Annotated in this window: 50 protein-coding genes and 1 tRNA gene (1 of these 51 cut by a window edge); 24 read left to right on the top strand and 27 right to left on the bottom strand. The window is 57.2% G+C overall.

Features of this window, described 5'->3' with window-relative positions; translation table 11 throughout:
• Together EU557_RS21360 and EU557_RS21355 are read left to right on the top strand one after the other, a co-directional pair.
• Positions 1-394 carry the 3' portion of a hypothetical protein gene (locus EU557_RS21360; protein WP_135532521.1) on the top strand. 23 nt of this gene lie to the left of the window's left edge, so 394 of the gene's 417 nt are visible here — the last part of the coding sequence; its start codon lies off the left edge, out of view; the stop codon is at positions 392-394.
• Between the two features lie 188 nt (positions 395-582).
• The gene (locus EU557_RS21355; protein WP_135532520.1) at positions 583-2,475 is read left to right on the top strand and encodes a chloride channel protein; all 1,893 of its coding nucleotides are present in this window, start codon (positions 583-585) and stop codon (positions 2,473-2,475) included.
• 76 nt (positions 2,476-2,551) lie between these two features.
• On the opposite strand, the gene EU557_RS21350 is transcribed toward EU557_RS21355, so the two are convergent.
• The 4 genes from EU557_RS21350 to EU557_RS21335 all read right to left on the bottom strand — a co-directional run bounded on the left by EU557_RS21350 (position 2,552) and on the right by EU557_RS21335 (position 5,061).
• Positions 2,552-2,803 (bottom strand): phosphopantetheine-binding protein, encoded by a 252-nt coding sequence (locus EU557_RS21350; RefSeq protein WP_135532519.1) that lies wholly within the window; start codon positions 2,801-2,803, stop codon positions 2,552-2,554.
• A 48-nt stretch (positions 2,804-2,851) separates the two neighbouring features.
• A complete protein-coding gene (locus EU557_RS21345; protein WP_135532518.1) occupies positions 2,852-3,430 on the bottom strand; it encodes an efflux RND transporter periplasmic adaptor subunit in 579 nt (192 codons plus the stop codon).
• A gap of 147 nt (positions 3,431-3,577) precedes the next feature.
• Positions 3,578-4,027 carry an Rrf2 family transcriptional regulator gene (locus EU557_RS21340; RefSeq protein ID WP_135532517.1) on the bottom strand — a complete coding sequence of 150 codons (450 nt, stop codon included), beginning with the start codon at positions 4,025-4,027 and terminating at the stop codon, positions 3,578-3,580.
• A 179-nt stretch (positions 4,028-4,206) separates the two neighbouring features.
• Entirely contained in the window at positions 4,207-5,061 is an 855-nt protein-coding gene (locus tag EU557_RS21335; RefSeq protein WP_135532516.1) for a pirin family protein, read from the bottom strand.
• Positions 5,062-5,379: 318 nt separating this feature from the next.
• On the opposite strand from EU557_RS21335, the gene namA reads away from it, so the two are divergent.
• The 5 genes from namA to EU557_RS21310 all read left to right on the top strand — a co-directional run bounded on the left by namA (position 5,380) and on the right by EU557_RS21310 (position 14,678).
• Entirely contained in the window at positions 5,380-6,453 is a 1,074-nt protein-coding gene (namA, locus tag EU557_RS21330) for an NADPH dehydrogenase NamA (RefSeq protein WP_135532515.1), read from the top strand.
• Between the two features lie 281 nt (positions 6,454-6,734).
• Positions 6,735-7,949: an aminopeptidase gene (locus EU557_RS21325; protein ID WP_135532514.1), complete on the top strand. Its 1,215-nt coding sequence runs from the start codon at positions 6,735-6,737 to the stop codon at positions 7,947-7,949.
• A 167-nt stretch (positions 7,950-8,116) separates the two neighbouring features.
• Positions 8,117-10,228: a M13 family metallopeptidase gene (locus EU557_RS21320; RefSeq protein WP_135532513.1), complete on the top strand. Its 2,112-nt coding sequence runs from the start codon at positions 8,117-8,119 to the stop codon at positions 10,226-10,228.
• A 121-nt stretch (positions 10,229-10,349) separates the two neighbouring features.
• Complete coding sequence (locus EU557_RS21315) at positions 10,350-12,476, top strand: M13 family metallopeptidase (RefSeq protein ID WP_135532512.1); 2,127 nt, start codon at positions 10,350-10,352, stop codon at positions 12,474-12,476.
• 87 nt (positions 12,477-12,563) lie between these two features.
• A complete protein-coding gene (locus tag EU557_RS21310; protein WP_135532511.1) occupies positions 12,564-14,678 on the top strand; it encodes a M13 family metallopeptidase in 2,115 nt (704 codons plus the stop codon).
• Between the two features lie 269 nt (positions 14,679-14,947).
• Here the strand turns inward: EU557_RS21310 and EU557_RS21305 are convergent, their stop codons facing one another.
• Complete coding sequence (locus EU557_RS21305; protein WP_135532510.1) at positions 14,948-15,331, bottom strand: winged helix-turn-helix transcriptional regulator; 384 nt, start codon at positions 15,329-15,331, stop codon at positions 14,948-14,950.
• A 186-nt stretch (positions 15,332-15,517) separates the two neighbouring features.
• Here EU557_RS21305 and EU557_RS21300 point away from each other — a divergent pair, with 186 nt between their 5' ends.
• From EU557_RS21300 to EU557_RS21285, 4 genes are all read left to right on the top strand, one after another.
• Positions 15,518-16,174 (top strand): NAD(P)-dependent oxidoreductase, encoded by a 657-nt coding sequence (locus tag EU557_RS21300; RefSeq protein ID WP_135532509.1) that lies wholly within the window; start codon positions 15,518-15,520, stop codon positions 16,172-16,174.
• Positions 16,175-16,343: 169 nt separating this feature from the next.
• Positions 16,344-16,769: a hypothetical protein gene (locus tag EU557_RS21295; protein WP_135532508.1), complete on the top strand. Its 426-nt coding sequence runs from the start codon at positions 16,344-16,346 to the stop codon at positions 16,767-16,769.
• Positions 16,770-16,914: 145 nt separating this feature from the next.
• Complete coding sequence (locus EU557_RS21290) at positions 16,915-17,280, top strand: BlaI/MecI/CopY family transcriptional regulator (protein ID WP_135532507.1); 366 nt, start codon at positions 16,915-16,917, stop codon at positions 17,278-17,280.
• Complete coding sequence (locus tag EU557_RS21285) at positions 17,277-18,635, top strand: M56 family metallopeptidase (RefSeq protein ID WP_135532506.1); 1,359 nt, start codon at positions 17,277-17,279, stop codon at positions 18,633-18,635. Before EU557_RS21290 ends, EU557_RS21285 begins: the two co-directional genes overlap by 4 nt.
• 98 nt (positions 18,636-18,733) lie before the next feature.
• Here EU557_RS21285 and EU557_RS21280 read toward each other — a convergent pair whose 3' ends face one another.
• Entirely contained in the window at positions 18,734-19,078 is a 345-nt protein-coding gene (locus EU557_RS21280) for a hypothetical protein (protein WP_135532505.1), read from the bottom strand.
• Positions 19,079-19,205: 127 nt separating this feature from the next.
• A complete protein-coding gene (locus tag EU557_RS21275; RefSeq protein WP_135532504.1) occupies positions 19,206-20,126 on the bottom strand; it encodes an alpha/beta fold hydrolase in 921 nt (306 codons plus the stop codon).
• A gap of 330 nt (positions 20,127-20,456) precedes the next feature.
• On the opposite strand from EU557_RS21275, the gene EU557_RS21270 reads away from it, so the two are divergent.
• On the top strand, positions 20,457-20,717 hold the full coding sequence (locus tag EU557_RS21270; protein ID WP_135532503.1) for a hypothetical protein: 261 nt from the start codon (positions 20,457-20,459) through the stop codon (positions 20,715-20,717).
• A gap of 14 nt (positions 20,718-20,731) precedes the next feature.
• On the opposite strand, the gene EU557_RS21265 is transcribed toward EU557_RS21270, so the two are convergent.
• Entirely contained in the window at positions 20,732-21,370 is a 639-nt protein-coding gene (locus EU557_RS21265) for an HAD family hydrolase (protein ID WP_135532502.1), read from the bottom strand.
• Positions 21,371-22,236: 866 nt separating this feature from the next.
• On the opposite strand from EU557_RS21265, the gene EU557_RS21260 reads away from it, so the two are divergent.
• On the top strand, positions 22,237-23,895 hold the full coding sequence (locus EU557_RS21260) for an MFS transporter (RefSeq protein ID WP_135532501.1): 1,659 nt from the start codon (positions 22,237-22,239) through the stop codon (positions 23,893-23,895).
• Between the two features lie 64 nt (positions 23,896-23,959).
• On the opposite strand, the gene EU557_RS21255 is transcribed toward EU557_RS21260, so the two are convergent.
• The gene (locus EU557_RS21255; protein ID WP_135532500.1) at positions 23,960-24,652 is read right to left on the bottom strand and encodes a haloacid dehalogenase type II; all 693 of its coding nucleotides are present in this window, start codon (positions 24,650-24,652) and stop codon (positions 23,960-23,962) included.
• Between the two features lie 180 nt (positions 24,653-24,832).
• Between EU557_RS21255 and EU557_RS21250 the strand changes: the two genes are divergently transcribed.
• Positions 24,833-25,237, top strand: coding sequence for a hypothetical protein (locus tag EU557_RS21250; RefSeq protein ID WP_135532499.1), 405 nt, complete (start codon positions 24,833-24,835; stop codon positions 25,235-25,237).
• 147 nt (positions 25,238-25,384) lie between these two features.
• Here EU557_RS21250 and EU557_RS21245 read toward each other — a convergent pair whose 3' ends face one another.
• Both EU557_RS21245 and EU557_RS21240 read right to left on the bottom strand, forming a co-directional pair.
• The gene (locus EU557_RS21245; protein WP_135532498.1) at positions 25,385-26,659 is read right to left on the bottom strand and encodes a TPM domain-containing protein; all 1,275 of its coding nucleotides are present in this window, start codon (positions 26,657-26,659) and stop codon (positions 25,385-25,387) included.
• Positions 26,660-26,875: 216 nt separating this feature from the next.
• The gene (locus tag EU557_RS21240; protein WP_135532497.1) at positions 26,876-27,505 is read right to left on the bottom strand and encodes an Hsp20/alpha crystallin family protein; all 630 of its coding nucleotides are present in this window, start codon (positions 27,503-27,505) and stop codon (positions 26,876-26,878) included.
• Between the two features lie 260 nt (positions 27,506-27,765).
• On the opposite strand from EU557_RS21240, the gene EU557_RS21235 reads away from it, so the two are divergent.
• Positions 27,766-28,167 carry a nuclear transport factor 2 family protein gene (locus tag EU557_RS21235; RefSeq protein ID WP_135532496.1) on the top strand — a complete coding sequence of 134 codons (402 nt, stop codon included), beginning with the start codon at positions 27,766-27,768 and terminating at the stop codon, positions 28,165-28,167.
• Positions 28,168-28,320: 153 nt separating this feature from the next.
• Complete coding sequence (locus EU557_RS21230) at positions 28,321-28,647, top strand: hypothetical protein (protein ID WP_135532495.1); 327 nt, start codon at positions 28,321-28,323, stop codon at positions 28,645-28,647.
• A gap of 110 nt (positions 28,648-28,757) precedes the next feature.
• On the opposite strand, the gene EU557_RS21225 is transcribed toward EU557_RS21230, so the two are convergent.
• The gene (locus tag EU557_RS21225; protein WP_135532494.1) at positions 28,758-29,426 is read right to left on the bottom strand and encodes an outer membrane beta-barrel protein; all 669 of its coding nucleotides are present in this window, start codon (positions 29,424-29,426) and stop codon (positions 28,758-28,760) included.
• A 58-nt stretch (positions 29,427-29,484) separates the two neighbouring features.
• On the bottom strand, positions 29,485-30,378 hold the full coding sequence (locus EU557_RS21220; protein WP_135532493.1) for a DUF5694 domain-containing protein: 894 nt from the start codon (positions 30,376-30,378) through the stop codon (positions 29,485-29,487).
• Between the two features lie 323 nt (positions 30,379-30,701).
• On the opposite strand from EU557_RS21220, the gene EU557_RS21215 reads away from it, so the two are divergent.
• Positions 30,702-31,724, top strand: coding sequence for a ScyD/ScyE family protein (locus EU557_RS21215; RefSeq protein ID WP_135532492.1), 1,023 nt, complete (start codon positions 30,702-30,704; stop codon positions 31,722-31,724).
• Positions 31,725-31,829: 105 nt separating this feature from the next.
• Here EU557_RS21215 and EU557_RS21210 read toward each other — a convergent pair whose 3' ends face one another.
• The gene (locus tag EU557_RS21210) at positions 31,830-32,390 is read right to left on the bottom strand and encodes a glycosyl-4,4'-diaponeurosporenoate acyltransferase CrtO family protein (RefSeq protein ID WP_135532491.1); all 561 of its coding nucleotides are present in this window, start codon (positions 32,388-32,390) and stop codon (positions 31,830-31,832) included.
• A gap of 311 nt (positions 32,391-32,701) precedes the next feature.
• Between EU557_RS21210 and EU557_RS21205 the strand changes: the two genes are divergently transcribed.
• Both EU557_RS21205 and EU557_RS21200 read left to right on the top strand, forming a co-directional pair.
• Positions 32,702-33,178: a hypothetical protein gene (locus tag EU557_RS21205; protein ID WP_135532490.1), complete on the top strand. Its 477-nt coding sequence runs from the start codon at positions 32,702-32,704 to the stop codon at positions 33,176-33,178.
• Between the two features lie 243 nt (positions 33,179-33,421).
• Positions 33,422-33,682, top strand: coding sequence for a hypothetical protein (locus tag EU557_RS21200; protein ID WP_135532489.1), 261 nt, complete (start codon positions 33,422-33,424; stop codon positions 33,680-33,682).
• 179 nt (positions 33,683-33,861) lie between these two features.
• On the opposite strand, the gene EU557_RS21195 is transcribed toward EU557_RS21200, so the two are convergent.
• Positions 33,862-35,799, bottom strand: a complete 1,938-nt coding sequence (locus EU557_RS21195) for an acyl-CoA synthetase (protein ID WP_135532488.1) — start codon at positions 35,797-35,799, stop codon at positions 33,862-33,864.
• 252 nt (positions 35,800-36,051) lie between these two features.
• On the opposite strand from EU557_RS21195, the gene EU557_RS21190 reads away from it, so the two are divergent.
• Complete coding sequence (locus EU557_RS21190) at positions 36,052-36,414, top strand: hypothetical protein (protein WP_135532487.1); 363 nt, start codon at positions 36,052-36,054, stop codon at positions 36,412-36,414.
• Between the two features lie 320 nt (positions 36,415-36,734).
• Here EU557_RS21190 and EU557_RS21185 read toward each other — a convergent pair whose 3' ends face one another.
• From EU557_RS21185 to EU557_RS21160, 6 genes are all read right to left on the bottom strand, one after another.
• Positions 36,735-37,337 (bottom strand): hypothetical protein, encoded by a 603-nt coding sequence (locus EU557_RS21185; protein WP_135532486.1) that lies wholly within the window; start codon positions 37,335-37,337, stop codon positions 36,735-36,737.
• Between the two features lie 80 nt (positions 37,338-37,417).
• A complete protein-coding gene (locus tag EU557_RS21180; RefSeq protein WP_135532485.1) occupies positions 37,418-38,941 on the bottom strand; it encodes a hypothetical protein in 1,524 nt (507 codons plus the stop codon).
• 92 nt (positions 38,942-39,033) lie between these two features.
• The gene (locus EU557_RS21175) at positions 39,034-41,415 is read right to left on the bottom strand and encodes a ribonucleoside-diphosphate reductase subunit alpha (RefSeq protein WP_135532484.1); all 2,382 of its coding nucleotides are present in this window, start codon (positions 41,413-41,415) and stop codon (positions 39,034-39,036) included.
• A 447-nt stretch (positions 41,416-41,862) separates the two neighbouring features.
• Complete coding sequence (locus tag EU557_RS21170) at positions 41,863-42,147, bottom strand: GIY-YIG nuclease family protein (RefSeq protein WP_135532483.1); 285 nt, start codon at positions 42,145-42,147, stop codon at positions 41,863-41,865.
• Positions 42,148-42,342: 195 nt separating this feature from the next.
• A complete protein-coding gene (locus tag EU557_RS21165) occupies positions 42,343-43,269 on the bottom strand; it encodes a DUF6624 domain-containing protein (RefSeq protein ID WP_245326346.1) in 927 nt (308 codons plus the stop codon).
• A gap of 454 nt (positions 43,270-43,723) precedes the next feature.
• On the bottom strand, positions 43,724-44,686 hold the full coding sequence (locus EU557_RS21160) for a ribonucleoside-diphosphate reductase small subunit (protein ID WP_135532482.1): 963 nt from the start codon (positions 44,684-44,686) through the stop codon (positions 43,724-43,726).
• Positions 44,687-45,151: 465 nt separating this feature from the next.
• Between EU557_RS21160 and rplU the strand changes: the two genes are divergently transcribed.
• On the top strand, positions 45,152-45,457 hold the full coding sequence (rplU, locus tag EU557_RS21155; RefSeq protein WP_135430215.1) for a 50S ribosomal protein L21: 306 nt from the start codon (positions 45,152-45,154) through the stop codon (positions 45,455-45,457).
• Between the two features lie 96 nt (positions 45,458-45,553).
• The gene (gene rpmA / locus EU557_RS21150; RefSeq protein WP_135532481.1) at positions 45,554-45,871 is read left to right on the top strand and encodes a 50S ribosomal protein L27; all 318 of its coding nucleotides are present in this window, start codon (positions 45,554-45,556) and stop codon (positions 45,869-45,871) included.
• 281 nt (positions 45,872-46,152) lie between these two features.
• Here the strand turns inward: rpmA and EU557_RS21145 are convergent, their stop codons facing one another.
• The 4 genes from EU557_RS21145 to hemW all read right to left on the bottom strand — a co-directional run bounded on the left by EU557_RS21145 (position 46,153) and on the right by hemW (position 49,896).
• A complete protein-coding gene (locus EU557_RS21145; protein WP_135532480.1) occupies positions 46,153-46,920 on the bottom strand; it encodes a cyclase family protein in 768 nt (255 codons plus the stop codon).
• Between the two features lie 336 nt (positions 46,921-47,256).
• Positions 47,257-47,910 carry an alpha/beta fold hydrolase gene (locus EU557_RS21140; protein ID WP_135532479.1) on the bottom strand — a complete coding sequence of 218 codons (654 nt, stop codon included), beginning with the start codon at positions 47,908-47,910 and terminating at the stop codon, positions 47,257-47,259.
• A gap of 108 nt (positions 47,911-48,018) precedes the next feature.
• Positions 48,019-48,522 (bottom strand): hypothetical protein, encoded by a 504-nt coding sequence (locus EU557_RS21135; protein ID WP_135532478.1) that lies wholly within the window; start codon positions 48,520-48,522, stop codon positions 48,019-48,021.
• 231 nt (positions 48,523-48,753) lie between these two features.
• The gene (gene hemW / locus EU557_RS21130) at positions 48,754-49,896 is read right to left on the bottom strand and encodes a radical SAM family heme chaperone HemW (RefSeq protein WP_135532477.1); all 1,143 of its coding nucleotides are present in this window, start codon (positions 49,894-49,896) and stop codon (positions 48,754-48,756) included.
• A 169-nt stretch (positions 49,897-50,065) separates the two neighbouring features.
• On the opposite strand from hemW, the gene EU557_RS21125 reads away from it, so the two are divergent.
• Positions 50,066-51,940 carry a BamA/TamA family outer membrane protein gene (locus tag EU557_RS21125; RefSeq protein ID WP_167855302.1) on the top strand — a complete coding sequence of 625 codons (1,875 nt, stop codon included), beginning with the start codon at positions 50,066-50,068 and terminating at the stop codon, positions 51,938-51,940.
• 232 nt (positions 51,941-52,172) lie between these two features.
• Here the strand turns inward: EU557_RS21125 and EU557_RS21120 are convergent, their stop codons facing one another.
• Positions 52,173-53,363, bottom strand: a complete 1,191-nt coding sequence (locus EU557_RS21120) for an alpha/beta hydrolase (RefSeq protein WP_135532475.1) — start codon at positions 53,361-53,363, stop codon at positions 52,173-52,175.
• Between the two features lie 222 nt (positions 53,364-53,585).
• On the opposite strand from EU557_RS21120, the gene EU557_RS21115 reads away from it, so the two are divergent.
• Positions 53,586-53,658: transfer RNA gene (locus tag EU557_RS21115), tRNA-Met, on the top strand.
• A 173-nt stretch (positions 53,659-53,831) separates the two neighbouring features.
• Here EU557_RS21115 and EU557_RS21110 read toward each other — a convergent pair.
• Complete coding sequence (locus EU557_RS21110) at positions 53,832-56,324, bottom strand: PAS domain-containing protein (RefSeq protein ID WP_135532474.1); 2,493 nt, start codon at positions 56,322-56,324, stop codon at positions 53,832-53,834.
• Positions 56,325-56,452 lie beyond the last annotated feature (128 nt).

The following is a 56,452-nucleotide window of genomic DNA, read 5'->3' as shown; positions in this document are numbered from 1 at the left end:
CCTTACTATTTCCTATCGCCCCGACTTAGACGTGCTGGTGGGGCGCTGGATGCGGCAGGTAACGCTAGATGAAATGCGCCAGGGCTACGAGTTGCTGCTGGAAGAGGCGGCCCAGCACCACTGCCGGCAGTGGCTGATTGATGTACGTCGGCGCTTCAATACTGATCGGGAAGGAGCCCAGTGGATGGTAACGGAGTTTCTGCCGCGCCTACAGCCGCGGCTGGGTGGCTACACCCACTTGGCCTACCTGCTGGCCCCCATTATTATGCGCGACGCGGAGGCTGACGCCGCCTTTCCTACGGCCAATGCGCTGGCCGGCAAGCCCTTCATGGGTGAGCGGTTTACCGATGAGCGGGAGGCCATTGAGTGGCTGCAGCACAGGCGCCAATTGTAGGTTGGGTGGGTAGCTAGCAGAAGTGGCCTAGGCCTGTCCTTCACGAAAAACTCAGAACCAGCGGGCATCTTTGCGGTTCATAGTTCGTTATAACTACCCCCGCGGACCAGAGTGGCTCCGTTTGAGGTCCGGTAAAATTCTTCCGACGCTGTGCCGGTGAACGGGCCCTTGGGGCCTTGTCTCCGCCCATGATTGCTACGCCCACCGAAGCCGGAATCCCGGTTTCCCCCTCCCTTACCCCCACCCTGGAAGCGGCCCACATGCGGCCCCACACCGGCCCCGACCGAAAGCGGCTGTTTCTGCTAAGCCTGCTGGCCGTGTTAGTAGGGGCCATTATCAGTGGCCTAGGCAAGCTGCTGGTGCTCCTGATTCATCTGGTTACCAACCTGTCGTTTTTTGGGCGGCTGTCGTTGGCCAACCTCAACCCCGCCGATAATCATCTGGGGCTTTGGGTGATAGTAGTGCCCGCCATTGGGGGCCTACTGGTGGGTTTAATGGCTCGCTACGGGGTGCGCGGTATTCAGGGGCACGGCATTCCTGAAGCCATGGAGCAGGTGCTCACCAACCAGAGCCGAATCCGGCCGATTATCACCGTGCTGAAGCCGCTGTCGGCCGCCATCTCCATCGGGACGGGTGGGCCGTTTGGGGCCGAGGGGCCGGTTATTGCCACGGGGGGCGCTTTCGCGTCTAACGTAGGCCAGCTGCTGCGCATCACCCATACTGAGCGCAAGATTTTGCTGGCCGCCGGGGCCACTGCCGGCATGACGGCCGTATTCGGCACTCCGCTGGCGGGCATCTTTCTGGCCATTGAGCTATTACTGTTTGAGTTTTCGCCGCGCTCTATTATTCCCGTGGCGCTGGCCTGCCTGACCGGGGCAGCCGGGCACCACCTGTTGTTTGAAGCCGGCCCTGAGTTTGCTATGCCAACGGTGGCCTCGCCCAGCAATCTGGCATTGGCGGCGTACAGCGCTATTGGGCTGGTGGTGGGGCTGCTGGCAGTAGGTATCACCAAGGGGCTGCACTGGCTGGAAGAGGCTTTTGCGCGCCTGCCGCTGCCCTGGCTGCTGCACCCGGCCCTGGGTGGCCTAGCCGTAGGCGTGGCCGCGTATGTTGCACCGCGCGTGCTGGGTGTTGGGTACAGCAATATCACGGGGCTCCTGTCGGGCTCCTGGCCCCTGCAGGCCGTGTTTATGTTAGGCGCCTTGAAGCTGGTGGCCTGGTCGTTGTCGTTGGGGAGCGGAACTTCGGGCGGCACGCTGGCCCCCCTGCTTACGGTAGGGGCGGCGGCCGGGTCGCTGTTAGGAGCTTTGCTGCTGCAGGTATGGCCCGAGGTAGGGGTAGTGCTTCCGCTGGCGGCACTGGTTGGTATGTCGGCGCTCTTTGCGGGAGCTTCCCGGGCCTTACTTACGTCGGTTATTTTCGGGATTGAGCTAACCGGTCAGCCGTTTGCCCTGGTGGCCTTGCTGGGGGCCTGCACGGCAGCTTACGTGGTTTCCTACTTCCTGATGGACCACACCATTATGACCGAAAACATGGCCCGGCGGGGCGTGCATACCCCGTACTCCTACGAGCCCGATGCGCTGGAAAAGCTTTCCGTAGGCCAGGTGCTCCGCCCCGGCGGCCTTACCCTCAGCGCCGAAAACACGGTGGCAGAAGTACGTGAGTGGCTGGCTCAGCAGAAGGCCAGCAAAATCCCCACGCACTTTATTGTGGTGGATGCTGAAGGGCGGTTTCAGGGGCTGATAAGCTTTGTAGAAATCTACGCCCATCATGCTGATCTGTTGGCGCCGCTGCATACTATCGTGCGCCAGCACCCCACGCCCATCCTCATTACTGATTCGCTGCGAACAGCCGTCAGTCAGATGGCCCGCGCCAACGTTGATGTGCTGCCCGTAGTGGATGCCCGCAACCGCCTCACTGTAACGGGGGTGCTTTCTTACCAGGAGGTATTGGCGGCGTACCGCTCCCGCCTGCGCGAAGAAGAAACCCGCGAAGCCAGCATTTCCCTCAAAAACCGGGGCGTCCGGATTCTGCTGCGCGGGCAGAAACTGCTGCGGGTAGACAGCTTCCGAAACCGCTAGGCCACCGTTGCCGCACAATACACGCCATGAGCCCCGATTTCACCGCTGAAATCGGGGCTCATGGCGTGTACCTGAACTAAGCCGCGCTGACGCTAAGATGGGCATCAACGCAGTTGAGCACGTCCTGCACAGTGCGCAGGTTTTCCAGCTCGGGGTCCGGAATCTCAATATGAAAGCGGTGCTCTATGTTGATGACGAGCTCAACCAGGTCAATTGAGTCAAGCCCAATGTCTTCCTGTAAGCGGGTGCGTGGCGTGAGCGTCAGCGTAGGAATGTGACGCTTTTTGCGGAGCATGCGCTCCACCTGATGGCGAACGAGCTGTTCCATAACTAGTTGGGCAGCAAAGGGAGAAAGAGAAATAAAAAGCAGTTGAGCTTACTCAACGCTGGAGAGCAGTAGTGTGGTATCGGCGGGCATGCCGGCCACGAAAGAGGCTACCGTTTGTGCAGTAGAAAGGTAGTCGCCGGGAATAACGGAGCGCGTGGTCACCACCCCATCTTCGGGAGCCGTAACATAATCGAAGGCCAAGGCTGGCGACGTGTTAGCCAGCTTCTGCTGCAGGTCTTGCAGCATGGTGCGGGCCGCGGCCAGATCGGCTGAGGCGGCGGCTTCTAGCTGCAGGCAGAGAGCCTGTTGCTGCTTGATCTGAGCCTGCAGATGCTGCTGCTCCACGGTTTGCAGGGAGTGGGCCAGCTTAACCAGCACCTGACCCTTGCGCACCCGCTGACCAACAGTGAAATATACTTCCCACACGCGGCCAGCACGCGGGGCCTGAATGCTGCGGCCTGGGGTACTCTCCGCAACTGGTGCCGAAGCGCCTGCGGCTACAAAACGGCCAGGTAAAGTGACTTCCGACGTAGAGGTCGGGGTGGCGGTTGGGGCTAACCACAGGGGTAGCTCCCAGCTACTCAACGCTACCAGCACAACGAGCAGCACGCCAAGTATTTTTTTCATGACTAGGGTAAAATAACCTCACCGAAAGCGGCTCGTCGGTCAATTGCGGCCTGGCGGGCGCCCTGTCCGGGCGGAGGAGTAAAAGTTGGAAACGTCAGGTAATCAGTAAGTAACCAGTTTGGTTACATTTGGGAGTAAATAAAAAAGCTATTCAAAGGCCTTGGGGCAATGGTTGGGGCGGCGGGCAGCCAGCTCCTGCATTACCTGCTCAACCGACACCGCGGCCAAAGATGCCCGCATGGCGGCAATAGCGTTACCAAGAACTCCTTCCAGGGTCTCTTGCATCACGCGGCCTAGGTCGCAGTTCTCATTAGGGTTGGTGCTGTTCACGGAAAACAGATCCGGCTCGCCCTCTTGCGCGGCCCGAAACACATCGAGCAGGGAAATCTCGGCGGCCGGGCGGGCCAGTATGGTGCCCCCACCGGCGCCCCGCTGGCTTTGCACCAGCCCGGCATCGCGCAGGTTGCCCATCAGCCGGCGCACGACCACCGGATGGGTGCCCGCGCTGCTGGCCAGCACCTCCGACGATACCGGCTGCCCCTTGGAGTGGGCCAGATACGCCAGAATGTGCGTCGCGACGGCGAAACGAGTGTTCATGAGTGAATACGTAACAGAATCTGTTACAAATGTACGGCGAAGAAAGATTGTGTACAATCTTTTCGTGCAATACTTCTGCTGGTGGAGTAAAACCGTCTGTCATAAGCTGCTCAGCGTCCAGTAGATGGCGCACCCTGACAGACGGTTGACTGCTCTTATTACCTTAGGCAAGGAAAACTTTATTCCGACCAGCGGCCAAACTTGCCGGCTTGGTAGTCGCGGTAGGCCTCCTGAATCTGCTGCTCGGTATTCATCACGAAGGGGCCGTAGGCCACTATGGGCTCCTCGAAGGGCTTGGCGTGGCCTAGCAGCAATACCGCATCGGAGAGGGCTTCAATGTTCAGGTCGTCGCCGTCGTAATTGAACTCAACCAGCTGGCGGGCTTCGGTTTCCTGCCCGTTCACACGTAGGCGTCCCCGCACGGTGTAGAAGAAAATGGTGCGCTCCGCCGGAATGTTCAGGTTGAGGGTACCGCCTTCCCGGAAATGGATGGTAGCCAACTGAATATCGGCCAGCGGCTGCACGGCCCCCGGCGTACCTGCCCAGTTGCCCGATACCGCCTGAATGGTCACACGGTCATTGTCGAGAGTTACTGTCGGAATTTCGGGCTCCTGTAGGCCTATGTAGCGAGGCTCCACCATTTTATCCTTGGCGGGCAGGTTTACCCAAAGCTGCAGAATCTCAAGGGGGCCACCCTGGCGCTTGAATTCAGGGGAGGAAATTTCGGCATGAATCAGGCCGCGGCCCGCCGTCATCCACTGAATACCGCCCGGCCCGATAATGCTCTGGTGCCCGCCGGTATCCTGGTGCATGATGTCGCCATCGAGAATAAAAGTCACGGTCTCGAAGCCACGGTGGGGGTGGGGGCCGAAGGGCAGCCCGCCGTTGGGTGCCCGGTACACCTGCGGGCCGTGGTGGTTAAGAAACAGAAATGGATCGAGGTGCTCTACCGACTGCGTGGGCAGAGCCCGGTAGGTGACGAGGTCGGCGATGGGGGCACTAACGGCCCGGTGTTGTTGCTTGATGGTACGCATGGGAGAAGCTTTGAAGAAGGTCGGAGTAAACCAACCCTAGTCTAGCGAGCTAGTTCCCCTCCTTAGAAAAGAGGGGTTAGGGGTGGTTGATGTGGCTTAGAACAATAACTAGAGCTTGTTGCTAGATGATGTTCAACGATTGTCAACCACCCCTAGCCCCTCCTCAGCTGAGGAGGGGAACTAGCTCGCTAGCTTATAGTCAGCCATAGCATACCACCAGCACCCCCAAATGGTTTTTTGGCAGCTCAACCAAAACCCTGCCCGCCACGAAGCGGTTTAGAGGTCTTCGCTTTTGAAACTTCATTCCGCCCTTTTTATATGGCTCAGCTATTCACGCCGCTCACCTTGCGCGGCATCACGCTTAAAAACCGCATCGTCATCTCGCCCATGTGCCAGTACAGCGCCGAGGACGGGTTCACCAACGACTGGCACTTTGTGCACTTGGGCTCCCGGGCCGTGGGCGGCGCCAGCCTTATCATTCTGGAAGCCACGGCCGTGTCGCCGGAAGGCCGCATTACCCCCGATGACCTGGGTATCTGGAAAGATGAGCACGTACCAGGCCTGCGTCGCATCACTGATTTCCTGAAAGCCAATGGCTCGGTGGCCGGCATTCAGCTGGCCCACGCGGGCCGCAAAGCCAGCCACGCCAGCCCCTGGAAGGGCGGCGGAGTGGTACCTGCTTCGGAGGGTGGCTGGACCACCGTAGCACCCAGCGCCGTGCCCTTCACCGCCGAGGAGCCCGCGCCCCATGAGCTTAGCCTGGCTGAGATTCAGCAGGTAATAGAAGACTTCCGAGTGGCTACGCGCCGCACGCTGGAGGCGGGTTTCCAAGTAATTGAGATTCACGGTGCCCACGGCTACCTGTTGCACGAGTTCTTCTCGCCCCTGAGCAACAAGCGCACCGACGAGTACGGCGGCTCGTTCGAGAACCGGGTGCGTCTGCTGCTGGAAGTAACGGAAGCCACCCGCGCCGAGTGGCCTACGGAGCTGCCGCTTATCGTGCGCGTCTCCGCCACCGACTGGACCGAGGGCGGCTGGACCGTGGAAGAATCGGTGCAGCTAGCGAAGCTTCTAAAGGATAAAGGAGTGGACCTCGTTGACTGCTCTACGGGCGGCAACGTGGCTACTGCGCAAATCCCGGTGGGCCCCGGTTATCAGGTGCAGTTTGCCGAGCAGGTAAAGCGCGAAGCCGGCATCCTGACCGGTGCCGTAGGCCTCATCACCAACGCTCAGCAAGCTGAAGATATCATTGCCACCGGCCAGGCCGATTTGGTGCTACTGGCCCGCGAATCGCTCCGCGACCCTTATTTCCCGTTGCGCGCCGCTCATGAGCTAGGGGCCGAGGTGGAATGGCCGGTGCAATATGAGCGCGCCAAGCCGCGCCGGCGGTAAGCCAGTCAGGTGCCTATTAACCAGCCCACTGGCTACTGCACTGAGGGGATTTCTCCGCTCGCAACATTGCCTACTAGTGGCAGACTAGAGTGCGCTCCTAATTTATTTTGTAATACTGTGGAGTTTGGTAAATAATGTCATATTTAAACTGTAATATGTGCAATAGTAGCGTTTGGACTTGCTGACCTAAGTACTTTCTGCCCAGGACCAGCGGTTCGGGACAGTCGGCTAGGCCGACCGTCTCGAACCGCTGGTCTTTTTTCATACTAACCCTTAGTACAATGATGAAGCAAGGATTACTAGTGAGTGGTGTGTTGGGGTTGCTTTCACTGAGTGGGTCGGCTTTCGGGCAGAACTACGAGCAGATTGCCAAACAGATTGTGAATACTTCGGCAGGGGTAAAGCCTGGGGAGGATGTACTTATTACTGGAGGTCAGCACACGCTGCCGCTCATGGAGGCCGTAGCAGTGGAAGTAGCGCGTGCCGGTGGGCAGCCCAGCATGATCCTGACCACCGACAAAGTGGCACGAGCCATCAACATGGAAACGCCCGAAGCGGCCATCCAGGCCAGTAAAGCAAACAACCGGATGCTGCTAGCGGATGTGCTCATTCAATTGCCTCAGGTAGAGGACAGTCGCGCCGTAATGAATGGCTTAAGCCCCGCTCGCCAAGCCAAGTTTGGCCAGGCTGCCGCGGCAAGTGATATCAACAAGCGGCTTGATGCTAGCAAGTTGCGGGGTGTATTTGTGAGCTACCCAAGCAAAAGCTATGCGGCAGCGCAGAAGCTTGACTACTCTGGCTACGAGCAAATGATATGGGCTGGCGTCGGGGCCGATTATACCGCCATAGCCGGACAGGCCGACCGCATGAAGCAGATCATTGCGAAGGGGCGTAAAATGCACATCACCTCGCCAGCTGGCACCGACCTAACGCTGGAACTAGGTGGCCGCTCTGTATTTACTGACGACGGGATAGTATCGGCCACCGACCAGCAGGAAAAACTCATTTATAACCGCACAGCGGCCCTGCCCGGCGGACGTATCTATGGCACCTGCCAGGAAACCTCAGCTACAGGCCGTTTGGCGGCGGCTAATGATTACATTTCCGATGGACAGCCTCTAACTGGCTTCAAAGCCGATGTAAAAGGCGGTCAGCTAACGAACGTGCGTGCCGACGCTGGCGCCGATGTTTTTCAACAGCGGCTTGCGCCATACGGTCCTGAAGCTATGCAAATCAGCAATTTCTCTATAGGGTTAAACCCCATGATGAAAACGCAAGAGCAGAAGGCCTATAACCCGAATATGGCAGCGGGCATGGTGTACTTGAGAACGGGCAATAACGGCCTGTTGGGCGGGCAAAATAATACGCCAGGCTCATACTCCTTTCCCATCGCCAACGCCACAGTGGAGGTAGATGGCACTGTGCTGGTACGTAACGGCCAACTGGTATCTCCGGTAACTGCTGCAGTGCCTGCGTCTAAGAAAAGCAGTAAATAGGCTACTTACTGTCACGAGAAGAAACCACTCGGTAGTTTTGAAAAGCTGCTTTCCTGCCAGGGAAGCAGCTTTTTCTTTGCCTAGGCCACTTCCGCATGTAAACCCGCGCAACCCTCGCGCTTGCGCGCGCGACCTTGCTTTTCTACGTCACCGGCTTTCTCTTGCACATGAAAAGAACCAGTACAACTCGCCAAGCCACTGCTGCCGCATTTGCTTTGGCACTAGCGGGCTGCGCCACTAGCCAAACTGCCACTACTCCTGCTGCCACCTCTAGTACCACTGCCACCCCGCCACCGACCGCAGCCTCAGTACCCGGCCGCAGTATTGTGTTGGCGGATATTGACCGCTCCGTGTCGCCCTGCGAGGATTTTTACCGCTTCTCAGGTGGCAATTGGCTAAAGAACAACCCCGTGCCAGCCTACGCCACCCGCTGGGGTCCGCGCAACCTGCTCGGCGACCGTACCCAGGCCACGCTGCGCCGAATTTTGGAAGAGGCCGCAGCAAATACCTCAGCGCCTAAGGGCTCTAACCTGCAAAAGGTAGGCGACTTCTATGCCTCTGGCATGGACTCCGTAGGTCTTGAGAAAGCAGGCCTAAAGTATTTGCAGCCCGAACTAAACTGGATTGCCGCCGTCAAAGACCTGAAAACGTTGCAGGCAGAAATAGCCCGGCAGCAGACGTTAGGCACAGGCGCTTTCTTCCGGGCCGGGGTGGGCCCCGACCGGAAGCAGAGCACGGTGTACGCCGTGAACATGAGCCAGGGTGGCCTCGGCATGCCCGACCGCGACTACTACCTCAAGGACGACGCCCGTTCTAAAGCCGTGCGCACGGCCTACGTGACGTACATGACCAACACGTTCAAGCTCATGGGCGACTCGGAGGCGACAGCAGCGAAGAAGGCTGCGGCGGTTCTGCGCCTCGAAACGCGCCTGGCTCAAGCGTCGAAGGACCGCGTAGCATTGCGCGACCCTAACGCCAGCTACAACAAAATGACGCTGGCTGAGGCGAACAAGCAGTTCCCCAACCTGGGCCTGCCCACGTTGCTGGCGCAGAACGGGCTTGGGGCAGCGAAAGAGGTAATTGTAGGCCAGCCGGAGTTCTTTGCGGAGGTGAGCAACCTGCTGAAGCAAGAGCCTTTAAGCGATATCAAGACCTACCTGGCGTGGCAGCTGGTGTCGTCGGTGCCATCGGCGCTGCCCAAGTCTTATAGCGACGAGGCCTTTAGGTTTTCGCAGGTAACCAGCGGCGCCAAGCAGCAGTCGGTGCGCTGGAAGCGCATGCAGGCCGCCACCGATGGTACCCTGGGAGAGGCGTTTGGGCAGCTGTACGTAGATAAAGCCTTCTCGCCTGAAGCCAAGGCCAAAGCCCTACAGATGGTGGCGAACATTAAGGAGTCGATGGCCGAGCACATTCAGACCAACACCTGGATGAGCGACGCCACCAAGCAGGAGGCGTTGAAGAAGCTGAATGCGCTGCGCGTAAAAATCGGCTACCCGGATAAGTGGAAGGACTACTCGGCCCTGAACATCTCGCGTGAGTCGTACTTGAAGAACGTGCTGGCCGCCCGCCAGTGGAACTACCAGCAGAACGTCAAGAAATTTGGCGGGCCAATTGACCGCACCGAGTGGAGCATGACGCCTCCCACCATCAATGCCTACTACAACCCGCCGATGAACGAAATCGTGTTCCCGGCCGGGTACCTGCAGCCGCCGTTCTTCGACCCCGAAGCCGACGATGCGGTAAACTACGGCGCTATTGGCGGCGTAATGGGCCATGAAATGACCCACGGCTTCGACGACCAAGGCCGGCAATATGACTCAGAGGGCAACTTGCGTGATTGGTGGACCAAAGAAGATGGTGAGCAGTTCACCCAGCGCGCTGGCGTAGTAGGCAAGCAGTACTCCGCTTTCTCTCCGCTTGATTCGGTGTACGTGAACGGCAAACTGACCATGGGCGAAAACCTCGCCGACTTCGCCGGCCTCACCATTGTATATGGTGCCTTACAAAAGCAGCTGCAGAAGCAGTATGGAAGCGGTCCGCGCCCCGTTATTGATGGCTTTACGCCCGAACAGCGCTTCTTCCTGAGCTGGGCCCAGCTACGGCGGTCCAACATCCGCCCCGAGGCGTTGCGTCAGCAGATCCTAACAGACCCCCACTCGCCCGATCAGTACCGGACCATTGGGCCGCTAATGAACATGCCGCAATTCTACCAAGCATTCGGGTGTCAGCAAGGACAAAAGATGGTGCGGCCTGATGCTGAGCGAGCCGTTATTTGGTAGCACTCAAAGGGGGAATAAATTGTAATATTTACAATTTATTCCCCCTTTGCTTTATGCCTTTTTAATTAAGCGAAGATAGTGTTGTATATTACTTCGCTTTTTACACAGTTTAACTTCACACATGTTCTCGAAGAGCTACCTATTGCTGACGCTGGGCACTGCTGCTGGCCTAGCCCTTACGGGTTGTGCATCTAGCACGCCTGCTGCCACTTCCACGTCGACTACCACCTCTACTGCCACCGCTACCACCACTGAATCAGCTCCGAAAGGCCCCGTAATGCCCGGCATTGGCTTGGACCTGGCGGCTCGTGACCTGTCGGTATCACCTTGCGAAGACTTCTTCCAGTATGCCAGCGGCACTTGGGTAAAGAACACCCCCATTCCGGCTGCCGAATCGTCGTGGGGCTCCTGGAATACCCTCATCGATCAGAACAACGCCGTGCTGCGCCAAATTCTGGAGTCGTCTGCCGCTAACAAGTCGGCCGCTAAGGGCTCTAATGCTCAGAAAGTGGGCGACTTCTACGCCTCGGCCATGGACACCGTGGCCATTGAGAAGGCTGGCTTGAAATACCTACAGCCCGAGCTGGCGCGCATCAATAGCGTGAAAGACCTGAAAGGACTGCAGACCCAACTGGTGCGTCAGCAGATGCTCCAGACCCGCTCGGTGTTTGGCCTGGGCGTGCGCCAGGATTCCAAGAAGAGCACGGAGTATGCCGTATACATGGGTCAGGGTGGCCTAACGCTGCCCGACCGCGACTACTACCTCAAGGATGATGCGCGCTCCAAGACCATCCGGACGGCGTACACCACCTACCTCACCAACATGTTTAAGATGTTGGGTGATAACGAGGCTACCGCTTCTAAGAACGCTGCCACTGTGCTGCGGCTGGAAACCCGGCTCGCCAAAGCCAGCAAAGACCGCGTAGCCCTCCGCGACCGGTACGCCAACTACAACAAGATGACGGTGGCCGAGGCGAATGCTCAGTTTCCGAACATCGGCCTGACGGCTATGCTGCCCCAGGTAGGCCTAGGCTCGGTGAAAGAGGTGATTGTAGGCCAGCCTGAGTTTATGAAGGAAGCCAGCGCGGCCCTGAAGCAGGAGCCCATCGGTGACTGGAAAACCTACATGCGCTTTCACTTGGTAAACTCCGTATCGTCGGCCCTGCCGAAGGCGTACGTGGATGAGTCGTTCCGCTTCAACCAGGTGATGAGCGGCGCCAAGCAGCAGCAGCCTCGCTGGAAGCGCATGCTGCGCTCAACGGATGGTACGTTGGGCGAGGCCTTCGGTCAGATCTACGTGGAGAAAGCCTTCACCCCCGAAACCAAGAAGAAGGCCCTGGAGATGGTGGCTAATATCAAGGAAGCCATGGGTGAGCACATTCAGGCCCTGGAGTGGATGAGCCCCGCCACCAAGCAGGAGGCCATGAAGAAGCTGAACGGCTTCACCGTAAAAATCGGCTACCCGGATAAGTGGAAGGACTACTCGGCCCTGAACATCTCGCGTGAGTCGTACCTGAAAAACGTGCTGGCTGCCCGCGAATGGGAGTTCAAGGACAACGTGAGCAAGTTTGGCAAGCCGATTGACCGCACCGAGTGGGGCATGACGCCGCCCACGGTGAATGCCTACTATAACTCCACGATGAACGAAATCGTGTTCCCGGCCGGCATTATGCAGCCTCCATTCTTCGACCCCAAGGCCGACGACGCGGTGAACTACGGTGGTATGGGCGCGGTAATTGGTCACGAAATCACGCACGGTTTCGATGACCAGGGCCGGCAGTCGGACGCCGAGGGCAACCTGCGCGACTGGTGGACCAAGGAGGATGCCGCTGAATTCTCTAAGCGCACCGACCTGGTGGGCAAGCAGTATTCGTCGTTCTCGCCTCTGGATTCAGTGTACGTGAATGGCAAGCTGACTATGGGCGAAAACCTCGCCGACTTCGGCGGTACAGCCCTGGCCTACAGTGCCCTGCAGAAGCAACTCCAGAAGCAGTACGGCAGCAACCCCCGTCCGCAGTACGACGGCCTGACGCCGGAGCAACGCTTCTTCCTGGCCTGGGCGCAGGTATGGCGCACCAGCATGCGCCCCGAGGCTCTACGCCAGCAGGTACTCACGGACCCGCACTCGCCCGCGCAATACCGCACCAACGGCCCGCTGATGAACATGCCCGAGTTCTATGAGGCCTTCGGCTGTAAGGAAGACGCCAAAATGGTCCGTGCCCAGAACGTGCGCGCCCGCGTTTGGTAAGCCAGTACGAGTAAGTAAACAGAAAAGCGAGTTGCCCCAGGCAGCTCGCTTTTCTTCTTTTGATGTTCTCTCATTCCTTTCTTCACTATGAAAAACCGGAATACTCTTACGCTGGCCGCTTTCTCGATTGCCGGTCTTGGCCTGTCTCTGAGTAGCTGCAGCTCCTCGAAGCCCGTGGCAACCACTGCCCCCGATACCACCATGGCCGCTCCGGCGGCTGAAGCTCCCGTAGTGAAAGGGGTAGGCCTGGATGTAGCCAACATCGACCCGGCCGTATCGCCCTGCGACGACTTCTTCCACTTTGCCAGCGGCACTTGGCTCAAGAACACGCCCATTCCGGGCAGCGAGGTGCGCTGGGGCAGCTTCCAGCAACTCGCTGACCGCAACAACGCCGTGAGCCGCCAGATACTGGAAGAGGCTGCGGCCAATACCTCGGCGCCAAAGGGCAGCAACATGCAGAAGGTCGGCGACTACTATGGCTCGGCCATGGATTCGGTGGCCATTGAGAAAGCCGGCATTATCCCGCTCCGGCCGGAGCTGGTGCGCATTGCGGCGGTACGAGACCTGAAGGGCCTGCAGGCCGTGGTGGCTCGGCAGCAGGCGTTGGGTACGGGCGCCTTCTTCCGCGCCTACGTGGGCCCCGACCGGAAACAGAGCACGGTGTACGCCGTGAACATGAGCCAGGGTGGCCTCGGCATGCCCGACCGCGACTACTACCTCAAGGACGACGCCCGCTCTAAAGCCGTGCGCACAGCCTACGTGACGTACATGACTAACACGTTCAAGCTCATGGGCGACTCGGAGGCGACGGCAGCTAAAAAGGCGGCCGCCGTGCTAAGCATTGAAACCCGGTTGGCCCAGGCCAGCAAGAGTCGCGTGGAGCTGCGCGACCCCTACGCCAACTACAACAAGATGTCGGTGGCTGAGGCCAACAAGCAGTTCCCTAACCTGGGGCTGCCCATGTTGCTGACTCAGAATAAGCTGGGCACGGCCAAAGAGGTGATTGTAGGCCAGCCGGCTTTCTTCAAAGAGGTAAACACCCTAATGAAGCAGGAGCCGCTGGCCAACATCAAAACCTACCTCGACTGGCAGCTGGTGAGCTCCGTGAGTTCGGCCCTGCCCAAGGCGTACTCCGACGAGGCTTTCCGCTTTACCCAGGTGCTCACGGGGGCCAAGCAGCAGCAACCCCGCTGGAAGCGCATGCTCGGGGCTACGGATGCCGCCATGGGGCAGGCCTTCGGCCAGCTGTATGTAGACAAGACTTTCACGCCCGAGACCAAGCAGAAGGCCATGGAAATGGTCGACAACATCAAAGCCAGCATGGCCGAGCACATCCAGCAGCTTGATTGGATGAGTGACGCTACCAAGCAGGAAGCCCTGAAGAAGCTGGCCGCCTTTAAGGTGAAGATTGGCTACCCGGATAAGTGGAAGGACTATTCCGCGCTCAATATCTCGCGCGAGTCCTACCTAAAGAACGTGCTGGCCGCCCGCCAGTGGAGCTACAACGACAATGTAAGCAAGTTCGGCAAGCCAATTGACCGCAACGAGTGGCGCTTCACCCCGCCCACGGTGAATGCGTCGTACAACCCGTCGATGAATGACATTACCTTCCCAGCTGGCATCATGCAGCCCCCGTTCTTCGACCCGAACGCCGACGACGCGGTAAACTACGGCGGTATGGGCGCGGTAATCGGCCACGAAATCACCCACGGATTTGATGATCAGGGCCGGCAATCAGACGCCGAGGGCAACCTGCGCGACTGGTGGACCAAGGAGGATGCCGATAAATTTACCCAGCGCGCCGATATGGTGGGCAAGCAGTACTCCGCCTTCTCGCCCGTTGACTCGGTGTACGTGAATGGCAAACTTACCATGGGCGAAAACCTCGCTGACTTTGGCGGCCTGAGTGTGGCCTACAGCGCTCTGCAGAAGCAGCTCCAGCAGAAATACGGCACTGGCCCTCGCCCCAAGTACGATGGCTACACCCCGGAGCAGCGCTTCTTCCTGGCCTGGGCCCAAATCTGGCGCACCAATGCCCGCCCCGAGTACCTGCGCCAGCAAGTCATGACCGATCCGCACTCTCCGGCCCAGTTCCGGACCAATGGCCCGCTGATGAACATGCCCGAGTTCTACGAGGCCTTTGGCTGTAAGGATGACGCCAAGATGGTGCGCGCTCAGAACGTACGCGCCCGCGTGTGGTAAGCTGAACTGTGCTGACCGTAGAATCCTTGATGGATGGTTCTAAACAGGGGTTCTTGACTTAAGAGGCCTAACTCCAGCTTGTCTTGCTCACTAATGGTGTGCTCTGCCTGTGGCAGGCCGCTGTTAGTGGGCAAGCCTTGTTTAGGGGCCTACTATCCCTGACGCTAGCTAGCTAGCTACTGGAGGCTCTATTGCAACAGGCAGAGAGTGTACTATCTGTGCTGGGTTAGCAAGACGAAACTTGGCTTCGTTAAGAAATTAGGCCAGCGTTAATCATGTGGCTGTTCATCGGCCATGGGGTCGTGGCCTCTCTTTTGGCCTACTATTATTTCGTGGTGCAAGTAACCCCACTCGCTCATGGCGCGCACCACACTCAGCAGGGTTTGGCTGTGCGGCGTGCTTTCATATTCCACCGTCACCGGGCGGGTATCGCAGACGGTGCGCTTCACAAGCTGGTGCTGCTCCATTTCCTGCAATTCCTTGGAGAGAACACGCGGCGAAATGCCAATTTCCCGACTCAGCTCCTTGAACCGGTACTTACGCTCAAGCAACACGGCCAGGATAACAAGTTTCCATTTGCCGCTGATTACGTCGAGAGTATCGCGGACGGCTTGGTGTTGGCTTTTGCCAGCGGGACCAGGGCAAACGAGCATGGTGGTATCCTTTTAGTAACCGGTATCCTGTTGGTAATACATACCAAAGCTACCCCAACTGCCCGATAAGTTTGCCCTCGCATTTACCCCGAGGCCTACCCAAGCAGCGCCGATGCTGGCAGTTAGCTAAGTAGTGTAGTTCACCTCAGCTACCGGGATTTCCTTATACAGTACTATACGCTCCCCATGAAACGCATTCTTGTCTACGGCGCTACTGGCCGTACGGGTGGCCTGGTCGTGGCCTATGCCTTGCAACAAGGCTATGCAGTCACGGCCCTCGTGCGCAACCCTGCTAAGATTTCTCTTGCCTCCCCGTACCTAACGGTTGTGCGCGGGCAGCCCACCAACTTGGCCGATATACGCCGGGCCATGCAGGGCTGCGACTTTGTCATCAGTACGCTTAGTGCGCTAAGTGAAGCTGAGTCGTTTTCGTTGAAAAAGATCACACCGCCGCACACGCTGGAAACGTCGATGGGCTATACAATACAGGCTATGCGGGAGTTGGGGCTCCAGCGTATCGTGACGCTGTCTTCCATTGGGGTGGGCGATTCGTGGCCGTATGCGCCGTGGTATATGCGTCTGATGATTAGGCTAACCAATTTTAAGCTTGTGTTTGCTGACCACGACCGCCAGGAAACCTTGCTGCGGCAGTCTGGCTTGGAGTGGGTTATTGCTCGCCCGGTGGCCCTGAACAACCGAGAGCAGATCGGGCAGCTAATTGTGCGCTACCAACAAACCCCTTCGCCCTTCGCTATCAGCCGGCAGCAACTAGCCAGGTTTATGGTAGATTGTTTACAAGGCGACGACTTCCTGCACAAGGCGCCTTTGCTGGCGGAGAAGTAAGCGAGAGAAGGGGGTAGACGACAGTCTAATTTCTCCGTTTCCGGACCATCGTATCAGTACCAGAAATACTAGGCCTGTAACGCTGCCGTTTTGTGGGCGTAACAGGCCTAGTATTCGTTTTGGACTGTACTAGCGAGTTAACTAATGACGCTTGACTTACCTTCGTTCTATGTCAGAGAATATGGTAAATGACTTCTTGCATCTGCTGCACCGGCCCGATCTGAGTATTCTAACGGCCCGGTGGCTGCGGACTACCTCCTCGCCGGAGCTCCGTACGGGCTACCATCGGCTGCTGGAATTTGCGTCGGGCTGTACTACGTGCATGTGGCTGATCGACTCGCGCCGCCGGGAGCATCTGGATAATAGTGACGTACACTGGCTGGTGCGCGACTTCTATCCCATGCTTCGGACCCGCCTGGGCCAGCATGTGTACCTGGCCTACCTCATCTCGCCGGCTCAGCTAGATGATACTACCGACGATAACACCCTGCCCGCGTTACCCTACACCCACGGCGACTACTGCTCCATCAATCAGTTTACGAACGAAGGGGAGGCTGTGCAGTGGCTTACCAAACACCTGCACCTGCCGGCCTAGCCCACTCTGCTAATTTTACTTTCATGAAAGGTGGCCTACGTATTCCGTAGGCCACCTTTTTTGCTTTCTGGAAAAATAAAGTTGTTGCCTTTACACCTTTATTACGAAATGTTCGTAGTATTACGAAATAATCGTAATGACTGACATGGAACGACTTACTCAACCCGAAGAAGAAGCCATGCGCGCCTTTTGGCAGCTAGAGGGTGGCTTTATCAAGGATGTGTTGGAGCTGCTGCCCGAGCCTAGGCCACCCTACACCACGCTGGCCTCTACGGTCCGGAACCTGGAGCGCAAGGGCTACCTGCAGGGCGAGAAGCTGGGCAACACCTTCCGCTTTACGCCCCTGATTGCCGCCGAGGAGTACCGCAAGCGCTTCATGAGCACTTTCGTGGGCGACTACTTCCGCAACTCCTACAAAGAGCTGGTTTCCTTCTTTGCTAAAGATCAGAAAATCAGTGCCGAGGAGCTAAAGGAGATTGTGCGCATGATTGAGAAAGGGCAGGAGGAATGAGCGCCGCCGATCTGCTGCCGTACCTGCTGAAGGTGAACGGGGCCCTGCTGTTGTTCTGCGCGGTGTACTACCTGGGCCTGCGCCGCCTTACCTTCTTCGGCCTGAACCGGGCGTTTCTGCTTTTCGCGCTGGTGTTTGCGCCGGCGTACCCATTCATTGACCTCAGCCCCTGGTTTGACCGCCAGAACCCGCTGCCGGCCCAGTTGCTGCTACTGGCGCCCAACTGGCAAGCCTTCCCAGCGGCCGTACCGGCCACCATCAACTGGCTGGTAGTAGCCTACTGGGCGGGCGTGAGTGGCCTAGCGGTGCGGTTGGTGCTGCAGCTGCTCTCCCTCTATAGGCTGCACCGCATTTCCCGGCCCGCGGAGTTTGAGGGTCGGCAGTTTCGGGCGGTGCCGGAGCCAATAGCTCCCTTCGCCTTCTGGCAGACGGTGTACCTCAACCCCGACCAGCACACGCCCCAGGAGCTGCCGGCCATTATGTGCCATGAGCAGGTGCACGTGCGGGAGTGGCACACCGTGGACGTACTCCTGGCCCAGCTTAGTCTGCTCTTCTACTGGTTTAACCCCGGCGTGTGGCTCCTACGCCAGGCCCTGCACGAAAACCTGGAGTTCAACACCGATTACCGGGTGCTGCAATCGGGCCTGCTCGACAACAAAACCTATCAGTACCAGCTACTGCACCAGAGTGTGCAGGGGCAGGCCAACTCTATCGTCAGTCATTTCAATTTCCACCTCCTTAAAACTCGTATCATCATGATGAATAAGCCCCGCACGGCCCGCCCGCAGGCCGCCCGCTACCTGCTCCTGTTGCCCCTGGCCGCCGGCCTTACCCTCTGGAGCTGCGAGAAGAAAGCCTACCTCCCCGAGCCATCCACCACCAACGCCAATACCAAAGCCGAGCAGGACAATACCCTTTATTTTGTAAACGGGGTGCGCGTAACGAAGGAAGCCGCCATGGAAATGTCGCCGACGCGTATTGCCAGCGTGAATGTGCTGAAAGGCCGCAAATTTCGGGAAGGCTTCAACCAAGCCGCGTTTGAGCAGGATTTCGGCCACAATAATGGCCCAATCATGCTACTTATTACGAAGGGCAATGAAAACTCCTCGGAGTTACTGGCTTTTAACAAGAAGTACAATATCACCTACCGCATTCCTACAGCTCAAGAGAAAGAGGCTGCTAATCAGCGTATAAAGGAGAGCTACGTGCTGGTAAACGGGCAAGAGTCTAGTGAGGATGTCACCAAAATGGACCCTGCCACTATTGAGAGCATGACTGTGCTAGATGCAGAGCAGGCCACCGCTAAATATGGGGAGAAGGGTAAGAAAGGCGCCATTCTCATCACAACCAAATAAACGCTACTAGCTATTAGTTGCCTATCCCGGATATGTATAGAGGCAAAAAAGCGCGAGGAGTATCCTCGCGCTTTTTTGTGTATTAGTGCTAAAGGGTGCTATTCCTGGCGGCGGAAGGGGCGGAAGGCCGATGAGGTATTGGCCTTGAGAATGGCGCCTACACCTTGGTGCGCCGTGAAGAAGCTGTTGACGGCGGCGGTCAGGCCGGCATCATCGTCCAGCGATACATCGGCCAGCACGTCCCGCTGGTCTAGGGGAGCGGGGAGAGTGCTGAGGCGGCAGCGCGGAATGCTAAGCGGGTGCTCGGCGTACAGCACGGTTCCATCCTGGGCGGCGTGGGTGTGGCGGTAGCGCCAGGCTACGTTGTAGGCCACTGCTTTACCGAAGGCGTTAGGATCGGTGTACGTTTCAAAGCCAAGCTGGCGCAAATATTCTTCTGTCATCCTGTAAGTTACGCTTTTTCTGGTCGGCGGCAGGCTAGGTGTTGCGTGGTAGAGTACTCAGCTCGGGGCCTACTAGCAGGGGGCGGCTTCTGCTGAGCAACTTAGGCCGGTACCTTAGCCAAAAAGATTATGCCTTCTGGCGTGCTACCAGCCATATACTTCCTGCCAGCATAGCGAGCATACTGCCGGCTACTACCGCGGTGCGTAGGGGCTGGGCGGTACGCTGTTGGGCCCCGGTGGGAATAACTTCGGGGAGTTGCTGGCCGCTGGTAGCGCGCAAAATTAGCTGCACGGTTTCCTGGGGCTTATCCCACTGCGGGAAGTGGCCGCTCTCCTCAAACCAGTACAGCCGGGCATCGGGGAAAAGCTCTCGGGCCCGGCGCGCTTGCCGCGGGAAGCACACTCTGTCTTCGCGCCCCCAGCCAATAACTAAGGACTGCTGAATGCTGCCCTTCGGGGCGCCCTGCTGCTTCTCGCCGTAGGCCAGGTTGTGGAGCAGCTCATCGAAGGAGGGCGCCGCCACAAACGTCTGTAACTCATCTAGTGCTACTTTGGGCGAAAGCCGCCAGGGCCGCGCCGAGAACTGCGCAAACAGCACCGTGCGCCCCAGGGTGTTGCTGGTAATTGCCGGTAGCATGGGCTGCAGGGCCCGCACCAGCCGGATGGAGGCCGCCACGGAGTAATAGAACGTCGGGATTTCCCAGCCGCGCCAGAACCCGCCGGGGTCGAGGGAAACTACTGCGCCTACCACGCCGCCGCGCCGGGCCAGCTCCAGTACCAAGCGGGCCCCCATAGAGCTACCCACCGCATCAATACCCAGCAGATCCTGCTCGCGCAGAAACTCCGTTACGGCATCGGCCAGCGTGCGGATAGAAACCTCCCCCGCAAGCGGCGGCGTCTCCCCAAAGCCCGGCAAATCTACGGCAATGACGTCGCGCTCAGCGGCCAGGGCGGGCAGAACAGTTTGCCAGGAGCGCCAGCTGCCGCCAATGCCGTGCAAGAGTAGCAGGGGCTTGCCGCTCCCGCGCCGGATGTAGTGCATATCCATAAGTACAACCCAAGAATGGTAGTGGCCAGCCAGGAGGGTGCCCTGCCTGATCTGAACAGTAAGGTGTACGCTAGTGATAACGGCCGGGGTGGTATATAATCTGGGGCGGCCGCTGGCCCGGCAGGTGCTAGGCCTAGGGCAGTGTCTCCGGTTCAGGATAGGGCCCCGGTATCAGCTGGTGCCGCATCGCCAATTCCGGAAGGCCAACCTGCTGAAAGCTCTAGTGAATGAGGGCGTAGGAGGCTCAACAGTAGCGGGTAAGAGATGCTGCGCGCTAACTCTATACCGGCTACACGGCGTACACTATAGCCTGACCAACCTCTCTAGGCCATGCCGCTCCACCCCAAGCTCGCCGAAAAGCTTAGTAAACTCTACGAGCCCTCTGCCACCCTTGATGACGTATTCAAGGGCCTCGACCTGACCTTCATTACCAATGAGCTGGGCGAGCCCGTGACCTTGTTTCTGGGTAAGCGCCGGCCCGATGGTGCCATTACCGGCGAGCGGTACGTGCGCACCATTAAGCGGGAGCCGGGCAGCTCACGGGTACTCTCCAGCCATTGGGACCTGAAGGGCAAAGTATCGCGCGCCTGAACTGGCCTAGGCCACTACAGAAGCTGCCGGAGGTCGGCGAGCTGGTTGATGCGCAGCGGGGCCTCCTCGGGGCTCACCTCGCCAAAGCCATAGGTGGCAAAGATAAACGGGGTGCCACTTTGCTGGCTGGCCTCGAAGTCGCCGCGGGTGTCGCCCACGTACACGGGGGCCTGCAGGCCATAGTGGCTGACTACCTCACTGATGTTTTCCGACTTGGGTAGGCCTCTGGTCCCGAAGCACTGGTGCCCCTCGAAATAGTGGCCTAGCTGGCTGTTCTCGAAGAAGGCTTCCACGTACCCGCGCTGGCAATTGCTGACGATGAACAACCGGTACTGGCGTTCCTGCAGGTAGCGTAGCGTTTCCTCTAGCTCGGGGTAAAGCACACCGCCATGCTCGCGGGCTGCGGTCAGTTCCTGCTCGGCGCACAGCGCCCGAAATTCTTCCCGGCGCTCAGCCGGTAGGCTAGGAAACAGGCGCTCATATACTACCCCATACGGCATGCCCGTCACGGCTTGCACTTGAGCCAGGGTAACGTCGTGCTCAATATAATCGACGCTGTTTTTGGCCGCTTGAAAGGCTTTGGTAATGGCTTCAGAGGAGTTCCAGAGGGTACCATCTAAGTCAAAGATGACGCTATCAAAACGCTGTTGCATACGGGAGCTAAGTTGTTAGGATATGTAACTAGGGCGGAATGCAGGATGGCCTAGGAACCCCCGCAGGTCTGTTTTGTTGCTGTTTTCCTCCCGTAAAGCCATCCTAAAGAGGGACGTTTGGCCAGATAAGCCGAGTCATATAGGTAGCGCTAGAGTTAAGCGTGATAGGCGTAGCTACATGGTTTGTATTTAATAAGTGCAATTATATATCTGGTAAATCAGATAAATATTTATTTTGCTATATTATAACATAATGTAGATAATACACTTATTTTCGTGTTATAAGCTGCGTATATCTAAGATGGTGGTTGGCCACGAGATGTAGTAGCACTGGGCCATAACTTTATTAATCTTTTGTATGTCCAAAATACTACTCCTCTTTTTGTGTGCACTGATGCTCTTGCTTGAGCCAGTAGCCGCAGTAGCCACTCCGCGTGAGGCTACTACCACTGAAACAGCGGTCGGCAGTAGCAGCCGTATTGGACACCGCCCCAACTACAAAAAGTATCGGGGCAATAGCCGGCATAAGCCGCGTAAGTTGGGCGTGTTTCGCCGCTGGAAACTATACCGGAAGGCTAAGAAGAAGCGTGCTGCCCGAGGCATTCCCAGCGTTAAAGCTGGCAAACCAGTAAGAACTAGTAAATAAGCTTTTACGCTGCAGTTACGTAAGCCGCCGCCTTTCCGCACTGGAGGGGCGGCGGCATTGTTTTAGGGGAACTGGTGCGCCTAGTAAGTACCGGAAATACTGGGCCTGGAAGTAGGGGAGGAGAGCGTACCTATTCGGGCCCTAATGTCGTACGCAGCCTTCGGGCTAGGTTGCGTGTTATAGCGTACCGGGCTCCTGCTTCCTAGTTTTCCGCTCTCCTATGGCTCTCCCCACCCCTTCAGCCTCCCAAGAGGCACCCTCCACCCTCTGGACGCCCTTTACTTTTGCCGTATTCCGGGCCATTTGGATTGCCTCGGTGGTGTCTAACATTGGCACCTGGATGCAGAACGTAGCTGGCGTGTGGCTGGTAACCACCCTTACTACCTCGGCCCTGCTGGTAGCCCTGATGCAAACGGCCACTAGCCTACCGGCCTTTCTGCTAAGCATGCCCGCCGGCGCCATCGCCGACCTCATCGACCGTCGTCGGCTGCTGCTATTAACGCAGGGCTTTATGGCGGTGGTGGCCCTGCTGCTGGGTGGGCTCACGCTACTGGGCGAAATTTCAGCCTTTGGGGTGCTGGCCCTCACGTTTGTGCTGGGTATTGGAGCCGCTATCAATGCGCCGGTGTGGCAAACTGTAACCGTGGAGTTGGTGCCCCGCAAGGTGCTGGGCTTTGCCATTACCCTCAACGGCGTCAGCAACAACATTGCCCGGGCCATTGGGCCCGCCATTGGGGGCGCCATCATTGCCTACTACTCGCCGGGGTGGGTATTTCTGGTAAATGCGGTGTCGTTCCTGGGCACTTTTGCAGTGATTTACACCTGGAAGCGGCAGGCCGAAGTAGCAAGCGGGCCCGCTGAGAACTTTATGGGAGCCCTGCGGGCCGGCATGCGCTACGTGCAGTACTCACCGGCTATTTATGCGGTGCTGTTTCGCACGTTTGCGTTTTCGTTTGGGGCCAGCGCCATGTGGGGGCTGCTCTCAGTGGTAATTGCGCGGCGCCTGCACCTGAGTTCGGGCTCTTATGGCGTTATGCTGTCGTGGCTGGGGGCCGGGGCCATTACGGGAGCCTTCCTGATGGGCCGGGCCGGTAACCGCCTCAACTACAACCACCGGGTGCTGCTGGGTACGCTGGTGTTTGTGGGCACCAACGTAGCCCTGGCCCTGGCGCCCTCCATCCTGTGGCTATACCCCGTGATGTTCTTGTCAGGTATTGCCTGGCTGATGACCATGACCAGCTTCAGTACCACCGTGCAGCTGAACGTGCCCAAGTGGGTGCAGGCCCGCGTGGTGAGCATGTATATGCTGGTGTTTCAGGCTGGCCTCTCGTTGGGGAGCGTGGTGTGGGGTGAGCTGGCCGACCGCACCACCCTGGAACTGGCCCTGCTAACCACCGCCGGCTGGATGCTGCTGAGTATGCTACTGGCCATTCCTTTTCCCATGCGCTCGGGTGAGGGCCTGAATCTGGAGCCCGCCGAGCACTGGCCCATGCCCTCTACTGCCACCGACGTAGACCCCGACGACGGCCCGGTGGTAGTGATGGTAGAGTACCAGGTAGAGCTTGAAAACCAGGCGGCCTTCCGGCAGGCCGCCGAGCAGCTTACCCGCTTGCGCCTGCGCGACGGCTCCCTGCGGGCGGGCGTATTCACCGACATTACCGAGCCTACCCGCATTACGGAATTCTTTTACGTAGCTACCTGGGGCGAGCATGAGCGCCAGCATCATCGGTTCACGAAGGAAGATATGGCCGTGGAAGAGCGCGTACGGCAGCTGCACAGCGGCCCTGAGCCGCCGCGCGTCACGCACTTTTTGGCCTTCCCTAAGTCTGCCAACGTGGAAGTGCCTACTCCCTACGAAACCATGGAGAGCCCCCAGTAAAATACCGGAGTGGCCTAGAGAGGTGCCAGGCAGTTGTGGCCTAGTACCTGTCTAGGCCACCGTGTTAGCCAATTAGCTGTTTCGCTAGCTCCACTAAGGTTTTGCCAGAGTAGGTAGGCCGGGGAGCCAAGGGGTACAGCGTTTGGCCGGGGCGGGCAATGAAGCCGGCGGCCAGCCCAGCGTGAAGGGCGCCGGCTACGTCCCAGCCGTGGGCGGCAATGAGAACGGCTTCGGCGGGTGCTACCCCCACGGCATGTACTGCGGCCTCGTAGGTGTGGCGGTGTGGCTTGTAAAGCTGCACCGTGTCGATACTCAGCCCCTGGTCAAAGTAGTGAATGATGTCGGCGTAGCGCAGTTGCTCATCCAGCACTAGCTTGGTGGAGTTAGTAAAGGCAACCAGCGAAAAACCAGCGTCGAGCAGCATTTCTAGGCCCTGGGGTACGTCTTTGTGAGCTGGCAACTGAGTCATCAGCGCTGTTATCTGTTGTTTTTTGGCTGGAGCCAGCCGCTTCTTTTTCAGCATGTCAGCCGTCATGTCCAGGGCGGCGTCGGCAATGAGGCTGAAGGGGTGGTAGGCCCGCGTGACGGTATCTACCAGGGAGTACTGCAGCAAGAGCCCAAACCATTGCTTGAACGCCAGCTTATTGCCAAACGCCTTGCCAACGGCTAGCTCGAGCTTGCTCATATCAAGCAGCGTTTCGTTGACATCAAAAAGAAGAACCCGCGGCTGCGCCTGGCCTGAAGAGAGGTGTGACATGGATAGAGGGTTAAGGATGAGCTTGCTACGGATAGCCTTTGCTGATTTGTCTACGTAGATACGGATGCCGGCGGCCGATAAACTACAGCACGGGCAGTAAAAAACTAGTCTGCTGAGTGCTGCGAGAACCGCCCAAAAAAGCGGGTGGTCAACCTCGCGGATAACTACCTTTACCCCCTCATGAGAATTTACTTTGAAAATGCCGCAGGGCGGTTATTAGAAGACCCTGCGGGTTTCTTACAGGCCCACTGGGCCCCAACCCCACGCACCTTCACCGATCTGAAAGCCTTATTTACGCATATGGCGCTGTGCATGCAGCAGCGGAAATGGGGCCGGATATTGATTAACCAACGAGGTATGTTGCCCTTCAGCCCAGAAGAGCAGCGATGGGTAGCTGAGCAGTGGCTGCCTGAGGCAGTACGCACTGCCGGGTACCGTTTTGGGGCAGTGGTAGTTTCAGAAAGCGTACTCGCGCGCTTGGCTACGGCCTATATCACTACGCACGTACAGGGTTTGCCCCTCACGTACCGCTCCTTCGAAAGCGAGGAAGAAGCCAAGGCGTGGTTGATAAAACAACCTGTTTAGCTACTGACCTGGCCTAGGCCAGTTATAATAACAAAGCCGGACTTTACTTTCCTGAGCGGAAAGTAAAGTCCGGCTTTGTGCTGCTTTCAAGGGCGGCGAGTTGCACCCACGGGTGGCTATTATGTACTCGCCGACTGGCCTAGCCGCTTACCATTCGCCGCTGTTGCTGTTGTCGTCGTCGAAACCACCTCCGCCAGTGTCATCCGATGACGTGTCATCATAATCCGACGAGAAGTAGTCGGAGGAGTCGTCGGTACCGTTATCAGCGAAGTAGTCGGGGGTGGTATCCTCGGTGCCGCCGGTGCCGCCCAGGGCCGGGAAACCACCAGTGTAGGCGCCGGCGTTAGAGTTGGGCTCCAGTGGGGCTGGGGGCGTGTCGGCGCCGTACTGGGAGGCATTTGGGGTATCGTGGCCATGCGCCATGCGGTTGCCCAGGTAAGCCCCAGCGGCGGCGGCGGCACCCGTTGCCAGTATTCCGCCCATGCCACTGCCTAGGCCACCTCCGCCACCCGAGTTACCCCGGTTGGGCAGGAAATCTGGTCCGCCACCCGCCACCGGCTGCCCCCCCATTCCGCGGCCGTAATTGCCCGCAGGTCCGTTAGGCTGGTTGGGCAGAAAGTCAGGGGCTCCACCCGGTGCCTGGTTGGGGTAGGGCGCGGTAGTAGTGGGCGCCGACTTCCGCCGGAACATCCGAATCAGCAGCCACAAGCCCCCGCCAATTATCAGGGCCCCTAGTAGCAGCGTGCCCATGCCTATGCCAGATGAGCCTGGGTCAGACACCGGAACAGGAGCCGAAACGGGGTCGGGCGTTGAGGCCCGGGCAGGTAGCTCATCCGTAAGGCCAGAGCCTGATGCACTGGCTGCAGCACCGGTACCCGCACTGCTATTCGCGGTGCTAGCTGGTGCCGTAGCGGCTGGCTGAGTAGGGTTGGGGTCGGCGGCCAGCATCAACGCATTTAGGCCCGAGCGCAGCCCCGCGAAGTAGTTGCCTTGCTTGAAGCTGGGCGTCATTTGCTGGTTTATTACGCGGGCAGTGAGCTCCGGCGTAATTTGGGTGCGCAGCCCCGAGCCCGCCTGAATTGTGACTTTATGCTCTTGGGCACCTAGCAGCACCACAATGCCGTTGTCTTTGTCGCGCTGCCCTACGCCCCAGGCTTGGCCTAGCGCCCGGCCGTAGTCGGCCACATCGCGGCCACCCAGGGTGGGCACGGTCACAACTACCAGCTGGTTGCCGGTTTTATCAGCGTACCGACGCAGGCCGTTCTCCAGGGTTTTGGCATCGGCCGGGCTCATCAGTTGGGCCTGGTCATTCACGAAACGAAAAGGCGCTGGCCGAGCGGGTAGCTCCTGGGCGAAAGTCGCCGCCGGCTGGCCTATTCCCACTGCCATCAGCAGCAGGAAGAAAAGAAGGATGCGATACATGAGGCAGGAAATAAAGTGGAAGAGAAAGGAGGATTACCTGCCTTTTACGACTGCAAGCGCTAAGTGGCTGCTCATAAGCTCAAAAGCTAAAGCTACAGGGCCCACGCACCGGCTTGCCTGCCAGCATAACGTGCGGGTAAAAGGCAAAAGCCCACCCGGTTAAAACCGGGTGGGCTTTTCTAATGAATGCCTTACTTCACTGAGGCGAGAGGTGGCTTAGGAGCCTACGCCTGAGCTCTGGGGCCGATTTTGCATTTTCTGCATGGCATCAGTAGTGCTTTGGGTGCTCTGGGCTCCGTTCTGGCCGTCAGACTGAACGGCTACATCGGTAGCCTGCTGGCCCACACGTTCCGACATCTGCCCGTTGCTGCTTTGGCTGCTAGCACCACTCTGCTGGCTGCTCTGGTTGCCTCGCACCTCAATTTGGTGACGCATGGTTTTCTGTTGGTCCTTCGGTACGCTAATGTGCAGCATCCCATTCTCGAACGACGCCTCAATGCGGCTCGCATCTACGGTGTCGGGGAGCTGAAAGGAGCGGTGGAAGGAGCCGTACGAGCTTTCTACCAGGTGGTAGCGCCGCTCGTTCTGCTCATTACGGAAGGTTCGCTCGCCGGCAATGGTGAGGCGGCCTTGGTGGAAGTCCACCTTGATATCCTCGCGCTTCATGCCGGGCAGCGCGGCTTCAATCTCATAGCTTTTCTCGGTTTCGTACGCATCAACGTGCGGCGAGAAACTATTTACGCGTCCTCGCGCCGCCATAGAGTCGTTAAAGAACCGGTCGAGCATGGTGCTGAAGCTCGAAGAAGCCAGATCGGAAAAGGAGTCCTGATATTTCTGGATAGCCATGGTTGTAAACGGTTTAGGTGGCACACATCAACGAAAGTGTGTGATAATACGCGGCCGAAAAAAGGCGGGTTTCACTAGAGAAACGAAGTTTTTTGCCGGTATAAATGGTTTGTGCCAGAACACCAAGTAGCCCCGCGCGCACCCCGCTGCGGGTAGGTTCCGTCCGCTTTCCGGCACTTATTTCGGGGCAGTAGAGGTTGGGCGCCTCACTATGTGGCAGCTTCTTTTATACTTGCGTTTCCATCCAGCGCCTTTATCCCATGAGCGAGCACCTATCCGTTCTGCAAACCTATTTCGACCTCGTTCAGACCTTCAGCACCGATACCAATGCTTACGCTACGGTATTGCACCCCGATATTGAGCAGATTGAGTATCCTAACCTGCTGCACAAGACCATTCAACGCCGTTCTTTCGCTGACATTATTGCCAATCTGCGGGCGGGCCGGGAGTTGCTACGTGATCCGAGCTTTGAGGTGCAGCACACCCAAACCTGCCCCGACGGAAGCGTTATTGTAGAGGGACGGTGGCAGGCCACTACTACCAACGATATTGGCCTACTCTTGCGCGGACAGCGGTTGTCGGCGCAGCTGTGCCTGATTTTTGAGTTTCAGGACGGTAAAATTCATCGGCAGCGCCGCTACCCCTGCTACGATCTGGTGTAAGCAGCAGGGGCTGGTGGTTGGGCGCGTAAACTCACACTGGGGCACAACCGTATTGCAGAAGCGTACTACTGCCTGCCGCAGCTGACGGGGCAAGCTCCGCGGGCGGCGCGGGTGGCGTACGTGCTTCCTGCCACCCGCCTTGCCCCTGGTCTTATGCGTCGCTTTCTTTCGTTTACTGTGTTGCTGACTGGCCTAGTGGCCGGCACAGCCCAAGCCCAAAACCGAGCCCCGGTTACGCCCACCCGGCGCAACCCCACTGAGCGCGTGAGCCCCATGCCTGGCGTAACGCTGCCCGCTGGCGTGAGTCAGAGAAATGCCGAGCCCGTAGCCCCACCCACCGATGTGCGGCCCAGCGGTACGCTGCCGCTACCCGAGGTGCCAAGTGGCAAGGTAACGGCCGGCCCCATCGACTCAGTACAGGCTGAGCGGCCCACCAGCCGGCGCTCAGCTCCTGCTGCTCCGCGTCGAAAGCGGCCCTAGGGCGGGAGTAGGCCACTGCATGCCACTATTCTGCCGGGCAGAATAGTGGCTACATGCTACCAGGGCAGTACAGCCGAACCCAAAACGTGCAGTTGCTAGACGCCGGTAAACTAGCGGAAAAGGTAGCGGACCCCCACGGTGGCACCGGCGCCGGGACTAATGCCGTAGTAGCCAGAGGATTTGAAATTGGCGTTGATGGCTACGTCGGTAGTTGCTTGCCACTGCGGGCTGATGGCGTAGCGGAAACCCGCGCCTATATCGAAATAGCTGTTTACGGCCGACGCGTGTGATTTCACGGAGTACCACCCGTCGGTGCTGACGTTGGTGTAAAGTACATTGTTGGTTTCCGTTTGTCGCGTCCGATAGATGCTCACGCCCAGAATGCCATCAACCTGAAACCGCCTGGTTGGCTGAGAGAAACCGTAGCGCAGCTGCACTGGTACACCCCACGCAGCTTGTTTGTAGGAGGCAGGCACATATTTCGGGGTGCCATCGTCGGCAAAATTATCATCGAGGGAGCCGCCGCGTCCGTGTACTAAGCCTACCTGCAGCGAGATAGTGGGCGTGAGGGCATAACCACCATACACGTTGCCGCCCAGCAGGTAACAGCCGGTGGAGTTGCCCTTAACAGTAAACACCCGAGTCTCTAGCAGCCCACCCGTGCCGGCGTACCAGCGTGAGGCCAGAGGAGGAATAGGCTGTTGCGCAACGGCAGCGGTGGCACCCGTAAGCACCAGCGCCGAAAGAGTGGCGTAAGCAGAGCGGATAGAAGAACGCATATAAGTTTAGAATAGAATACAGAGAGAATAGTGGTGGCCTAGCGGTAGGCAAGCAAGATTATTTCTGCTTGATATAGGCTGTAGAAGGTACCAGCCGGTAGGCAGGATCGGTGCTGAAAATACCCTGCAACGACCTCACGTGCCGACCCCCAATAATGGTAAGTATTCGGGAGCTGCGCGTAGCCATTTGAGTTGTTACAATATTGGAATAGATTTTCAGGTCGCGGTTATACAGCACAGAAATAAACTCGGCACCAACATAGTGGGGCTTGATAAAGGCGGAATCTACCATCTCGTCGGGCTTGAGGGTGCCATCGGTTACGCGGGCCGGGGTGCGGTACACCAGCGTATGGAGCTGCTCCAGCATGGGCTGGCTGTTGAGGAAGGCCAATAGCCCCGACATCGATAGGTCTCCGGCTTCCCACTTCTGTACCACGGGCGTGTAGTAAGCGCGGTGCTCCGCGGTAGCGTCTTGATAGAGCTTGATGTTGGTGCCCTCGTGCAGAATACTCTGCGAGGTGCCGCCCTGCGAGTTAACGCAGTAGATGCGGTCTAGGCCTAGGCGCTTACCCAGTGGAAACGCCAGCTGGTAAATCTCGGAGCGCCCCCCGGGCATGTTGTTCAGGTCGAGCTTGTCTTGCCGGTAAAGGGCGTAGAGGCTGTCGAGGCGGGGCTGCTGGGAGGGCAGCTCCTCCACCAGTATAGCATTGGGCCGGTACCGCAGTACCTGGTCGCGGAAAGCAACCAGTTCCGTCTGCCGGCGGGGCGAGAGCACATCCGTGGATGGGTTATCCTTCTTATACAGTTGAGGCAGGTGCGGCACAGCCAGCAGCATAATATCTGTGCGAGGACCAGCCTGGCTGGTGGCGGTGCTGCTGGCCGGAGTGTGGCTAGCCGTGCAGCTTACGAAACCAAGTAAGCCGGCGAGGCAAGGGAGCAAGAATTGGCGCATGAAGGATACAGAGATAGTAACGAGTGATAAGCAGTCGAGGAAGGTAGTACTATATAAGACGCTGTGAAAGAGGCCAGCCGTTGCCTGCTACTTCTTACAAAGCTGCTATGGCACAGGGCGTAATGCGTGGGTGAGTTACGAGCCGCCTAAAAGGTTGTATGCAGTTAACGCTTACCTGTAGCTCTTCTATATAGGGAATAATAACATAAGTAAAGCGCTATGTTCTCAACTGTATTTAAGTTATATTTAATATAACTAATTGGTTGAAATTCAGCCGTATTAGCTCGTTTATATCTTCTTTCTCACCTTCAATTTATGTTGCCATGAAGTATTCTCGTCTCTGCCTCGCTGTGCTTGTTACCGGGCTCCTGGCCGCAGGCTGCGCCGACAAAAACGGCTTCGAGCAAGTAGCGCCCAACCAGTCGGATGCCAAGGCCATGCCTGATCAAGCAGCCGTAGTGGTGGATGGCCTAGCCAGCCCCATCGGAATGAGCGTCGATAAGAAGGGGTTGATCTGGGTGAGCCAGAGCGGCACCGGGCAGAACGATGGATCGGTGGTAGTGGTGGCGCATAATGGCGACGTGCAAACGGTCTTCACCGGGTTTGGGTCGGCGCGGCTGCCCAACGGCGAGCTGGGTGGCCTAGGCCACGTGCTCTACAACGACGGGGTGCTGTACATCCTCGACGGGCTGAACGGACGACTTTACATAGCGGATGTATCGAAGTACAAGGCCAAGGATGCTCCCGTTAGTGCCTCGAAGTTGCCATTTATTGAACTCAAGACCTTTGTGTACTCTCAGAATCTGTCTACTCCCCTCGACTCCAATCTCTACGACCTGACTTTTGGGCCTGATGGGCATCTCTACATTGCCGATGCGGGAGCCAATGCCATCATCAAGGTGAACCTGAGCACCCGGCAGCCCAGCGTGTTTGCCCGCATCCCCAACATCAACCCCATGACGCAGCCCGTGCCCACGGGCATTATCTATGAGGGCAATCGGTTCTTGGTGACTACCCTCACGGGCTTCCCCTTCACCACTGGGGCCGCCAAAATTCTGCAGATTAGCACCAGCGGCGTAGTGAGTGACTACCGCACCGGCTTCACGGCCCTCACCAACCTGGCCCCCACCCGCAATGGCGGCTTGCTCGTGACGGAGTACGCTCAGTTTAAGTTTACTCCCCCAACTTTTGTGGGCTGGCTGCCTTCTACGGGCCGGGTAGCCACAGAAGCGGGTGCGACGGTAGTAGGTGGCCTAGACCGGCTCACCGATATTGAGCGCATCAACCCCAACTTCTACTACGTGCTCAGCACCGGCTCCGGTACCATCAGCAAGATCAAGTACTAAGTACGTCTCACGGGCTAGGCCACCCGCCGCCCACTTACGGGTTGCGGGTGGCCTAGCCGTTTTCGGGGCTTTGATGAATGGGGTGGCCTAGGCGGCAAACCAGCCTCAGGAACCAGGGCGGTTAATAGACGTCAGGCGCAGCCGCAGGTATTGCTGTAACCAAATGGGATAGAGGTTATAAGTGATATTGAGCACCGCTAGCCCCACGGCCCAACCCCAGCGACCCTGGGTGGCGGCGGATATGCTGCACAGCAGAAAGAACACTAGCGCCGCCACATGAAACCGCTCCATGTGGTAAGTATTTCCTAGTAGGCCCGCCACCGACTGCCGGCTCCTCGCCCGGCGGTACTGCGGATAGTGCCGCCGAATGAGCCCATGCACTACGCTGCCGTGCTGGGTGAGGTGGCCCACTATGGCTATGCCTAGTCGCTGATAGGCCACTGGCCGGGCACTCAGTTGCCAGCGCCGGAACCACGCTTTGGGAATGGCATACATCAGCAAGCTCACCCCAATGCTGCCGTATAGCCACAGCCGCGGCAGGTATTGGTAGCAAAATAGGCTAAGCGGTACCAAGTGCAGCACCGACCAAAATACGCTGGGCACTGCATTGTAGAAAGCCAGCACAGCCGACGTGGGCACCTCAGATTTCTTCGGGGTAGGCGGCATAATAGCCCAAGATAATAGCTGCCAGCTAAGCTTGAGCCCTCACGGGACTGACTAAACCACCTATAAACTATTCGGGCCAAACGGGCTGCACGCTGTAGGCCAGTCTCCGGGTAAGCAGCCTACCATACTTCAGCGTCGCCACAACCGAACATAGCGTCCGGTAACGGACGTATTTAAGGCGCTCGTTAAAACGAGAACGTATGGCAAGTGATTAATATTGAGGGTTTTATATAGTTGGCCCGGGCTTTGGTGCTACTAGCGGGAGGCAGGTAATAGCCTGTTCGTTAATGCACACCTTGTCCTTCCCCACTATGAAACGCTTCTTGTATCCGGCCTTTCCGGCCGCTCAATCCCTGTCTTTCCCCTACTCAATTCTGTTATTTGGGAAGCGGCTTTGCCTTAGCGCCGTGCTAGGCCTAGGGTTGTCTGGAGCTGCCTGGGCGAGTGGCCCCGGCGGTACACCCTCAGCGCCGGTGCACGTGCAGGCTGCCGACGAGCACAGCATCCGGGTGCGGATAAACAACCCCACTCAGCAGCCGGGAAAAGTGCAGGTAACTCGTCAGGGGAGCGGCCATGTGCTGTTCAGTGAGGCCTACGCCGCTGCCGCCTACGGCCACCGTTTCGACTTTCGTAATTTGTCGGCGGGCCGCTACGTCTTGCTCATTACCGTAGGGCCGCAGCAGTACCGCTACATAATGCAGGTGCAGACCTCTACTCAGCAGCCCACGGTAGCCATCAGAGCCATAAAGGTCCGGCTTCCTAAAGCTGAAGCTCTGGCTGCGCTCTAGCCAGCGGAATTTACCACATTATTATACTGGCTTAGGCCTCCTCAGCTATGTGATAGAGAAGCCTGGATGTATTGCCGCTAGTTAAAGCAGGCCGCCCTCTTTCTATGTATTTGATCCATATAGTTTGTCTATTCCCTGATTAGGATATTTCCTGTATACTGGCCTCATATTTGCGTTGAGGGTTGGACGAAAGCAGGCCGACCTGATTTCAACGTTTGCGTAATTCCCTCTAACTCCGTGTATATGATTAAAGCTCTTCTCACTGCTGCTGGCCTTACCGTAGCTGGTCTGGCCTTGGGCACCACATCGGCTCAGGCCCAAATTAACATCAATATTGGTACGCCAGCGCCCCGCTACGTGGTAGTAGAAAAGGCGCACCCCGTAAAAGCCCGGCACCCCAAGTACAAGAAAGGCGGCGTGCTGCTCGTGCCTGCTGGCCCGGTCTACTACGCTCCGAGTGGCAACAACGGCCGTGGCCATGGCAGAGGCAAAGGGCGCCACTAAACAGCGGCTATATCAAGCAAAAAGGCTTCCACCATCCGTGGAAGCCTTTTTGTGCGTCGGCCCAAAGCCAGCAGGCAGCTGGCCGCAAAAAGGGAGACTGTAGGTACTGGTTAACGAATACCCTCAGCCAGGCCCTTGCTGCCTGCTAGCCTTACGCCTAGTGGCCTACAGCAAAGTACTTACGCGTGCCGACGTACGTCGTAGGGCACGTGTAGGCCTAGCAGGGCCTCTGCAATATGGGCGTCGGTGGCTTCACCGGCTACCGTGAGCTCGGCCACTAGGCCCCGCTGTCGGTCGTCGCGGACGGTTAGGGCGTGGAGGGTAAGGTTCTCGACGGTAGCCAGCTGGCGGGTGTACACGCGCGTGATTTCCTGCTTCACGAGCGTGGGCTTCAGAATTTTGCCAATGGCCGTGAGGGGCAGCTCGGCGGCAGTGTATACCTGCTTAGGCCAGGCCGCCCGCTCCGGAATGCGCGCTTCCGCGAAGGCGCGCAGCTCCGCCTCCGATACCTGCTGGCCGGGCACCAGGGTCACGTAGGCCACTGGCAGCTCGCCGGCGTGGGCATCGGGGCTACCGATGGCCGCCGCCAGGGCCACGGCCGGGTGAGCTGAGAGGGCATCCTCAATCAGCTTGGGGTCAATATTATGCCCACCCCGGATGATGAGCTCCTTCTTGCGGCCCGTGATGTAGAAACCACCTTGGGCATCTTGCCGGCCCAGGTCGCCGGTGTTGTAGAAGGGGCCCTGGCCGTCGCCGGTATCCACCCAAATGCCATTGTTGTGCTCGGGCTGGAGGTAGCCCCCGAAGATGTTGCTGCCTCGCACCACCAGCACCCCGCTTTCCTCGGTGTCGGCGTCGCGCAGGTACTGGCCGGTTTGCTCGTCCAGCACCACTACGCGCACTTCCTGGTACGGCAGGCGCAGCCCAATGCTGCCCGGCATGGGCGCACCCGCCACCGGCCCCACAATGCTAATGCAGCTGCCCTCCGTGAAGCCGTAGCCTTCTACCAGCCGCAACTTGGTGCGCTGCTCAAACGCGCGCAGCAGTTCTACCGGCAGCGGGGCGGCCCCGCAAATGGCGTAGCGCAGGGAGCTTAAATCATGGCCCGCAACGGGCAGGTCTAGCAGGCGGCTGAAGATGGTGGGCACCCCGCTAAACAGGGAGATGCGGTAGTGGGCCACCAGCTGCCAGAAGTTGTCGAGGATGCCCGGCCCGCGGTAGCCGGCGGGGCTCCCCAACACCACCGTGTGGCCTAGCAGCCACGGCACGCTGCCCGTTACCACCACCCCATTTACGTGGAACAGCGGTAGGCCACAGAAGAACACCAGCCGCTCGGGCTCGGCCTCGCCGCCCAGCAGCTGCGCCGCGGAAAAGCTGACGCTGGTAAGGTTGTAGTGGGTGAGCGGGGCAATTTTGGGCGTGCCCGTGGTGCCGCCGGTGTGGAAATAGCAGGCCGTATCCTCAGTGGCAATGCGGCGGCCCGACACCAGCCGGTCGGTGGGTTGGCTCTTGCTGGCCTGGGCAAAGTCTACCACCCGGATGCCCGGCAGCGCGGGCCGGGGCTGGGCCAGGCGTAAGGCCCCCACCACCAGGCGCTGGGCCAGCGGCAGGTAGGGCAGCAGATCCACGGTGATGACCGTTTGGAGGGTGGGCACCAGGGCGGCTACGGCCTCCACCTTCTGCCAGATATCAGTTTTGGGGAAGGCCCGGAGCGTGACCAGCACCTTGGTACCAGCCGCGTTGAGGATGTCGGCAATTTGGGCCGGCTCCAGCAGCGGGTTGATGGGGTTCACGATGCCCGCCGCCTGCCCACCCCAGAGGGTGAAGTGGGTTTCGGGCAAATTGGGCAGCAGGTACGATACCACGTCGGTAGCGGCCACCCCCAGCTCGTGGAGCAGGTTGGCGGTCTGGTAGCAGCGCTGCACCAGCTGGGCGTAGGTGAAATCAACCGACTCGGTGGGCCGCTCCCCGCTGAACACGAAGCGCAACGCCAGGGCCTGTGGGTTGCGGGCGGCGCCGCGTTCCAGCAGCTCCAGGGTGTGGGCGGGCACCGGCTGCGCCGACAGCGGCGTTTGTTCCAGCGTGAGAATATCGGCAAGGTTGCGGTAACCAGGCATACAAGAGGGGAGAGGCGGCCACTATCGGCCGCGTGTGAGAGCAAAGTTTCACTAAAGGTAAGCAGCCCCGAAGCGCAACTATGCCCACACCCCTGAAGCTGCTCGAAGAAAGAGGCCACCTCCCTTCGGCCGGTTACAATCCTAGTGCCCTCAGGTAGCACATGAAATGACAAGAGGGGCCTAGGTACTCAACGTAAGCGCAGCCCGAGCTTACTGTATTAAACATTGTGAATACTTTGGAGTTGGTTGATTATGAAAGCTATAGCTACAATCGCCGGCCTGTTTCTACAGGTAGCTGCCTATGGTCAGCAAAGCGCCAGCATCAGTTTCAAAAATGATTATGCCGACGTCTACCATCTGTCTCTGATCATTTACACTCCCGACGGGCAAAACCAGACGAGAGTGAGCAATCTTAACCCAGGCGATACCAAGGCCTACTCTCTGCCAGTAGGCAGTGAGATTTATGTAGCCGACAATAAGCAGGAAGCCTTCGCCATGAAGGGCAATGACATTAAGGCCACCGGGTTAAAACCACGGTTTGTGTTGGCCGCTGATGAGCGCATCAGCTTGACCTCCCTTGCCCTCAACACGGGCGGTGCCAAGAAGAAAGACTGATGCTAGCTTGAAAGCAAAGCCCTAGGCCAGTGGCAAACGCCAAGTACCATGCATGGCATGAACGGTACTTATGGCGGCAGCAGTGCTGCGCGTTACCCGCTGCAACGTTGGTCTTGCACTAGTAGCTTGAGTCAGGTAGAACACTGTAGCAACCAACGGGTGGGGTAGCATGTGCTAGCCCGTCAGGCCACTGTGCTCCAGCTAGTAGTGGCATCGGCAGAGGCAAAGCGCGCTCTTAAGTAGCAGTTGTGTTCAAGCAAAAAGGCCTACACAACCGGTGCAGGCCTTTTCCTATGACTAATAGTGGCCTAGCAGCCACGTTATTCCACTTGCTTGAGCGGTACGTTGGTAAAGGTGCCCGTAACGGTGATGTCGCACTTGCGCTTGGGGAAGGTGCTGTAGGCCACGGTTGGGTCGCTGGCCCCGGTTAGGGTAGCGGTATAGGTGCCGCTCAGGAGCTGCCGCTTGGCGTCGTAGCTGCTGATGGCGAAGCTACCCGTAACGTACTGCATACTGCTGGGGTAGATAACCGTACCGCCGCCCCGGCTTTCGGGCAGGTCGTAGTAGTAGTTTACATCCGCATCCAGGGTCCGGTTGCCGATGGTTCTGAGCGTATAGCTTCCGGTGAGAGTAGCAGGCAGTTTGGTACGGTCCAGCGCGAAGTTGATGCCCTCGGTAGTGGTGGCGGGCTGTACGCCTACGGATAGGCTCTGAGCGCTCTGGGTTACGTAGGCCTCTAACTGCTTCGCCTGAAACGTGGTATCCCGGTGCTGGCCGTTGTCCTGGTATATAATGGAGCGGCTATAGGTAACTGCGGGCTCAGGCAGTGGCTCGGGCGTCTGTTCCCGGTCATCTTTATCACAGCCAGCGGTAAAGGCCAGCGTCAGGCCCAGCAATAGCGAGAGAGTAGCGTTGAATTTCATAAGGAATAGAGAAGTGTGAAAACTCTATATATAAAACTGTGCCAACTAGGGAAGCTTAGAGTTGCTGGAACAGGACTCTATCAGCTCTCCGGAAACATTCTGTAATAGTCTTCGGCATTTCTCCAGTAGTGATTCCAGTTGAATACTATGCCCTGGAAGTGCTCGATTTTGCTATCCATCAGCTTTATGGTGCCTGTTGTAGTGGCGTTATATTGAATAGTGCATATCAAATTTGGCTTGATTCCATTGCTTCTTAATGCTCTACCTCTCTTGTTATCTTCATACACTGAAATGCATATGTATTTAATTGGTAATTGTAAATGCTTATTAGCCATAGTTAGCTCTTTGCTCTTTCTGCGGGTGTGAGCTAAAAGGTTAGGTAGAGATTCCTTTATCAAATTTATGATGCATTTTTTATCACGCTCTACACCACTATAAACATATCGAGCATCTTTTATCAAGATGTAGTCATTATATGAGTTCACGTACTGATGTATGTCTTTGTATAAGAATGAATCAACAAACTCTTCATTATCTAATTTCTTAGCTTTGTTGACATTGTAAACAAATGCATTAGAGTCCATGCTTGCTGGCATATTTTCCACAAAGCCATGAAAGAACCATTCAAGGCTGTCAGTGACAGCAGGGATAAAGTCGTCGCTACTAATCGCACCCTCGATACTGTTGAGAGCCTTAGTGTCAAACTTCACATACCCGGGGTATCCGTTATGAGTGATATGCAAGTAAATTTCATCAAATCTCCCAGATGATAAATGAGATGCGTGTACAGCAGTTTTTATAGCTTCATCGCGCAACTCGACTTGAGATGAACAGAAGGAATTGACATTAATAGCTAGTTGCTTTTTTTCTAAAACCTGCTGATTAATGACACTCAGTACCTCCCAAGTTGGCAATGTATTGTTCAACTTTATTTCCTGGAAAAGCATTTGACGAGGCATATTCACTTTTCGAAACCTTAGTTCTTTATGCCAAAATGTTAAGTAGGCCAACGTAAAGCCGTTTACGATATCTAAGAGCGAATCAAACTTCCTGATGAACTGATAATAATATAGAGTTGATTTATTGTTCTTTTTATCGATATAATCAGCTTTAGACTCCCAATAGATTATTTTTCCATGACCTATCCCATTCCTGACTGTGTGTTCATAAACTGGTAACAGGTAATTGAATCTGGTCTTGCCCAGTTTGCCAATGCATGTATATAGGTCTAAATTTTCTGTCTGTTTGTTTTCGTTTACCAACTGTATATAAGTCGCAAGCTGAATATAGATTAGCAATACACCATCAAGTAATTGCAGATAATTATAATTTATATACTCGTCTATAAAGGTAGCGTCGGTATCTTTTACTTGGTATTCATGTATTGGCTTGTCATTGATAGTTTCAAGCAGTTTATATGAAATATTAATTGCCTCTTCTTTATCAGCGAGAAAGTTTAGAAGCTCTGTTTCATTCTTCTGTAAGCTTTCAGCCAGAAAATCGAAGTAGGTGTTGTACGCTTCTTGGAAGTAGGTGTTGTACGCTTCTTGGTTGTAATATTTTTCGGGAGAAGAAGTTAAAAATATTTGTAGAAGGTTTTTCATGTTCTGCGAAAAGACTGATTAGAATTACAACAAGCACAAAAAAGGGGCGAAGTCTTACTTCGCCCCTTTTCAATTATTGTCTAGTGCTTCTCTTACGATCCGCAGGCCTCGCAGGCGTCTGGGTTATCCAGGGAGCAGGCCATGTCGGAGGCGTTCTGGGCCGATACGTTCAGCGGCTCCAGGGTCTCGGCGGCTTGCTTCTGCACCGTGAACTTGATGGCATCCACGGCGGCTTTGGTGCGCAGGTAGTACATGCCGGTTTTCAGGCCTTTCTTCCAGCTGTGGAAGTGCATGCTGGTGAGCTTGCCGAAGTTCACGTTCAGCACGTGCAAGTTCAGGCTCTGGCTCTGGCAGATGTACGCGCCACGGTCGGCCGACATGTCAATGATGCGGCGCTGCGAAATCTCCCACACCGTCTTGTACAGGTCCTTAATGTTCTGCGGAATGTTCGGGATGTCCTGCACCGAGCCGTTGGCGGCAATGATGGCATTCTTCATCTGGTCGTTCCACAGGCCTAGCTTCACCAGGTCCTTGAGCAGGTGCTTGTTCACCACCATGAACTCCCCGCTCAGCACGCGGCGCACATAGATGTTGGAGGTGTACGGCTCAAACGACTCGTTATTCCCCAGGATCTGGGCCGTAGAGGCCGTGGGCATGGGGGCTACCAGCAGCGAGTTGCGTACGCCGTGCGCCATTACCTGGGTGCGCAGCGTTTCCCAATCCCAGCGGCCGGAGCTAGGCGTTACGCCCCACATATCGAACTGGAACTGGCCCTTGCTCAGGGGCGAGCCGGGGAAGGTCTCGTAGTGGCCGTCCTTGATGGCGAGATCCTTGGAGGCCGTCATGGCCGCGAAGTAGATGGTCTCGAAGATGTCCTTGTTCAGGCCGCTGGCTTCGTCGCTCTCGAAGGGCATGCGCAGGGCAATGAACGTATCGGCGAGGCCCTGCACGCCCAGCCCGATGGGGCGGTGGCGGCGGTTGCTACGCTCAGCTTCTACCACGGGGTAGTAGTTGATGTCGATGACCTTGTTGAGGTTCATCGTGGCGTGGTAAGTTACCTCGTAGAGCTTCTGGTGGTCGAAGATCAGGTTACCGGCTTCGTCGGGTCGCACGTAGCGGGGCAGGGCCAACGAGGCCAGGTTGCACACGGCTACCTCGTCCTTGTCGGTGTACTCCATAATCTCGGTGCAGAGGTTGGAGCTCTTGATGGTACCGAGGTTCTTCTGGTTGCTCTTGTTGTTGGCGGCGTCCTTGAACAGCATGTAGGGCGTGCCGGTCTCGGTCTGGCTTTCCAGAATGGCAAACCACAGGTCTTGGGCCTTAATGGTTTTACGGCCGCGGCCTTCGCGCTCATACTTCTGATAGAGCTTCTCAAACTCCTCACCGTAGCACTCGTCTAGGCCAGGGCACTCGTTGGGGCACATCAGCGTCCAGTCGCCGTTGGCTTCCACGCGCTTCATGAACAGGTCGGGCGTCCAGAGGGCGTAGAACAAGTCACGGGCGCGCATCTCCTCCTTACCGTGGTTCTTCTTCAGGTCCAGGAAATCGAAGATGTCGGCGTGCCAGGGCTCCAGGTACACCGCGAAAGCGCCCTTGCGCTTGCCGCCGCCCTGGTCTACGTAGCGAGCCGTGTCGTTGAACACCTTCAGCATGGGCGTGAGGCCGTTGGAGGTGCCGTTGGTGCCTTTGATGTAAGAGCCCGTGGCGCGCACGTTGTGCACAGCCAGGCCAATACCGCCGGCAGACTGCGAAATCAGGGCGCAGTTCTTCAGCGTGTCGTAAATGCCCTCAATGGAGTCGTCCTTCATCGTGAGCAGGAAGCACGAGCTGAGCTGGGGCTTGGGCGTACCGGCGTTGAACAGCGTGGGCGTAGCGTGGGTAAACCACCGCTCGCTCATGAGGTTGTAGGTCTCAATGGCGGCGGCAATGTCCTCCTTGTGAATGCCCACTGCCACGCGCATAATCATGTGCTGGGGCCGCTCTACTACCTTGCCATCGAGGCGCAGCAGGTAGGAGCGCTCCAGCGTCTTGAAGCCGAAGTAGTCGTAGTTGTAGTCGCGGTCATAGATAATGGCCGAGTCGAGGGTAGCGGCGTTGGCATGCACAATTTCCCACACGTCCTGCGCAATTAGCGAGGCGTTTTCGCCGGTCTTGGGGTCCTCGTAGGTGTGCAGCCGCTTCATAGTGCTGCTAAACGACTTGCTGGTCACCTTGTGCAGGTTGCTCACGGCAATGCGCGCCGCCAGAATAGCGTAGTCGGGGTGCTTGGTGGTGAGCGAAGCCGCGGTTTCAGCCGCCAGGTTGTCCAGCTCAACGGTGGTTACGCCGTCATAAATACCGTCGATAACCTTCTTAGCCACCTCAATCGGGGAGATGAAGTTCTGGTTCAGCCCGTAGCAGAGCTTCTCGATGCGGGCCGTTACTTTATCGAATTTAACGGACTCGCGGCGGCCGTCGCGTTTGATTACCAACATAGGCGTAGCAGTTGATGGAGGGGGTGAAGTATAGGTGTAGCCGGTGCAGGCCGGCCAAACAGTTCAGGCAGATAATCGGGCGGTAACCGGGCCATTAAGGCAGGTCAACGGTTCCGAATATATCCGCTCTGGAATCTCAGGACAAACCTATTCTTTAGAAGTTTTCCACATACTGTTAAAACGCTAGTGCTTAGGCCCTTTTTTGTGATTCAGGCATGCATATATAGCAAGCTAAAACGATTAGAAATAAGGTTGCTGATTTCCGGCAGAAGTGGTATTGTCGGTGTGAAATGCTGCTAGCCACGTAGCCCCCCCACAAAACACGTCATCCTGAGCAGCGCGAAGGAGCTTGTCGCGATACAACGACTGGCCTAGCGCCTCGTGCTGACGTGACAGGATCCTTCACTACACTCAGGATGACGTGCTTATTGGTTCGTTCTAGTACGCTTACCCCGTTGAGAGGAATTCCCACGCAGGATTTTGCGTGACTATCAACGCTTCTTTCTTCATTCGAGTCCAGCCTTTCAACTCCTTCTCGCGAGCAATAGCAGCTGCGTTACTAGGGTATTCCTCGAAGTAGAGAAGATGATAGCAGAAATAACGCCCCGCGAAGGTTTGAGCATTACCTCGGTTAGCATAGTGCTGTCCCAGCCGCGTAGTCAGATTATTCGTGACCCCAATGTATAGGACGTTGCGGGCAGGATTGGTAGTGATGTAAGTGTAGTAAAGCATAAGTGATGAGGTATAAGGGACCTAACTACTAATAACGGCACGTCTTGTATAAAGCACGTCATCCTGAGCGAAGCGAAGGATCTTCTCACGCATGAACGACTGGCTTATCGCCTCGTGCTGACGTGAGAAGATCCTTCGCTTCGCTCAGGATGACGTGCGGATTTGATCGTTCTGCAAACCCGAAAAAAGAATATCCTACTTCCCCGGCCCCTTATACTCCAGCCCGAAGCGCTTGGCGTAGCTGGCCAAGGGCTCCATGCCGATGGCGGCGCGGCGCTCATCTACGTGGGCTTCGTCTTCGATTTCGTGAAACATCATCTTGCCGTTGGCGTCGCCCTTGAGCTGGCTGCCGTAAATCTGGGGCTTGCCCTGCCACATCAGCATCCGGTCTTGTAGCAAAGCAAAACCCGACTTCGATAAGTCGCCACGTTCTGCCGCCTGCTTAGCCATGGGGAAGTACTTCTCCATAGTGGGCAGGTTAGAATGCTGGATAACCAAGAACACCGTTTGGGTCCCCGTATTTCCCACTTCCGACTTCCTAGGCCACCCGTGCGTGTCCAGTAGCTTGGTAACACGCTGCAAATTGCGGGCATCGGTGGCTTCAATCTCCTTCCAGAGCGCAGTCAGCTCCGCTGAATGGGGGCCGTACTGCTTCTGCACCGCGTCGATTTTTATGCGTCCGCCTTGGTCCGATGCGTAGATAGAATCCAGCTGTTGCTTCAGGGGCTTGTTGTAGTTGGCTTCTATCTTGGCCACAGCGGCTTCCAGCTTGGCGAGCATGGGCTGCCAGCGCTTGTCGGCGTGCAGGGTGGTCAGGTCGGTATCCTGCTTCACGTGGGCCACGTTTTCCCAGCCGGCCGCGGTAGCTTTATCGAGGTACTGAAAGGCTTTGGTAGCGTCGCCGGCCAGGGCCCAACTGCAGGCCGCGTTGTAGAGGTCGGTGCTGGAGGGCTGGGCTTTGGCCTGCTTAAACGCCTGGTCGTAGAGCTCCCCCGAGCTCTTGTAACTCTTCGCCGCATACGCATCGGCAGCCTGTTGATTGAGCTTCCGGAATTCGGCTTGAGCAAATACTAGGCTGCTGCTCAGTAAGAGGGCAGCCAAAAGGGTTGTGGCCTTTTTCATAGGGTAAGGGTAGTATAAGTCGTTGAAATAAATGACAGGTTGTCAAAACTTTAGCTAACTCATGTTGCGGCTCAGAGCTAGAGAGCTAGTCTAGTTCCCCTCCTCAGATGATTCCGCGCATCAAGCGGCGTGGGGTTAGGGGTGGTTGATCGGAGCGTTGTTTATATACAACGTCATGTCGAGCTTGTCGAGACATCTCGCCTGCTTCTCTGGATTGTAGTTATAACATCAGCACGCGAGATGTCTCGACAAGCTCGACATGACGTTGTATTTAAATCATTCTGGCCTAGAACGACTCCCCAGCTTGGAGGACTTAGCTGCTGCGGGTCATTGTAACAAATAATGCGATTTTGCTATGAACGCGGAAAGGGGCGCCAATCGTATGATTAGCGCCCCCTTGGTATACGTTGCATAGAGGAGTGGCCTAGGCCACCCTTGCCTTACAATCAGTCGATTAAAAGTCCTCGTCGAGGGAGAAGGCGTTGGACGTCCGCTCACTCATGACGCCGGCCTTCTGGTACTCGCCCACGCGTTTCTCGAAGAAGTTAGTTTTACCCTGCAGCGAAATCATTTCCATGAAGTCGAAAGGGTTGGTCGAGCCGTAAATCTTGCTGTAGCCCAGAGCATCCAGCAGACGGTCAGCCACAAACTCAATGTACTGCGACATCAGCTGGGCGTTCATGCCAATCAGGTTTACGGGCAGCGCGTCGGTCACGAACTCCTGCTCAATCTGCACCGCGTCGCGGATGATTTCGTGCACGCGGCTTTCAGGTAACTTGTTCTGCAGGTGGTCTTTGTAGAGCAAGCAGGCGAAGTCGCAGTGCAGTCCTTCGTCGCGGGAAATGAGCTCGTTGGAGAAGGTCAGGCCGGGCATCAGGCCGCGCTTCTTCAGCCAGAAGATGGAGCAGAACGAGCCCGAGAAGAAGATGCCTTCCACGGCCGCAAACGCAATCAGGCGTTCCGTGAAGTTCTCTGAGTTGATCCACTTAATGGCCCACTCTCCCTTCTTGGATACAGCGGGTACTGTTTCCAGCGCGTTGAAGAGGTAGTCTTTCTGCTTGGGGTCTTTGATGTAAGTATCAATCAGCAGGGAGTAGGTCTCCGAGTGAATGTTTTCCATCATCACCTGGAAGCCGTAGAAGCAGCGGGCCTCGGCCATCTGCACTTCCTGCATGAAGTTCACGGCCAAGTTTTCGTTCACAATGCCATCGGAGGCCGCGAAGAAAGCCAACACGTGCGAGATGAAGTGACGCTCGCCGTCATTGAGGTTTTCCCAGTCCTTCTGGTCCTGAGAGAGGTCAATTTCCTCAGCCGTCCAGAAAGAGGCCTCGGCCTTCTTGTACATCTGCCACACATCATTGTGCTGGATTGGGAAGAGGACGAAGCGGTTGGGGTTCTCGGTGAGCAGAGGTTCCATGGCAGCAGGATAGAATGTGAGTAGTGGTAGCAAAACCCGCCAAGCGTGGGGGCGGGCTTCTAACTCTGGCCACGCCGGGTTTGTTCAAAGGCATCGCCAGAAAGGCGGGCGGGTCAGGAAGCCAAAGATAACCCCCACTTTCGGGAAGGTCGGCTCGACAGTAGCGTTTTTTCTGTGTTAATTTTTGTGTATGCCGCTAGGCCACTGCCTATTGTGGGTAGGCGGCCGGAGTGCCACCAGATCATGGAATAAGTCCAGCTTTATAAAAGTTATCCACATTTTGTGTGTGGACAATGTTGGTTATCCACAAAACTGCTATTCGCGTGTACGCTGGCGCGTTCCTGCATATAGGCCTACTGGAGCTCAGGAAGGCAGGGGCGATGATGTTTAATGAGTTAGGGTTTGGATTTGTAAAATCATCCTTCTACTTTTGCCTTCCATTTTTCAGAAACCGCGAAGACGCCGATGTACGCAATTGTCAACATAGCCGGGAAGCAGACCAAGGTCGAAGCCAATAAATTTGTATACGCCCACAAGCTGGCTGGCAACGTCGGCGACAGCGTAGAGCTGGGCAAAGCCCTCCTCACCGATGATAACGGAACCGTTACCATTGGAGCTCCGCTGCTGGACGTAACTGTAACCGGAACCATTCTGGCCCACGTAAAGGGTGATAAGGTTCTGGTGTTCAAGAAGAAGCGCCGTAAGGGCTACAAGAAGCTGAACGGCCACCGTCAGCAGTTCACCAAAGTAATGATCAACACTATTGGGTAATTGAGTTGCCTGTTTTGTGTTGCCAGTGGCCAGTTCAGTAGAATTCGGCTTTGATCCTGGCAGCCGGCAACCAACTACTCTCAACTCAACAATACCATGGCACACAAGAAAGGCGTAGGTAGCTCCAACAACGGTCGTGAATCGCATTCCAAGCGTCTCGGCGTGAAAATTTTCGGTGGTCAGGGCATCATCGCTGGCAACATCATCGTTCGTCAGCGTGGCACTAAGCACCACCCCGGTCAGAACGTGGGTATCGGCAAAGACCACACCCTGTTCGCTATGATCGACGGCACGGTGCAGTTCCGCAAGGGCCGCAAAGACCGTTCGTTCGTATCGGTAGTTCCCGCTGAAGTTGACGCCGCTGAGGTTTCTACTTCCGCTACTGCCTCTGCTGAAGCTCACGGCAACGCGTAACTCTCGGTAACTCCAGAGTTAGACTTATAGAAAAGGGACTGCTCGTAAGGGCAGTCCCTTTTTGCATTCGGGTTGGGTTTGCAAAGCCCTCGGATAGCAAAGTACAACACCCGCACGTCATCCTGAGCTGGCAAAGGATCTTATCAGGTAAGAACGATTGGCCTAGTACCTCGTGCTGACGTGAAGATCCTTCGCTCCGCTCAGGATGACGTGCTTTATGGCAGGCTCACTATGGAAGGAGTAGAACATCTAGCTAAATAAGCAATGAGAGGCCTAGTGATTTAAGTCAAAGCGTACAAAACCGGCTTGCTGGGGCTGGCGTCTAGTTCTAGGCTCGTGACTTGCAGATTAAGCAGGTATAGGCCATCCTCAACCTCATCGGGCACGAAGATGAGCTCCGTAATGGTGGCGGCGTGGCGCGTGGCGTGGGGGTACTGCCAGAAGCCGTGATGGGCTAGTAGCTCCCCGCCGTCCTCCTCGCGGTCTACGCTGGGCAGGTCCAACAGCAAGTGCTCAATGTGCTGCTCGGCTAGGTACTGGCCTAGGGCAGGCTCCAGGTAGGTAGGGTTGGTGCCGGAATACTGCCGGGTGCGCTTGGCTTTGTGGTTGGGCAGGGTGCGGAGGATGATGGCCTCCGGGCGAATGGCCGCATCGGGGCCGCCTTCCAGCTCCCGCCGCACGTCGTCCAGCATTACTACTTGGTCGCCGTTGGGCTGGGGGCGGGGCTGCACCGATACCAGCCGCGCCACGAACAGGAACCGGCGCAGGCAGCGGTTGAGCGTGGCCTGAGGCTCGGCAGAAATATGGCCGTAGCATTCGGTGTGGGTGCCGTTGCCGTGGGGCGTCACGTGTACGCGCTTGTAGTTGGTGCTCCCGCCTTCTGCTACGCTGCCCACAAAGCTGCCTACCCGAATCACGTCAAACTGCACCGGCTCGGCCCAGAAGCAGTTCACCTGGTTCTCGCCCGGCGCTAAAGACAGGGATATATCCAGCGGAGCATTGGGGTTGAAGGAGAACGTGCGGCCTTGGTATGGGTAAGTAGCGAACATGCGGGAGAGGGAATGAGGTAGCAAAAACGCTCACAAAGAACGAAAAGCAGATGGAGAGCTTACTTATGCGCTAATAGTCTAGGCCAGCCATCCAATACCAAAGCCCGTTAGCCTGACGAAGGAAGGATCTTAGCACGAATGAATTAGTGGCCTAGCGCCACGTGCTACTATAGTAAGATCCTTTGCCAGCTCAGGATGACGTGCCTATGGGTTGCCATGCAACGTCAGCCCACGAGATTCCTCAGGCCCTGGCTTGATGCGCCACATGCTCGGAATGACGAGCTAGGTAAAAGTGGTGATAAGCTCTTATGATTGCGATGAGGTAGCGTTCGTAAGCTATACCGTGTGCGCCTGCTCAGCCGCCAGCTTATTCAGGATTTCGGCAATTTCTGGGGCGTGGCTGATTACCATGAAATGGCCGCCGCCCCGGATAAGGTACTCGACGGGCGTGGGACCGGGCGGGAATACCCGGTCGTGGGTGCCCAGAATCTGGATGCTGGAGCCAGCGTTGGTGCTATCCCAGTGCATGAGGCGGTTAATAGCCCACTTGGTATACACGGGCTCCATGTCGCGCAGAATCTCTTTGAACAGCGGGTACTCCTTATTCTTCACCCCAAAGTACCACTGCCCAGCCCTTGGGAACAGCTTCAGCATCTGGGGCGGCACTAAGTGGTACACGCCCGTAGCCCGAATCAGGCGCAGCAGCGGGGGCAGGCAGCTGGAGTCGGGGATACTGGAGATGAGTACCGTGCGCAGCTCCGGCCGCATCCGCGTGATTTCCAACGCCACCATCCCCCCAAACGACACCCCTACCAGTAACCCCAACTGGCCTAGCGGAATCTTCGCAGCCATACGGGCTGCGTAGTGCGGCAACGTCTCATCCGGCTCGGGCGTGAGCCAGTGCACAACCTGGTTCTCGTACTGCAAGAGGGGCTGCAGATTCCGGAAAACCCGCTCGTCGGCCCCTAGCCCAGGAATGAGGTAGATCATCGGTGAATGAGTGGGAGGAGTGACTGAGTGAAGAGGTGGTGATGGTGGCCTAGCCGATACACGTAGAAAGGCTGACCCACTCATTCATTTCCTTCACGCATTCACTGCTTAGGGTTCGATGCGCAGGAATACTCCTTCCAGGTAAAAGATGTTGTGGGGCTGGTCGGATTCGTATTCTTCGGGGTCTTCGGTTTCGGCGTTTAGGCTGATGTCGAAGGTTTCGTCTTCCTCCTCGCCATCTTCTCCCTCATCCTCATCACCAAAGGGGCCATCGGCAGGGTAGGTGCAGGAGAGCTTGAGGGCCACATTGGGAAGAGGTACCGGCTGGCTTTCCTCACTGCTGTACTCCAACAGGCAGGGCCACTCCGTAACGGTGGCCAGGGCATCGGCCACGTCCTCCTGCACAGCCTCGGCGCGGGGGCCCGCCAACCGAATCAGCAGATCAAGCTGCTGGAAAGGGAGGCCTAGGTGAAAAAAGTGGAGCTCCTGGTCAAAAAAGGTAGTAGCCCAGATAGTTACGTCGTCGGATGTGTCAAAAACAATAGCCGTAATCTGCACCTGCTCGATGAAGAAATCGGTGTCGTCGGCAAGGGCATCAATAAGTCTTCTCATACCAGCACTAAAGTTGCAGCATACGCTCGAATCCAGCCCGCTCAGAAGCCTAGCGTAGCCATCACCAGCACTTGGCGGCGGCTACTCAAGCCCGAAATGGGAAAGGGAAATTAGGACTTTTGGCGCGGCAACTAGGCTTTATTCCGGCAAAAATGCACCGCCCAGGCCTAAGTAGCTGAGTAGCCGCATGCTATTTACACAGAAGACTTCCTGCTGTGGGCTACTGCTTAGCTACTTCTCGTCCTGAAAAAGCTCCAGCGTAATCTGGTCGGCCAGTAGCTTGCCTTGGTCAGTGAGCACAAGCACGTGTTCGGGGCTGAGCGTGGCCCAGCCGGCACGTTGCAACTCCTGCAGGTAAGCCGCACGCGGGCCTAGCAAGTCTACACCGAGCGTGTCGCGCAGGTGGCCTAGGTCGCAGCCCTGGGCGGTGCGCAAGCTGGTCATCAGGTACTCATTGGCCCGGTCAGTAGGGGAGAGCTGCTCCACGGTGGCGGGCACCTCGGCGTGGTCGAGCACGGCCTGCACGTACTGCGGGTTGTTGGCCACGGTATACTGGCGGCTGTGTCCGTTGAAGGAGTGGGCGCTCGGGCCAAGGCCTAGGTAGGGCACCCCACGCCAGTAAGCCGAGTTGTGGCGCGACTCGCGGCCAGGCAGGCAGAAGTTGCTGATTTCGTACTGCTGGTAGCCGTGACGGCTCATTTGCTGGAGCAGCCGTTCAAACTGATGAGCCACAAATTCCTCAGGCGCCGCCAGGAACTTGCCCTTCTTCAGCTGTCGCCCAAATACCGTGTCGGGCTCAATGGTAAGGGCGTAGCAGGACATATGCGGCACGCCCAGCCCAAAGGCAATTTCCATGTCCCGCTCCCAGATGCCGTGCCCCTCGGCCGGCACCCCATAAATCAGGTCCACGGAAATGTTCTCGAAGCCCGCATCCTGGGCCAGCTCCACGCAGGCCCGCGACTCCTCAGCGGAGTGGGCCCGGTTCATCATGCGCAAATGCGGCTCGTGGAAAGTTTGCAGGCCGATGCTCAGGCGGTTAACCGACGAGGCCGCCAGCTCTCGCAGCTTCAGGGCCGTGAGGTCGTCGGGGTTGGCTTCCAGGGTTATTTCAGCGTCAGGAGCCACCGCAAAGTTCTGGTGAATGGCCTCGAAAATCGTGTCAAGCTCGGCGGCAGTCAGCAACGAAGGCGTGCCGCCCCCGAAGTAAATAGTATTGAGATGCGGAGCAGGGCCAAGGTAGTCGCGGCGCAGCTCCATCTCCCGCACCAGCGCTTCCACAAAGCGGCTCTTCAGCGCCATGGAGGTGCTGAAGTGGAAGTCGCAGTAGTGGCAGGCTTGTTTGCAGAAGGGGATATGAAGGTAGAGGCCGGACATGAGGAAGCAGCAAAAGAGTGGCCTAGCGGTGCGGTAGACTCTGTACTAACAGGGCAAGGCCGAACATGGGGTGCCGGGAGAAACACCCCAGCAGATGGGAAAGAAAGCCAACCGTACTCTGGCGTACTTTCGGGAAATTAAAAGCGCTTTTTTGCGTTTCAGTTCCCAAATGTACGCCCACCTTCTCTTTCTTAGTCTGCTAAGCTGGTGCCTCCTGAGTGGCCTAGGGGCAGTGCGCGCGCAAACGGTTACGAATACGCTGACGCAACCCGCTCTGCAAACGCCCCCGGCCCCGGCTAGGCCAGTCCAGCGGCCCGACTCAGCCGCAGCGCGGCGGGTGCTGCCCGCCCGTAGGCCAGTAGCGCTGGCGCTGCAGGTAGAAGCCGCCGATCAGCCCCTGGTGCGGCGCTACCGTTACCGCAAAGTATTACCCGACTCGGCCACTGCCGTGCGTGAACTGCGTGATTTGCTGCTGGCTCTGCAAGCCGATGCCTACCTCACGGCCTCGGCCGATGAAATGCGCTGGGGCCACGACTCCCTGCGGGTGCGCTTGTACGTGGGCGAGAAATTCCAGTGGGCTCAGCTGCGCAACGGCAACCTGGGCGACGGGCTGATGACGCGGGCCGGCTACCGCGAGAAGCTGTTTCGGGGTCAACCCTTCCAGCCGAAAGAGTGGGCCCAACTGCAGGAGAACATCCTGCACGAGGCCGAAAACCAAGGCTTCCCTTTCGCCACCGTTACCCTCGACTCCTTGAAGCTATTGGGCTCCGAGGTGGCGGGCCGCATTGTACTGCAGCGGGGCCAGGCCGTGGTCTTCGATTCCATTCAGATTGTGGGCAAAACCAAAACGCGAGTGGGCTTCCTGACGCGCTACCTGCAGATTTTTCCGGGCCAGCCCTATAGTCAACAGAAAATTCAGGAGGCAGCGCGTCGGCTCCGCCAGCTTCCGTACTTGCAGCTTAAAGCCGAGCCCGAGGTGCGGTTTGCCTTGGGGAAGGCGCGGGTATACTTGCTGCTGGAAGACCGGGCGGCCAGCCAGTTTGATGCCATCGTAGGCGTGCTGCCCAATGCCAACCCCAGTGTAGGCCAGAAGAAGGTGCAGATCACCGGCGACGTTACCCTGAATCTGCGCAACATTAAGGGCGGCGGCAAGGGCATTGGCATCCAGTGGCGCAAGCTTGATGCTACCTCCCAGCTACTTGATGCGCAGTACGTGCACCCTAGCTTTTTCGGGACGCCCCTGGAAGTAGGAGGTACCTTCAACCTGCTGAAGCAGAACGACCAGTTCCTGACGGTGCGGCCGCGCCTGCAGGTCACGTACCCCACGGCGCACGCGGGGCGGGTGTCTTTCTTCACGGAGCGCCGCAGCTCTCGCCTGTTGGCTGATTCCGCCGCCCTGTCTGTCTTCACCACCAGCCTCCCCGAGAACATCGACTCTGAGTTCAACTCCTACGGCGTCGATTACGTCTGGAATACCCTCGACGACCCTTACCTGCCGCGGCGTGGGATGCTGGCCAGCGGCCAGGGCGCCGTCGGGACCAAGCGCATCAACCGCAACCCCGATCTACTAGAGCAGCTGTATCAGACGGTGCCGCTGCGCTCCACCCAAATCAGCCTGGGCGGGCGCGTAGAGCGGTACTTCCGGTTTGGCCGCAACGGAGTGCTCTTCACGCGGGTGCGGGGCGAAGCCCTGCTCAACCAGCGGTTGTTTCTAAACGACCTGTTCCGGCTGGGTGGCCTAGCTACCCTACGCGGCTTCAATGAGCTGAACTACTACGCCAGCCAGTACGCCATCGGTACGGCCGAGTTCCGGCAGTTTACCAGCGCCGATTCGTACGTGTTTGTCTTCGCCGACCAAGCCTGGCTGCGGCGCGACATCACCACCGAAACCACCCAGGATACGCCAACTGGCCTAGGAGCCGGCCTGAGCTTCCGGACAGCTGCCGGCCAGTTCCAGTTCGTGTATGCCCTCGGCCGCGACCAGCAGCAGAAGTTTTCCCTGGGATCCGGCAAGATCCACTTCGGCATCACCAACCGGTTTTAACACGTGCTGACGTTGGAGTGCAATATGTTGCGTCTCGTCGTTGAACGGTAACGCGTGAACGACAGGCCTAGAATAATAGCCGTTGCGCGACGCGTGGTAAACAACAGCAGCAAGCGCCGAGACGCAACATTGCGTCGCTACATCTCAACGTCAGCACAATAGAGTGCCTCACACAAAAAAGCCCTGACACCAACCAAGGTGTCAGGGCTTTTTAAATAGTATGCTGGATTGCTTATTGAGCTGCCAGCGCTTTCTTCAACTCGCCAGCCGCCAGATCTTCAGCCTGCATGGCCTCCGGGATGATGGCGCCCATGCCGAAGAACTCGTGGGTCACGTTGTCATAGAGCTGATACTTCACCGGGATGCCGGCTGCTTGCAGCTTATCAGCATAGGTTTTGCCTTCGCTCATCAGCGGGTCGATACCGGCGCCAATAACGGTGGCGGGAGCCAAGCCTTTCAGATTAGGCGCGGTTACCAGCGAAATGAGTGGGTTTTTGCCATCGGCGGGCGTACGCAGATACTTGTCGAAGAACCAGGCCATGAAGGGCTTGCTCAGCGGCTTGGCGCTGGCGTACTTCCGGTAAGAAGGCGTGTTCAGGTCGTAACCAGCAATGGGGTACACCAGCAGTTGGTGCTTAGGTTGCATAGCTCCTTTGTCGCGGGCCATCATGCAAACGGCGGCGGCCAAATTACCACCAGCGCTTTCTCCGGCTACGGCTACCCGCTTGGGGTCACCTTTAATGGAGGCGGCATTTTTCAGCACCCACTGGTAAGCCGTAAACGCATCGTTGTGAGCGGTGGGGAACTTATGCTCGGGTGCCTGCCGGTAGGCCACCGATACGAAGATGGCTCCGCTTTTCTCCGCTAGCGCCCGCACCGAAGAATCATAGGTATTGAGGTTGGCAATTACCCAGCCGCCTCCGTGGTAATACACCACTACGGGCAGCGGGCCGGTAGCACCCTGGGGGGTATAAATGCGAGCTTTCAGGCCCGGCGCCATCACTTTGCTCATGGTATCAAGCTTGGATGGGGGCGCTTGCACATGAAAGTCAGACATAACGGCCATGGCCGCATCAGCCGCCGAAGGAGCCTTGCGGACTTCAGCTACGGGGAGTTTCTCGGGTGGGGTAGGGCCTTGCAGCTTCTCTAGCTTTTCTACCACAGTTTGCATTTGGGGGCCGATGTTGGGGGCCCATGCTGGGGCTGGGCCTGCTGGCTTAATAGCATCAGGCGTATTAGTGGCAGTAGAAGAAGCCGATGTATCAGCGGTAGTGGTAGCATCGGCACTAGAGGTGCTGGCTGCTGCTCCCGATTCGGAGTTTTGAGGGGAGTTGCACGCTGTTAGCGAAAGGCCTAATGCCAGCGCTGGAACTGCCCACCGCAAAGATGGTAGAACAGCAGACTGAGAATGAGGGGAGTTCATAGGATTTTGGTGTGGTAAATTTGTGTAATAAGCTGATGCATTCTACGCGGGAGCTGTTGTTGAGATAAGAGAAGGCCATAATCCTGTACTCAACGGTTATCCAGAATTTGTGTCAATAATTTTTTGCTCTGATAATCAGATAGAAAGGCTCTGGTGTTAAGTATTTGTAACCAAAGGGTGTGCTTTTCCGAAAAACCCTACTACATTTGCATCACCAAACAGTGCGGGGTGGAGCAGTTGGTAGCTCGTTGGGCTCATAACCCAAAGGTCACTGGTTCGAGTCCAGTCCCCGCTACCTAAACGACCCGGTTGCCATTACGGCAGCCGGGTCGTTTCTTTTTACGCCCCTGCGCCCGGGAGCAGCAGATGTCACCTGCATGGCAAGAGCAGGGCTACGCCAGTAGCAACAGGGGGCTGCTGACTGGCGTACGTGCTTTAACTAACTTCTTTTGGTGCTCAGGTACTGGCCTAGAGGCAGAAGTATACCGAGAAAGTAGAACCTTCTCCGAGTTTACTCTGCACCTGAATCTGGCCCCCGGTGTTTTCCACCATCTTCTTCACCATATACAGGCCTACCCCCGAACCCTCCACGTGGGTGTGGTAGCGCTGGAACATCTGGAACATGTGCTGAGTGCGCGTCAGATCCAGCCCTAGGCCATTGTCTTGTACTTCTAGCACCAGGTAAGGGCCTTCGGTGCGGCAATGAAGGTGCACTTCCGGTATGCGGTCGGGGTGGTGATACTTGAGGGCGTTGCTGAGCAGGTTGTATACAACGGAGCGCAGGTTTTTCTCAGAGAAGGCAATGGATGGGCAGTTCCGTGTGTCGAGAGTAAGCTGCGCGCCAGTTTCCTGAATGAGGGGCATCAAATCCAGGCGAACATCCTGTACCACCTTGGCCAGGCTTACTTGGGTAGCCGGTTGCGCGTGCTCTTTCTGCAGCTTCGATACATCCGTCAGATGCTCAATGGTCCGCTTGAACCGGTCTACGGCCCCTTGCATGAGTTCAAGCACATAGCCCACATCGCCTTCCCGTTTATTGGTGGGAAGCTCATTTAGCAGAACTTGCAGCAGCCCCTCAATATTAGTAATGGGCGCCTTTAAGTCGTGCGAGGCGGTGTAAATGAAGTTGTCGAGGTCTACGTTGGTACGGGTCAGTTGCTCATTGGTGCTGCTAAGCTCCTCGTTACTGGTTTGCAGCTCCTCATTCATGGACAACAATTGCTCGTTGAGGCGCTGCACTTGCTGGCGGGCTTCTACTTGCTCCGTAATGTCATTCACCAATGTGTAAAAGCCGGCCACTTGCCCTTTCTGCACATCCGGGACGTAGCTGGTCCGGATGTACTTGGTGAAGTTTTCCCGGTAAGGCATCTGGGCCTCAAAGTCAAGCCGTTCGCCAGCCAATGCACGCTCAATGTAGTGCTGCACCTGCCGGTAGGCCTCTTCGCCCACAATATCCTTTACCGTCCGGCCCAATAAGTCGGCCGGGCGCTGGTTAAACCACGTTTCATAGGCCTGGTTGGCAAACTGGTAGCGTTGCTCGTTATCAAGATAGCCTATGAGTACTGGCAGGGCATCCGTTAGGATGCGCAGGCGGCGGGCACTTTCTTCGCTTTGCTGCTGGGCTTTCACCTGTTCCGTCACCTCAAAGGCAAAAACCAGCACCCCATCAATATCGCCGCGGCTATCGTAGCGGGCCTGCTGGACGTAGTTGAAGTACCGGTCTTCTAAGGGGCCGCCTTCGTACTCGGCCACCGGTATCAGAATAGCCGTTTCTTGGTGAGTGGCCCCCGTGTCATACACTAGGCGCAGAGTGTTCCAGGCGCGGTGACCCTTGAGTTCGGGCAGCGCTTCTAGTAAAGAATGGCCCTGTATACGCCGCCCTGGGAATAGGCTCTGGAAGTTGGGGTTGATTAACTCGAAAACCAGGTTTGGGCCATCGAGGCTGCAGAGCGCGGCCGGGGCCTGCATAAAAAACCGGTACAAGCGCATCCGCTGGCGCTCAGTTTCTATTTGAGCAAGCTGCACCTCCTGGGTGCGCTCCTCCACGCGGGCCTCCAACTCCTGGTTGAGGCTGCGAAGGGCTAGTTCCGTGTGGGCTAGGGCCTCATTATTAGCTCGTATTTCCTCAAAGGAAGCGTGCAGCTCTTCGTTTGCGGCGGCTAGCTCCTCATTTAGCTGATTGGTTTGGTGCTCCTGCTCCTCCAGTCTGCGGCGCCGTTCTACCTGCTCACTAACATCATAGGCAAAAATCAGCACGCCGGTTATAGCATCCGAGGCGTCGCGGGTGGCTTGGTAGATGAAATTGAAGTACCGTTCCTCCAGTCGCCCGGTGTTGGTATGATCTACGTAGGCCAGTACCTCATTGCCAAAATGCGTTTTCCCCGTACGATACACCTCATCGAGCCAGCGTAGAAACGGTTGGCCCTTCATTTCTGGTAGCGCTTTGGTGAATGGCTTACCTACCAAAGGTCGGCCGCTAAACAGCTGGCTATAGGGCGGGTTTACGAAGGAGAAGACATGATCAGGACCGGTGAGGTTGGCCATGCATGCCGGCGCCTGCATAAATAGCAGTTGCAGTTGCTGGCGCTGCACCTCGGCCTCAGCCCGGGCCGCTTGCTCGCGGGCTTGGGTTTCGCGCAGAGCTATTCTCATGGCCATCCGCGGATGGTCAGCGGCCTCTACAAAACTGACAACCAAGCCTTCCCCCACGCGGCGAGCCGAGGCCCGGAAGTAGGTTTCCTGTCCGTTGGTTTGAAACGTAAGATCAAATGAGAGGGGCTCATTGGTTATAAACGCCTCACGGTGGAAAGTGAAGGCACCGTTTGCCTGGCTTTGTGGCAGTAGCTGGAGCAGCGTGAGTGCTGGCTCGTCGGTGGCTAGGCCTAGCATGCGCTTCGCTGCCGCGTTGAGGTGCACAAACGTAAAGTCTACGATAACCTCAGGGTTGGTGCTATCATACACTCAGGGCGTACGCATCAAATTTAGAGGACTGCCATCCGGCAGTTTTCGCGGACGCAGGTTAAAAGCTGGCTCATATAGTCATCATTCCACCCTGCGTTTCGTCGTCGGGTGCGCAGACTGCCGGGTTG

Origin of the sequence: Hymenobacter wooponensis, from assembly GCF_004745865.1 — a bacterium.
Classification (GTDB): domain Bacteria; phylum Bacteroidota; class Bacteroidia; order Cytophagales; family Hymenobacteraceae; genus Hymenobacter; species Hymenobacter wooponensis.
Note: the sequence above shows the minus strand (reverse complement) of the source record. Positions and strands in the feature narration are given on the sequence as shown.

Coding starts and splice junctions, on each gene's coding strand:
- EU557_RS21230 (WP_135532495.1), top strand. CDS start 28,321: ATGCGTCGCTTTCTTTCGTTTACTGTGTTGCTGACTGGCCTAGTGGCC.
- EU557_RS21190 (WP_135532487.1), top strand. CDS start 36,052: ATGAAAGCTATAGCTACAATCGCCGGCCTGTTTCTACAGGTAGCTGCC.
- EU557_RS21280 (WP_135532505.1), bottom strand. CDS start 19,078: ATGACAGAAGAATATTTGCGCCAGCTTGGCTTTGAAACGTACACCGAT.
- EU557_RS21275 (WP_135532504.1), bottom strand. CDS start 20,126: ATGGATATGCACTACATCCGGCGCGGGAGCGGCAAGCCCCTGCTACTC.
- EU557_RS21205 (WP_135532490.1), top strand. CDS start 32,702: ATGAAACGCTTCTTGTATCCGGCCTTTCCGGCCGCTCAATCCCTGTCT.
- EU557_RS21305 (WP_135532510.1), bottom strand. CDS start 15,331: ATGCTCGTTTGCCCTGGTCCCGCTGGCAAAAGCCAACACCAAGCCGTC.
- EU557_RS21295 (WP_135532508.1), top strand. CDS start 16,344: ATGTCAGAGAATATGGTAAATGACTTCTTGCATCTGCTGCACCGGCCC.
- EU557_RS21185 (WP_135532486.1), bottom strand. CDS start 37,337: ATGAAATTCAACGCTACTCTCTCGCTATTGCTGGGCCTGACGCTGGCC.
- EU557_RS21140 (WP_135532479.1), bottom strand. CDS start 47,910: ATGATCTACCTCATTCCTGGGCTAGGGGCCGACGAGCGGGTTTTCCGG.
- EU557_RS21335 (WP_135532516.1), bottom strand. CDS start 5,061: ATGCGTACCATCAAGCAACAACACCGGGCCGTTAGTGCCCCCATCGCC.
- EU557_RS21175 (WP_135532484.1), bottom strand. CDS start 41,415: ATGTTGGTAATCAAACGCGACGGCCGCCGCGAGTCCGTTAAATTCGAT.
- rplU (WP_135430215.1), top strand. CDS start 45,152: ATGTACGCAATTGTCAACATAGCCGGGAAGCAGACCAAGGTCGAAGCC.
- EU557_RS21355 (WP_135532520.1), top strand. CDS start 583: ATGATTGCTACGCCCACCGAAGCCGGAATCCCGGTTTCCCCCTCCCTT.
- EU557_RS21215 (WP_135532492.1), top strand. CDS start 30,702: ATGAAGTATTCTCGTCTCTGCCTCGCTGTGCTTGTTACCGGGCTCCTG.
- EU557_RS21350 (WP_135532519.1), bottom strand. CDS start 2,803: ATGGAACAGCTCGTTCGCCATCAGGTGGAGCGCATGCTCCGCAAAAAG.
- EU557_RS21210 (WP_135532491.1), bottom strand. CDS start 32,390: ATGCCGCCTACCCCGAAGAAATCTGAGGTGCCCACGTCGGCTGTGCTG.
- EU557_RS21345 (WP_135532518.1), bottom strand. CDS start 3,430: ATGAAAAAAATACTTGGCGTGCTGCTCGTTGTGCTGGTAGCGTTGAGT.
- EU557_RS21145 (WP_135532480.1), bottom strand. CDS start 46,920: ATGTTCGCTACTTACCCATACCAAGGCCGCACGTTCTCCTTCAACCCC.
- EU557_RS21135 (WP_135532478.1), bottom strand. CDS start 48,522: ATGAGAAGACTTATTGATGCCCTTGCCGACGACACCGATTTCTTCATC.
- EU557_RS21310 (WP_135532511.1), top strand. CDS start 12,564: ATGAAAAACCGGAATACTCTTACGCTGGCCGCTTTCTCGATTGCCGGT.
- EU557_RS21160 (WP_135532482.1), bottom strand. CDS start 44,686: ATGGAACCTCTGCTCACCGAGAACCCCAACCGCTTCGTCCTCTTCCCA.
- EU557_RS21125 (WP_167855302.1), top strand. CDS start 50,066: ATGTACGCCCACCTTCTCTTTCTTAGTCTGCTAAGCTGGTGCCTCCTG.
- EU557_RS21120 (WP_135532475.1), bottom strand. CDS start 53,363: ATGAACTCCCCTCATTCTCAGTCTGCTGTTCTACCATCTTTGCGGTGG.
- EU557_RS21340 (WP_135532517.1), bottom strand. CDS start 4,027: ATGAACACTCGTTTCGCCGTCGCGACGCACATTCTGGCGTATCTGGCC.
- rpmA (WP_135532481.1), top strand. CDS start 45,554: ATGGCACACAAGAAAGGCGTAGGTAGCTCCAACAACGGTCGTGAATCG.
- EU557_RS21250 (WP_135532499.1), top strand. CDS start 24,833: ATGAGAATTTACTTTGAAAATGCCGCAGGGCGGTTATTAGAAGACCCT.
- EU557_RS21325 (WP_135532514.1), top strand. CDS start 6,735: ATGATGAAGCAAGGATTACTAGTGAGTGGTGTGTTGGGGTTGCTTTCA.
- EU557_RS21170 (WP_135532483.1), bottom strand. CDS start 42,147: ATGCTTTACTACACTTACATCACTACCAATCCTGCCCGCAACGTCCTA.
- EU557_RS21300 (WP_135532509.1), top strand. CDS start 15,518: ATGAAACGCATTCTTGTCTACGGCGCTACTGGCCGTACGGGTGGCCTG.
- EU557_RS21200 (WP_135532489.1), top strand. CDS start 33,422: ATGATTAAAGCTCTTCTCACTGCTGCTGGCCTTACCGTAGCTGGTCTG.
- EU557_RS21270 (WP_135532503.1), top strand. CDS start 20,457: ATGCCGCTCCACCCCAAGCTCGCCGAAAAGCTTAGTAAACTCTACGAG.
- namA (WP_135532515.1), top strand. CDS start 5,380: ATGGCTCAGCTATTCACGCCGCTCACCTTGCGCGGCATCACGCTTAAA.
- EU557_RS21315 (WP_135532512.1), top strand. CDS start 10,350: ATGTTCTCGAAGAGCTACCTATTGCTGACGCTGGGCACTGCTGCTGGC.
- EU557_RS21180 (WP_135532485.1), bottom strand. CDS start 38,941: ATGAAAAACCTTCTACAAATATTTTTAACTTCTTCTCCCGAAAAATAT.
- EU557_RS21260 (WP_135532501.1), top strand. CDS start 22,237: ATGGCTCTCCCCACCCCTTCAGCCTCCCAAGAGGCACCCTCCACCCTC.
- EU557_RS21225 (WP_135532494.1), bottom strand. CDS start 29,426: ATGCGTTCTTCTATCCGCTCTGCTTACGCCACTCTTTCGGCGCTGGTG.
- EU557_RS21245 (WP_135532498.1), bottom strand. CDS start 26,659: ATGTATCGCATCCTTCTTTTCTTCCTGCTGCTGATGGCAGTGGGAATA.
- EU557_RS21195 (WP_135532488.1), bottom strand. CDS start 35,799: ATGCCTGGTTACCGCAACCTTGCCGATATTCTCACGCTGGAACAAACG.
- EU557_RS21285 (WP_135532506.1), top strand. CDS start 17,277: ATGAGCGCCGCCGATCTGCTGCCGTACCTGCTGAAGGTGAACGGGGCC.
- EU557_RS21235 (WP_135532496.1), top strand. CDS start 27,766: ATGAGCGAGCACCTATCCGTTCTGCAAACCTATTTCGACCTCGTTCAG.
- EU557_RS21220 (WP_135532493.1), bottom strand. CDS start 30,378: ATGCGCCAATTCTTGCTCCCTTGCCTCGCCGGCTTACTTGGTTTCGTA.
- EU557_RS21255 (WP_135532500.1), bottom strand. CDS start 24,652: ATGTCACACCTCTCTTCAGGCCAGGCGCAGCCGCGGGTTCTTCTTTTT.
- EU557_RS21165 (WP_245326346.1), bottom strand. CDS start 43,269: ATGAAAAAGGCCACAACCCTTTTGGCTGCCCTCTTACTGAGCAGCAGC.
- EU557_RS21240 (WP_135532497.1), bottom strand. CDS start 27,505: ATGGCTATCCAGAAATATCAGGACTCCTTTTCCGATCTGGCTTCTTCG.
- EU557_RS21290 (WP_135532507.1), top strand. CDS start 16,915: ATGGAACGACTTACTCAACCCGAAGAAGAAGCCATGCGCGCCTTTTGG.
- hemW (WP_135532477.1), bottom strand. CDS start 49,896: ATGTCCGGCCTCTACCTTCATATCCCCTTCTGCAAACAAGCCTGCCAC.
- EU557_RS21265 (WP_135532502.1), bottom strand. CDS start 21,370: ATGCAACAGCGTTTTGATAGCGTCATCTTTGACTTAGATGGTACCCTC.
- EU557_RS21320 (WP_135532513.1), top strand. CDS start 8,117: ATGAAAAGAACCAGTACAACTCGCCAAGCCACTGCTGCCGCATTTGCT.